This is a genomic window from Wenyingzhuangia sp. IMCC45533 (assembly GCF_054111225.1).
The window spans coordinates 2,170,344-2,228,014 of record NZ_CM134197.1 but is presented as its reverse complement, the minus strand read 5'-3'; the positions used below and the strand labels follow the sequence as shown (position 1 = coordinate 2,228,014).

Here is a 57,671-nt window from a genome sequence, read left to right as displayed (position 1 = left end):
AAGAACTAATAAAAGTGTAATCAAAATAGCAGCATCAGAAAACTGTTCTGGCCCCAACAATCTACCTAACAATAGGTTGTAAAGATAGTTTCCTCCATTAACTACTAATACACTTAACATAAAAATATGCTCTTGTGATAATGTTCTTTTGTGATAAGCTAAAACTGACTTCATGGTTTGTTTTTTTGATTACATTCTTACGCAAATATTGCACTCATAAGCACAAAATTCACTTAAAACTCTACCAAGCCAGCTTTTTATTCGTCCAACGGTCATTTTGATACGATGAATAAACAAGGGTTTGTACCTACATTGTAATTATAAAACAACACCAATTATGAAAAAGATTTTATTCTTTTATTCAGTTTATTTTTTGGCAACCACATTAGGTATATCACAAAACATGAAAAAAGGTTTTAACCTTTTAGAAACAGGTAAATTTAACCAAGCAGAAACTTTTTTTGAAAATATTTTAAAAGAATACCCTACCAACAAAACAGCAAAAATTTGTTTTGGTAGAGCTGTGGGATTAAATGGCGATGCTAAAAAAGCAAAAACTATTTTTTTAGAATTACTAAAAATCTATCCAAATAGTTTTGAAGTAAAACTAAACTATGGAGAGTCTTTACTATGGAATAAAGAATTTGAGCAGGCAGAAAATTATTACCTATCACTTATTAAAACTAATGATACTGATTTCGCTGCGCTATTAGGTTACGCTAATACATTGGCTAACTTAAAAAAATACAATCAAGCACTTACTTATGTTGATAAAGCATTGCTGGTATCTAATAATAGTCCTAATGCTCTAATTTCTAAAAAGTATATTCTTTTAGGATTGGCTAATCAAAAATTGCAAAATCATCAATATGAAAAAGCGATAGAAATACTGCACAACAATCTAAAATTATTTCCTAATGATAAAGATATTTATGTAAACCTTGCTAATACTTATGTAGTTGCTAAACAATTTGAAAATGCAAAAGCGACATACATTAAAATAAGTAAGCTTAACGATTTATATTTTACTGCTCAAAACGGTTTGTCTCTCGTGGCTCATTTACAACAAAATGATAAGGAAGCACTGACTATTAGTAAACAACTTATTGGTAAGCTTAACTCCAAAAGCAAGCCAAATGACATAACTGCTACTCACCAAAGATACGTGCAGGCACTTATATGGAATAAAAAACTTAAGCAAGCTTCCAATCATATTCAGCTGCTATCAAAAAAATACCATAAGCAAAACTGGTTGATGGGATTAAAAGCTACTTTATATACTTATACCGGCGACTTTGACAATACCATTAAAACGTATAACGAAATCTTGAAAAATGATTCAAAATCTTTTGATGGAAATTTAGGGAAAGCCAATGCGCTGAAAGCAAATAATCAAACAAAGGAAGCATACGAACTTGCCACAAAATCGTTAACCTATTTTCCTAAGCAACAAGATATCACCAATTTTATAGGACAAATCAAAACTTCTTTAATTCCGTCTTATGAAACAAAAAACTCCTACAGTTACGACAATGGAGAAAGTAAAGCTTTTACTTCTCATCACAATATTAATCTACCTATAAATACTAAAACAAAACTGCTAGGTAGGTACACATATAAAAAAGCCGACAATAATATTACAGATAATAATAGTACCTCAAATTTATTTGGTTTGGGAGTGAGTTATCAGCTTTATCCTAAAGTTAATATTTCTGCCATTTTAGGAGTTGATAATGTGAATGGAAATAAAAACAGCTATCAGCAGCTTATCACAGATGTAGTAATTAAAACCAAGCCAGCCAAAAGACAAACTTTAGATATTGGGTATAAAAGAGAATTACAAAATTTTAACGCAGAACTATTGAATAGAAATATTGTTCAAAACAATTTTTATGGAAATTACAATCTAAACACTACATTTAATCTAGGTTGGTTTACCCAATACTTTTTTACACAACAAAATGATAGTAATCAAAGAAATTTATTGTTCACTTCTGTGTACTACAATATTTTAAGTAAACCTATTCTTAAAGCAGGTTTAAACTACCAATATATGAGCTTTAAAAATCAAGTGCCAACCATTTATTTTAGCCCTAAAAAATTTAATGCTGTAGAACTTTTCACCAATCTAATTAAAGACAAAAACGCTACCAAAGATCGTCACTTATATTATGGTTTAACTGCCGCTATAGGTTATCAGTACATTGAGCAAGAAGCTAAAAAAACAACGTATAGAGTTGAAACCAATTTAGGTTATCGATTTAATTCCAAATGTTTTTTAGAGGGTTATTTTTTAAGAAGCAATATTGCTTCTGCTGCTACTGAAGTATTTACTTTTACCGAAGTGGGAATCAAATTCAAGTGGTTATTTCTAAAAAAACCTATATTCAAACTATAAAAACAAGATTCATCTAAGACATCGTTTTAACAATCCTGAATCAATATATGGGATTGCTAAAACGATGTTTGCTATAATAATATACTTTGTTTTGTAAAGCACGGAGCTGTTACTTCCCTCACTGTTTTAAAAGTAATCTCTAATCATCTACAACAAATTCAATCTTCTTATCAATTCGGGTCTATTCGATCTGCTAACAGGTACAACGTCTTTTTGAATTAACACACTGTTATCTTCTATATCAATAATCATTTGAACGTTGATGATGTATGATCTGTGCACTTTTAAAAATAAATCTTCAGGTAACTTTTCTTCTATTTTTTTTAAAGTAGAATGTACAACGTAGTTTTTTTGTACTGTTTTTATTTGAATGTAATCTCCTTTAGCTTCTATTAAATAAATACTCGGAATATCTATTTTAACTAATCTTCTATCTATATTAACATATAGCTCGTTAGTTTTAGGACTCTCAGCACTTTTAATAGATTCCGAAACGTCAATCTCTTGCTCTACGTAAGTTTTTGTGCTTTTACTTTTTTCTACTTTTTCAATCGCTTTATAAAAGCGTGGTAAATTAACTGGTTTTAAAATATAATCTATAATACAATCGTACTCAAAAGCATCAATGGCAAATTTAGGATCTGAGGAAGTTAGAATGATTTGAGGAGGATTTTTTAACGTTTGAATAAAATCAAAACCTGTGAAGTCTGGCATATGGATGTCTAAAAAAATCAAATCTACCTCATTCTGATTTAAATATTTAATGGCTTGAATGGCATTAGAAAATTGACCGACCACCTGTAAATCCTCAACTTTACTACACAGCTGGCTAATAATCAGTCTAGCCATTTCCTCATCATCTATAATAATACAATTCATATTTAGCTTTTTAGGGTGCTTAAAAACTCGCTAATTGTAAGCAATACTATTTCAAATTCTTGCTTTTTTAAAAGCTTGCCCTCTCGCAAAGAATTTTCGTACAGTACTGCTATTTCATAACTTTTTTCTAATCCTAAAATACTAATTTTATGTTTAAGTTTGTGTACTATTTCAGCTACTTTATCGTAGTTTTCATCCTTTAAAGAATCCAAATACAGCTGTTTTTCTAAAGGAAACTCCTTTTTGATTACAGCTAACAATTGTGTCTTAAATTCTGTATCTCCACCAGCAATTTGGTCTATTTGGCTAAAATTAGGTTTTTCCATTTATCTTTCTTCTTTTAACGTAAAATAAAAAGTTGTACCCTCCTTGGGTACAGACTCCACCCATATTTCTCCTTGGTAAAGCACTACTATTTTTTTTACAATAGACAACCCCAAGCCTATAGATTTTTGATTGTTCTCTAATTTAAAAAAAGCTTTAAAAATTTTATCTAAATAAGGTTTTTCAATTCCTTTACCGTTGTCTCTTACAAAAAACACTCCTTCATTGTAACCTACTTCTACCAAACCATTCTCCTTATCATTATAAGCTAAAGAATTTACAATCAAATTCTGAAAAAGTTGTTGCAACCTATGTCTATCTCCTTTGATTATGGGTAATTCATCTGCTATTTTAATATGAATATGATTTGGAGTATCAATAAAACTCAACAAATCATTCAATAAATCTTTGAGATTCACATCATGTAATTCCCTTTTGTTTTTACCCACGGTGGAATAATCTAGAATTCCAGAGATTAACACGTCCATTTTTTCTACGTTCTCTCTTATCAGTCTAATAGTTTCTTTACCAGAGTCATCAATTAGTTCTTGATAATCTTCTTTTAACCAAAGAGTTAAAGAATCTATACTTCGCAAAGGGGATTTTAAATCGTGAGATACCATATGTGCATATTCACTTAACTCCTTATTTTGTATGGAAAGCTCAGCCATTAATTTTTCTCTTTGCTGATTGATTTCTATAATTTCTTGAGTTTGATCTCCCATTAAATCTATCAACGCTGTTTTTTCAAGACTAGTTTTCTCTTCGGAAATTGAATTACCTTTTAAAGAAATAACCAACTCGTTTAATTTGCTAATGATTTTTTTCTGATTTTCTGTATCTTTTTTTAATTCTTGATTGGCTTCAAATAATTCATCAGAACTAATTTTCATAGCTCTTTGTAACATTAAGAACTGCTCATCGTGGTTGTTGTAAGACCTATCCACAACTTTTAAAAAGGCTTCTAAATCAGGATGATTTTCTAAATCTTTAGAAATATATTTTCGTAATTGTCTTTTTAATAGTGAATTCATCTTTCGCTTATTAAAGTGATGGTGATTGTTTGATTGTGCAGTTTACAAGCACGTTCTCCGTTAAACGGAGCAATTTCTCCATAAGAATAAAAGCCACAGACAGTAGTATCATCACCTAGTACATTCACCACTTCTTCAATTTCCTCTTCTACTCTCTGATCTAAAACTAATTTACGTCCTATGCAACTAACAATAATCGCTAGCTCCGCCTTGTTTTTTCTATTCTTATTAGCTTCCTTTATTGCTTTTTCTGATGCGTTTGCAATATTATCCACATTGGTCATCATCAGTTGAACTTTAGAACCTTCTGGAATGTCTCCAGCTAAAATCATCCCTTTTTTAGCGTCATCAATGTTTAAAATAGTTCTAACAATAGATTGGTTTTCTTGCTGTATTTTAACATTTAAAGGGTACAAAAGTGCTGCACTTGGTAGTTCTTTTGATTTTTCACCCAAGTATTTTTTATATAAATCTAGAGCTGGCTTATCATCTAATTCGTACAAAATATTCCCTTCCGATTTGGTAACAATTCTCTCAGGTCCAAAAGGAGTCCAACCTCCGTACAATGAAAAAGAAATTTCTAAGGATTCACCGTAAAAACCAATAGCTATAATCTCCCCTTCTTTTGGTGGCTCATTATAACCTGCAATTGTTTTTTCAAATCTATCAGAATCTCCACACAAGCCTCCTGTTACAACTACATTTTCATCTATTTGATGCGCTATTCCTTCAGTCAACTGACTACCGTTGATAAAACTTCCTTCTGATAATATAAATACTGATTTTAAGTTTTCTTGCGAAAATTGATGGATTAAATCTTTACCCGTTTTGCAACTATCCAACTCCGCGTTCAAAAGATTTGTTTTTTTAATAACAAATTCACTTTTTTCAAATTCAATTGCAGTAGCAGTAATTCCAGTGTCATCTACGTAAGTCGCTGTAATATCACCACTGGTAGATCCAATCACAATATGTCCGTCTGGATAAATTTTTTTTATCTCGTTATAAACATCAATCGCCTCTAAAAACTTTCGATTCCCAAACACCAGAACTAATGGACGGGTTAGTTTTTGTTCTTGCCCAATAAACTGCCAACCTTTATCGTAATACCTATTTAACTGAACACTTTTCATTATTTATTTTTTTAAAGTAAAATTAAACGTGGAGCCTTTATTTAGTTCGCTATCTATCCATATTTTTCCTTGATGGAGTTCTACGATTTTTTTAACCATAGATAAACCTATTCCAGAGGAGTCTTTTCTCTGTTCTAACGAATTGAATATTTTAAATATTTTATCAAAATACTTTTCCTCTATCCCTATTCCATTATCAGAAACTGTAAATTGATAAAACTCCTCGCAATCAATATAGTCAATCTCAATAATTCCTTTTTCCTTATCATTAAACTTAATGGCATTGCCTATCAGGTTTTGGAACAATTGCTCTAGTTTTATGGCATCTCCTGCAATGCTAGGTAATTGATTTTTAACGTTAATATTAATATGACTCGGAACATACATTGTTTCTTTAAGATGATGTACAATTTTATGAAGATTTACAGCTTCTTCTATTTTTAAATTTGCTCCCAAGCTAGAATAACTTAAAACACTGGTAATTAAATTCTCCATTTTTTCCAACGTTTTGTCAATCAAATCAAAATGTGCTAAGCTACTTTCATCAATCAACTCTTTATTATCATCCCTAATCCAAGAAACCAAAGCGTTGATACTCCTTAAAGGTGATTTTAAATCGTGAGAAACTACGTGTGCATATTCCTGCAAATTCTCATTGCTTTTTTCTAGTTCGTTTAGCAATTGTTCTTTTTGCTTTTCTAGCTGCTTTAAGTTTGTAATATCTAAATGAATTCCTATAGAGCCTACCACATCTCCCTCTAAGTTGTAATTGGGTCCGCCACTAATCAACCAATATCTTTGATCTTTTGATTTGGTGTGTATTTTAACTTCGTAAGAATTGGAAGTTCCTTTTTTTCTATCCTTATTTTCTGCTGCTATTTTTTTTCTGTGCTGCCCTTTCATTAAAAGACGAGAGGCTATTTGCCCTTTTAGTTCGTTTAATGAATACCCAGACATTTGACAAAAACTATGATTGGCAAATAATACTTTATCTTCTGTATCAACCTCCAACAAACCTAAATTCATGTTGTTAATAATGCGACTGTATTTTTCTTTTTCAGCCTCTATTTGTTTTTGATATTTTTTTTCTTTGGTAATGTCTCTTAAAATACCGTGTGCTGCGATGGGCTTGTTGTGCTCATCATAAATAACACTAGAATTTACACTTACCAGTTTTGTCTCGTTAGATTTGGTAATTAAATTGATTTCGAAATTGGTAATTCTCCCCGTGTCTACTAGAGTTTTAAAGGAGTTGTTTACCAAATCTAAATCATCTTCGTGCGTTAAAGACATCAAATTTAAGACTCCATCTGTAAGTTGATGAGATAATAGAACTTCCGAAGATTCGTTCATTTTTAATACATTCCCAAACAAATCCATCATAATATATGGATCTATAATATTTTCAAAAAATCCTTTTAATTCGGAGTTTTTTATTTTAATAAGAGACTCTAACTTTTCCTTAGATTTTTCTTTTTGTAAGTTTAGCTCATATAGCTCTGCAGACTTGTTTTCTAAAATTTCCTCCGCTTTTTTTCTTGCTAGTTTTTCTCTAGCCAAGGCACGTTTTAAAACTTCAATTTCGTTAAAACTCATCTAAGATTTTGTAATAGTAAATTCTACTTCAGTTCCGTCTTCCTTTAATTTTTTATAACTTATTTCTCCTTTTACCTTGAACAGTTTAAAGGTTTCATCCATCAAGCCTTTTCCTAGTACGTACAAAGCTTTGTCGGACTTGTAAATCATCACCATTTTATGATCCGTTTTAGAGACCATTTCGAACTTTGGTAACTGGGCATCTGGATATAGTTTTTGAACCTCAACGTGTATGTGATTTTCTATAGAAGCTAACAAATCCATAGGATCTTTATAGTGTGCCACCAAATTAGGATGACTTTTGACTAAAGCTTTAAAGAGATGCTCGGAAAACACCAATAGCAAATCGTCCGTAGATAATTTTGTTTTTTTACTAAGATTGGTAATTAATTGCAGCATTTCAGAAAAATCATAAGTTCCCACAGCAGTATATGCTCCTTCTGATTCCAAATTAGATTGTTGTATAATATCATCTACCATAACCAATCCAAATTTTTCTTCTACCAACTCCAAAAACTCTGTAAAAATAATTCCTTTCATCCTATATTTTTATTAATTGATTGATACTCCAGTATCCCAGCACTTGTTTAATTTTAGCTACATAATCTTCATACTTTAAAGGTTTTAAAACATAGCCTGCAATTCCAATTTTAAAACATTCTAACAAATCTTTCTCGTTATTGGAGGTACTCAAAATAACAGTAGGTAGGTATCTTAGCTTTTCATCATTTTTAAGTATGGACAAAAACTCTATTCCAGTTATTTTAGGCATGTTTAAGTCTAGTAATATAATATCAGGGGTGTAGGTATTTTTTTTCAGTTTGTTTAAAGCTTCTTCTCCATTTTCTGCATTTTCAAATTGATATTCATTTCCATCATTTATGGAGGATAAAACTCTTTTAAATTTCATTACCTCTATCATATCATCTTCAATCAATAAAATTTTTAATGCTGCTTTCATATGCTGTTATCTTATATGTACTAAATATAAAACAGCATTGGACGATGAACAATAAATTTCGTTAAAATAAGGTGTTTATATCGACGAGTGGTCATAAAAAGCCCGATGAACGGTATTAAGCAGTACTTTTCTAGTTTTAATTTGCTTTATCTACACAGTAAGGCTTTTGGTCTAAAAAACTACGAACAAGATGTATACTGCTCGTACTTTTGAAGTATCACTTTAAAACAACCATATTATGAAAAATTTAACTTATACCTACTATTTAAATATCATCAATAAAATAAAAAACAACCCTTACTTATATGTTTCGACTTATAAAGAAGCTAAGCAAAAATTAATTCCTGATCAATTCATTCAATTACAAAACAGTTTGGTGGCATAAAAAGTTTTTTTGAGAATGTAAATATCTTCTTATTGGAAGTTTTGACGAACTAGATTGGTTATCTTTTCCCTTGTTTGATCTTTACGAGTTTGAGCAAAATAGTTCTTGTTCGGTTTTGCTAAAAGACTCAGGAATAATACTTGTAAATAAAAAAGCCTAACTATAAATAGTTAGGCTTTTGTGACCGGGCTGGGGCTCGAACCCAGGACCCTCTCCTTAAAAGGGAGATGCTCTACCAACTGAGCTACCAGGTCGTCCGTGGTGAGAGAAGGATTCGAACCTTCGAAGACATAGTCAGCGGATTTACAGTCCGCCCTCGTTGGCCACTTGAGTATCTCACCATGCAATAACTAAATGTTATGTTTTAAATTTGTGACCGGGCTGGGGCTCGAACCCAGGACCCTCTCCTTAAAAGGGAGATGCTCTACCAACTGAGCTACCAGGTCATGAATACCATTGGTTATTGCGGGTGCAAATATAGGACTTTTCTTCAATGAGGCAAAACATTTTATTAAAATTATTCCTCCAAATAAACCTTCCTAACTTTCTTAAATAAATTGGAACTATACACAAAATTTACAACCGCTTCATTATCAGTTTTAAAGATATCGTTGCTAGTTCCCTCCCATTCTTTTAAGCCTTCTTTTAAAAAAATAATTTTTTCTCCAATCTCCATTACAGAGTTCATATCATGGGTATTTATTACCGTAGTAATATTATATTCATCTGTAATTTCTTGTACCAAATTATCAATCACGATAGAGGTTCTAGGATCCAAACCTGAGTTGGGTTCGTCACAAAATAAATATTTGGGTTTGGTTACAATGGCTCTGGCAATGGCAACTCTCTTTTGCATACCTCCAGACAGCTCTGCCGGGAATTTTTTGTTACTATCATTTAAATTTACCCTGTTGAGTACAAAGTTCACCCTATCCAACATTTCTGCTTTGCTTTGCTTGGTAAACATTTTTAACGGGAACAAAACGTTTTCTTCTACGGTTAAGGAGTCAAACAAGGCAGAACCTTGAAAAACCATTCCAATATCTTGTTTTAACTGTCTTTTCTCGTCCAAACTCATAGATTCTGTAGTGATTCCGTCATAAGAAATGGTTCCACTATCCGGTAAGTGTAATCCTAATAAGGTTTTTAAAAACACCGTTTTTCCAGACCCACTTTGTCCTATAATAAGGCTTGTTTTTCCTGGCTCAAAAACAGCATCAATCCCTTTTAAAATTTTTGCACCACTAAAGCTTTTCTTAACTCCTTTTATCTCTATCATAATTAAAACTTTAACTTAACAACATTTGGGTTAAAAAATAATTGGCTATAATAATCATTACAATAGTCCAAACTACTGCATTGGTACTCGCTTTTCCTACTTCTAAAGAACCTCCCTTTACATAATATCCAAAGTAAGACGGAATAGTAGCTATTAAAAAGGCAAATACGGTTGACTTTATGATACTGTACCTTATTAACGAAGGTTGAAAATCTATTCTGATTCCAGCAATGTAATTCTGTTGCTCAAACAAACCTGTTGCTACACCAGCTACCCATCCTCCAAAAATTCCTAAGGTCATAGCTAATAAAACTATAAATGGATAAAATGTAACTGTTGCTATAATTTTGGGTAATACCAAATAATTTAGGGAGTTAATTCCCATAACTTCAAGAGCATCAATTTGTTCCGTTACTCGCATAGTTCCTATACTAGAGGTAATGTAAGACCCCACTTTTCCTGCGAGTATTACCATGACAAAGGTAGAAGAGAATTCCAAAATCATTGACCTTTTGGTGGCAAAACCTATCAAATCTTTCGGAATAATAGGGTCATTTAAATTTAAAGCAGTTTGTATAGCTACTACTCCTCCAATAAAAAAAGATATAAAAGCTACAATCCCAATAGATTTTACTCCTAAATCATCTATTTCTTTAAATACGGCTTCTTTAAAAATTTGAAGCTTTTGTGGTCTTTTAAAAACACTTTTTAGCATGATTGCGTAAGCTCCAATACTTTTTAAGTACATCATCATTTTATATTTTAAGCTAAAATATCAAATCCTTAACAATTAAATAGACTATTCTATTTACTTTTAGTAATCTATTATTATTACAAAAAAACAAATGAAAAAAATAGCCAGTGTGCTTCTGTTACTCGGTAGCTTACAAGTTTTTGCACAAAATAAACCTAAATTGGTGGTAGGAATTGTTATCGACCAAATGAGATATGATTATTTGTTGCGTTTTAAAGACAAATTTGGCACTAAAGGTTTTAATAAATTGATAAAGGAAGGGGTAAATTTTGAAAATGCTCATTATAACTACATCCCAACATACACCGCAGTTGGGCATACTTCCATATACACAGGTACTACTCCAAAAAACCATGGAATTATAGGAAATAACTGGTATGATAAATTTATTAAAAAATCTATTTACGTAGTAGATGATTTGTCTTATCAAACGATAGGCAGCAAAACCCGTCATGGTAAAAAATCGCCAAAAAGATTAGTAGCCTCTACTGTTGCCGACCAATTAAAAATGGCACAAAATTTTAAAGGAAAAACAATTGGTGTTGCCATTAAAGATAGGTCTGCTATTTTACCCGTAGGACATACTGCAAACATTGCTTATTGGTTTGATGGTGGGAATGAAGGGAAATGGATTAGCAGTTCTTTTTATCAAAAAAAATTGCCCCAGTGGGTTATAGACTTTAATATTGATAACAAAAGTAAGTTAGATTATTATTTATCATCCGACTGGGACACTTCTTTGTTGGCTGATGAGTACCACGAAAGCGCTGACGATGAACAGTATTTTGAGGGGAAGTTTAAAAATGAAGAAAAGTCTGTATTTCCTCATCATTTACCAACATTAAAAAAGGACAATGGTAATTATAGTATTTTAAAGAGCACTCCGTATGGCAATACTATGACTTTAGACTTTGCTACAAAAATCATTAATAACGAGCAGCTTGGTCGAAATAGTCAAGTTTCTGATTTTTTAGCTATCAGTTTGTCTAGTACAGACTACATAGGGCATCAATACGGTCCAGCATCTAAAGAAATAGAAGATACTTATATAAAGTTAAATGATGACCTGGACGACTTTATTAAGGAATTAGACAAACAAGTAGGCTATAACAATTATGTGTTATTTATTACCTCGGATCATGCTGTTGCTCAAATTCCGCATTATTTAAAAGACCACAAAGTTCCTTCTGGCTATTTTAAGAACAATGAACTGTTGAACAAGTTGAATGAATTTACACTGAAAAAATTTAAGAGCAAACAACTCATAGAAAATATATCTAATCATCAGATATTTTTAAACAAGGGAGAGATCCGTAGACTTAGCTTGAGTTTGATAAATGTAGAAAATCAAATTATAGATGAATTAATTTTATATCAAGACATCTATAAGGTTATCTCTGCTAATACACTGCAAAAAACTGAGTTTGTTAACGCTCCTTATAGTTTATTACAAGAAGGATATAATCAGAAAATATCTGGTGACATTTTATATACATTAAAACCTTCTATCCTTAGTAACGGTTATATTAAAGGAGGAACAACGCACGGTAGTGGGTATAATTATGATACTCATGTTCCTATAATTTTTTATGGAGGAAAGATTGCTAAGGGTAAATCTGTTAAAAAAGAAGTTACCATTGTACAAATAGCACCTACATTGGCTAACTTACTAGAAATACAAGAACCCAATATGAGCTCTCATAAAATACTGACAGAGGTTTTTAAAGATTAACAAAAAAACCACTCATATTATTAATGAGTGGTTTTAACTTATTTTTAACTACAAATCTCGTTTGTTACAATTCTCTGTTAACATCCCAAGCTTCTAAAATATCTTTAATTTCTTTAATAAACATTCCTCCTAATGCTCCATTAATTACTCTATGGTCGTAAGAATGAGAGATGTACATTTTTTGACGTATTCCGATGAAATCTCCATCAGGAGTTTCTATCACCGCGGGTACTTTTCTAATCGCTCCTAAAGCCAAAATAGCACATTCTGGTTGATTGATGATGGGTGTTCCAAAAATAGACCCAAATCCGCCAATATTGGTTACCGTATAAGTGCCTCCTTTAACGTCATCTGGTTTTAAATTATTGGATTTAGAACGGGTTGCTAAGTCGTTCACAGCTTTTGTCATTCCGACCAAATTTAAATTTTCCGCGTTTTTGATGACAGGAACTATTAAATTTCCATCTGGCAGAGCCGATGCCATCCCTAAGTTGATTGATTTTTTTAAAACTACCTGATCAACACCATCATAGGTAATATTCACCAAAGGATATTTTTTGATAGCTTGTGCTACCGCCATCATAAAAATAGGAGTATAGGTTAATTTCTCGTTTTCTCTTTTAAAAAACTGATCCTTAACTTGATTTCTCCAGTTAACTATGTTAGTTACATCTACTTCTATAAATGACTGTACATGTGCAGCCTTATGCTTAGAATGTATCATATGGTCAGATATTAACTTCCCCATTCTAGACAAAGTTATTAACTCATCACCGTTGTTTACTTCTAATGAAATTTTAGTTTCTTTGGGAGCTATTTTAACCTTCTTATCTTCATTCTTAATTCCCTGAGACTCCGAGGTTACTCGAACTTTGGAGTTTTTTTCTGTCTTTCTTTCAGAAACGTAAGTTAAAATATCTTCTTTAGTCACCCTTCCATCTAATCCTGAGCCTTTGATTGTATCTAATTCAGTCTGAGAAATACCTTCTGTTTCTGCAATTTTTTTTACTAGAGGCGAATAAAATTTACCCTCTGTATTTACTATTTCCTGCTTTTTTGAGACAGTAGTCCTTTCGATAATCTCTTCGACATCAGAAACAATCGTTTCTACAGCTTCATTTTCTATTTCTTTATCTTGGTTTGTTTTTTCAACTGCTAGTGTCGCATCTGCCACATCTGCATTAGTTTCTATAATGGCCAACACCTGCCCTACTTGCACAACATCTCCCTCTTCAAAATTCTTTTCTAGCAAAATTCCTGAAACATCACACGGCACGTCAGAATCAACTTTATCCGTTGCAATCTCTACTACTGACTCGTCCAATTCTATAGTATCTCCTACATTTTTCAACCAAGAGGTAATTGTTGCCTCGGCAACACTTTCTCCCATTTTTGGCAATCTCAATTCAAACTTAGACATCTACAATGATTTATTTGTTGTGCGAATTTAATAAAAAAGGAGTTTTTACTTGTAGTTGTTAAGCAATTATTCTAAACAAAAAGACCCAATAATATACATTATTGGGTCTTTTTATGGTAAAAACTGTATAGTCTTTTAATTAAAAAACAATATTTACAGTTAATTCAAACTCATCATTAATTGCTTTGTCTTTTAAGTTGTCAAAGAAAGATTTAGAACCGTATCTGATATCAAACTTAGTTCTGTCTATTTCAATATCCCCAGAAATCGTATTTCCTTTTTTCACCAAAGTAAATGCCTTTTTTTCCGTGTGTCCTTTAATAGTCAAATCTCCTTTTACTGTATTTCCCTCAACGCTTGTAATGACAAAAGTTGCTTCAGGGTATTTCTCTACACCAAAAAAGTCTTCAGATTTTAAGTGACCATCCAATTTGTTTTTATAGTCTCCTGATAAATCTTCTGTATTGATTGTACTCATATCTACGATAAAAGTACCACCTACTAAAGCTCCTTGCTTAATAATTACTTCTCCCGATTTGAAACTAATGGTTCCATTATGTTTCCCAGTTACTTTCTTACCTACCCATTTGATAGTACTTTTTTTAACGTCTATCGGTTTTTTTCCTGCAAATGCGGTAAAAGACATACTTACTACAGCCAATACTGCTAAAATTCCTGATTTTAATTTTGTGGTTTTCATTTTAATTTGTTTTTGTGATTTGATTTTATATTTATTTTATTTTACTAAGCAATTCTATAAGTTTGAGTAACTCCTCTTTATTCAAATTTTCTACGATCTTTTTTTCATAATCAATTAAAGCCTGATCAATTCCTGCCAATAATCCCAATCCCTTATCCGTGATACCAATCTCAACCTTTCGTCTATTATCTTCACATATCTTACGCTCCAACAGTTCTTTTTTTCTAAGCTTTTCTACCAACCTAGTGGTATTACTCATTTTGTGAATCATATGTTGCTGTAAAACAAACAAATTAACTGGTAAACCATCTTGACCTCTAAGAATGCGTAAAATATTATACTGCTGCACCGTTAGGTCATATGTTTTAAAAAATAAATTTAATTGCTCAACAATTGAGCCTCCCTTGGTCATCAATTTAATTACAGCTGTATTGTGAATGTTCAGCACTTATTTAGCAGTTTTAATAATTGTTAATACAACAAATGTATATACAATAAAAAGAAAAAACAACACAAATTTTACTTTTTTTAATTAACAATTGGTTTATAAATAAAGGGCTTACGTATCAAACTGCGAAAAAGCAGGTAGTTTTTTCTTGCGTGATACGTATTAATACGTAGCTTTGTCTGAGATAAAACTTAAAAACAAAAAACTTTATCATGAAAAAAATTATTTTATCTGCATTAATGTTAACAGGAGTGTTAACTTTTGCACAAGACGGAAAATTAACTGTTTCTGGATCAGTAGATGTTTACGGAACTACTAACCTAGGTGATGGTGAATCTGGAGTTCCTGGTTTATTAATTGATGATCCTTTAGTAGGAGGAGCTGAAAGTTTTGGTATCGGTATGGCAAATACTGTTTTTTCTTACGAAATGGAAAAATCTGGTATGGTTGCTGACTTAGCTTTTGGACCAAGAGCTGCAGATGCTGCAGGTTTTATGGATATCGTAAATCAATTGTATGCTTATTACAACGTAAACGACAAGTTAACTTTAACTGCTGGACAGTTTAATACCTTCTTAGGATACGAAGTAATTTCTCCTGTAGCGAACTTTAATTACACTGTATCTTATTTATTTAACGAAGGGCCATTCTCACACATTGGAGTAAAGGCTGACTATGCTGCAAGCGAAGATTTATCTTTGATGTTAGCAGTTACAAATCCTCATGGTGACTTTGGTAACGGAGTTGGTAATGGAGATTTACAAGTTGGTGGACAAATTGGTTACAAAGGTCAATTCTTAAACTTAATCTATGGTAACGACGGATCTGGAGCTGATGACGCATTTTATATTGACTACACAGGAGGTTTTGATTTATCTGAGACTTTTTACTTAGGAATTAACGCTGCATATGCAGAAACTGAAGATAGTGGAGCAGACAAAACATATAGTGGGGTTGCCTTGTACTTACAGAACGCATTCTCAGATGCTTTTTCTTTAGGATTGAGACCAGAATTATTTAAAAGAGAAGTTGGTAATGCAGATCAAGAGGTATTCGCTTTAACTTTAACAGGAAACTATATGTTAACTGAAAACTTAAAGTTTACAACCGAAGTAAGATATGATTCATCTGATGACCAAGCTATCGAAGCAACTACAGAAGATAATACTTTAACTGCTACTATGGCTGCTATTTACTCTTTCTAATTATTAGAAAAGTTTAAAAAATCATCTGGCAAAGTGTGAACTTTGCCAGATAACAAAATATATTCAACCTAAATTTAAACTTTCAATTATGAAAAAAATCGAAGCAATCATCAGAAAATCCAAATTTTCTGAGGTAAAAGAAGCTTTACACGAAGTGGGTGTTAACTTCTTCTCTTACTGGGACGTAACAGGATTAGGAAACGAAAAAGTGGGAAAAGTATACCGTGGAGTATCTTTCAGCACTAACGACATCCAAAGACGTCACTTGTCAATTATTGTTAATAATGACTTTGAACAAATTACAATTGATACTTTATTGAAAACTGCCTCTACAGGAGAAGTTGGAGACGGAAAAGTATTCGTATCTGACGTAACAGAAACCTACCGTATCCGTACAGGAGAAAAAGGAGGAGAAACTTTAAAATAAGAAATAAACTAAACTTACAAATTAAATTATAAAAATTATGGATACAAGTGCAATTTTGGGGGCTCTTTGGATTGTAATAGCAGGAATCTTAGTGTTCTTTATGCAAGCAGGATTTACCCTAGTAGAAGTAGGATTTACTCGTTCTAAGAACGCAGGAAATATTATCATGAAAAACTTAATGGACTTAATTGTAGGTTCTCTTGGGTTTTGGGCTGTTGGTTACTCACTTATGTATGGTAGTGACTTAATTGCTGGAGGTTACTTAGGAAGAATAAGTCCTTCTGAACAAGGGTACCTTTTCTTTAGCGCAGATGATTACTACAACTTATTTTTCCAAACTGTGTTTGCTGCGACTGCTGCAACTATCGTTTCTGGAGCTGTAGCTGGTAGAACTAAATTTACTGCATACATTATCTTTTCATTAATCGTAACTACTGTTATCTATCCTATATCAGGAAGCTGGTATTGGCCATTTGACGACAATGCTTGGTTAAACAACTTAGGATTTGTAGATTTTGCTGGTTCTTCTGTAGTTCACGCTGTTGGTGGTTGGGCTGCTTTAATTGGAGCTAAATTAGTAGGACCAAGAATTGGAAAATATAAAAATGGTGTTTCTCAAGCTATCCCAGGACACAACATTGTGTACGGAGCATTAGGTGTTTTAATCTTATGGTTAGGATGGTTCGGATTCAACGGAGGTTCTCAATTAGCTTTCGGATCTGAAGAAGATGTAATTGCTGTGGGTTCTGTATTAATTAATACAAACTTAGCTGCTGCTTCAGGTGCTGCTGCTGCATTATTCTACACATGGTTACGTTACGGACAACCAGATATTTCTATGACATTAAACGGAGCTTTAGCTGGTTTAGTAACTATTACTGCTGGATGTGCTGCTGTTACTGCTGGATCTGCTGCAATCATGGGATTGATTGGTGGTGTATTAGTTGTAATCGCTATTACTTTTATTGACGAAAAATTAAAAATTGATGATCCAGTAGGTGCTGTTTCTGTACACGGAGTTTGTGGTACATTAGGTACTATCTTAGTAGGTGTATTTGCAACTGAAGGTGGATTAATCAACGGTGGTGGAGCTGCTTTGTTAGGAGTTCAAACTATTGGAGCATTATCTTACGCTGGATGGGCTGTAGTTACAGCATTAATCGTTTTCTCTATCATAAAAGCAACTGTAGGTTTAAGAGTTTCTGAAAAGGAAGAAATCGAAGGTTTAGATAAAGCTGAACACGGTATTGGTGTATACAATGACTAAAAACTTTTTTTAAGTTTATATTCTAAAAGAGCCTAATTCATTAATTGAATTAGGCTCTTTTTTTTTAGAACAAATTCACTATCTTTAAATATCTAAAAGATTTTAATTATGAAAAAAATAGAAGCAATTATAAGAAAATCAAAGTTTTCGGAAGTTAAAGAGGCACTTCACTCCGTTGGCGTTAACTTTTTTTCTTATTGGGATGTTACAGCATTAGGTAACGAGAAAGTTGGTAAAGTATATCGTGGTATTTCCTTTAGTACAGCAGATATTCAAAGGAGATACTTATCAATCATTGTGAACGATGATTTTGAGGAAAAAACCATCGAAACCATTTTAAAATCTGCTGCTACTGGTGAGGTTGGTGATGGTAAAGTATTCGTTAGCGATGTTAAAGAAACTTACCGAATTCGAACTGGTGAAAAAGGACATGATACATTAAAGTAACATTTCTGTTAAATTCAGTTGAAAGCACGTAATACCGTTGGTATTACGTGCTTTTTTTGCCTGTTACCAAACCATAATAATTCTATAGTTTTTATGTAAATAAACAGGTTGTTGTTTCCGAAATAAACCATTTAAGACACTTATAAACAGTAATTTAAAACTAATAAAAATAAAGAAACAAATTACGTACTAAAATTTAACGTTGATTCTCTAATATGTTAAATACTAACAAATGACAACGAAATTTAAGTTAACTGATACTTAAGTAAAGATTAATAAATTAAATTTGCCAAAATAAATTTATTAGCATGAAAAAAATTGAAGCAATCATTAGAGAATCAAAATTTGATGATGTTAAAAAAAGTCTGGAAGAGGTAGGTATTGTTGCTTATTCATTTTGGGAGGTAACTGCTTTAAGTAGACAAAAACAGGGAGGACATAAATACAGAGGTGTTGAGGTAAAGGCAGCTGACCTTAAAAGAGTATTTATTTCTGTTGTGATTAATGATGGTGGTGAAGATATTGTAGTAAAGAAAATTTTAGAATCTGCTGCTACAGGTGAAGTAGGTGATGGTAAAATATTTATATATGACGTAAATAACGCTTACAGAATTAGAACCGGTGAAATGGGAACTAAAATATTAAAAGCGTTTGCAGAAACCTTGAAGTCTAGCAAGGCAAAAGCTTCTGATAAAATGAAGAGTTTTTACGACAAATTTAAGTAATAGATAGCGTATTATCTATCTTTAAATATAATCTATATACATGTTAGGATTAAAGACCAAAAAATTATCTAGTATTCTGGCCTTAGAAATGGATTTATTTAGACATCTTTCCTTTAAAAGCGGAGAGGTTGATTTGAAAACTTATAAAGAAATTGAAAAGTCTTATATTTTAAAAATTGACAAAGAAAGAAAAAAATTAAACTTGTGGTAATTCACACTTCATTATTCTTATGCAGATAAATCAAATTAAAAATATTGATGGTGTAGAGGCTGTTTTAACAACAGATCTTGCAGGTAATATTTTGCAATCCACGACTTTTCCTTACGAACAAAACGTGGCTCTGATGGCTCAAAACCTATATGCCAAAGCTAATATCTTTGTAAAAGATTTTGTGAATCAATACATGGAGCAACTTGTGTTTAGGTTTAAGACCGGTTTTGTGATGATTACCAAAACGGATGACGAGAAAATAATATTGATTCTTTCCTCCAACAAAGCAAACTTAGGTATGCTTTTAAAATTAACCAACGAAAACAACTAAACAACAATTTATAATTATGACAAACGAATTAAACGAATTTAAAGAGGGTATCGTAAAAGATATGAGTGGATTGATCGCATTCAGTATCACAGAAATTGAAACTGGAGTTTCTTATATTTCACATTCTAATGATTCTAGTTTTGATGTTGAAATTATGGCATCTTATAACTTAGAAGTTCTTAAAGCTCAAGTAAAAGCTGTAAAAGCTCTAGAAATTCAAGAAAAAATAGAAGATATCTTAGTGACGTTTGAGAATCAAATTCACATTGTAGATATTTCTGAGGATGCAAGCTATTTTATTTACTTGGCTGTTGATTCTTCTAAGAATAATTTAGGGATGACGAGATCTATTCTTAAAAAACACAAATCTGCATTGAAAGATGTTATCTAACCAATAACGCATTCTGTTTGATATGAATACTAATTAAAACTGTTTTGTATCAAAACTTATAAATAAACACATGGTAGTTCTATCGTGTGTTTTTTGCTTTTTATGATTATTGTTGATAAAACACCTATTAAACAAAGAACACATATTTATGACAACAACCTTAACAACTGTGAAAGTGTCAAAAATACTGAGCTATTTAGGTACCAATCAGTTTCTTAGTGAGAATTTTGTTTTATTTTGATTTTTAAAAGCTATGAAAAAAATTGAGCATAGGATGAAAATTCGGTAGTGTCCAAAAAACTGTGTAAACAGAAATTAGGCGGGGTTTTAAAACCCCGCCTAATTTTTTGATTAATTTTATAACACACAGTTTTATTATGGATGATTTAAAAAATCAATTTTTACAAAGTGGTCTATTAAAAGGCCTAAAAACAGAAGACGATTTAAGTAATTTATTGAATGAATTACACAGTGCCGCTTTAGAAGCTATGCTTCAAGGAGAGATGGATGCTCATTTAGGCTATCCCAAAAATGGTAAACGCAGCAACACTAATGCTCGCAATGGTAGCACTACAAAAAAAGTAAAGAACCGCCTCGGTCAAAGCGAGATTAAAGTTCCACGTGATCGCAATAGTGATTTTGAACCTGTTGTGGTTCCTAAACACAAAAGCACTTCACTGTCTATAGAAAATATCGTAATCTCGCTTTATGCAAAAGGTATGAGTGTTTCTGATATTGAAGATGAACTTTATCAAATTTATGGCTATAAGCTCTCCACATCATCTATATCTATCATCACAGACAGAATCAATCAAGAAGTATTAGAATGGCAAAACAAGCCTTTAGAGTCTGTTTATTGCGTAGTTTGGATGGATGGAATTGTATTTAAAGTTCGTCAAGGAGGAAAGGTTGTTAACAAAACTATTTACTTAGCCGTAGGGCTCAACAGAGAAGGCCACAAAGAACTTTTAGGAATGTGGTTAGGAATGAATGAATCTGCCGCTTTTTGGCAAGGAGTACTTACTGATTTAAAGGCTAGAGGGGTTGAAGATATTTTGGTAACTGTTACCGATAATCTCAACGGATTTACACAATCCATTAAAAATGTGTTTCCAACAGCAGATACTCAAATCTGTGTGGTTCATCAAATTCGTAATAGTGCACGTTATGTGGTTTGGAAAGACAAAAAAGCTTTTACAGGAGATATGAAGCATATTTACAATGCTCCTAATAAAGAAATGGCTAAAGCCGAATTAGACCAGTTTGCTGAAAAATGGAATGATAAATATCCTTATGCAGTACAATCTTGGCGTAACAATTGGGAGGAACTTACCGTGTTCTTTGATTTCCCTTTAGAAATCAGAAAAATAATTTACACTACCAATCTAATTGAAAATCTTAATGGCAAAATTAGAAAATACACTAAAAACAAAATGAGCTTCCCAACAGACGATGCCTTGAAAAAATCAGTTTATTTATCTTTGATGCAAATTACTAAGAAATGGACCCAGCCAATTCACAATTGGGGACTAATTCTTAACCAGTTCTTAACTATATTTGAAAAAAGGGTTCAGCTTTAAAAAAGTTAAACCCCGTAGAATTTTTGTTTACACAAAATATTGGATACTGTCGAAAATTCCTTACCTATTGCCTTAGAGAAGTCTCAAACGGAATTCTGTTCAATATACTTCTACCCAACGTTACCTCATCCGCGTATTCTAACTCATCCCCTACCGAAATTCCTCTGGCAATCGCAGAGATTTTTACATTCAAATCTTTAACTTGTTTATATATGTAAAAATTGGTAGTATCCCCTTCCATTGTAGAACTTAAAGCAAAAACTAACTCCTTAATAGTACCTTGTTTCACTTTATCAACCAAAGTATCTATTTTTAAATTGTTAGGACCTATACCCTCCATCGGAGATATTTTTCCTCCCAATACATGATACACACCCCTAAATTGCGCTGTATTTTCAATAGCCATTACATCCCTTACATCCTCAACCACGCAAACTATGGTATCATCTCTTTTAACGCTAGAACATATTTCGCATAATTCTACATCAGAAATATTATGACATTGTTTGCACAATTTAATATCGTTTACCAAATTGTCCAAAGCTCTTGTTAAATAACTTGTTTGTTCTTTAGGCTGCCTTAATAAATGCAAAACCAAGCGTAACGCTGTTCTTTTACCAATACCAGGCAGTTGAGATACCTCGTTTACTGCGCTTTCTAAAAGTTTAGATGAAAAATCCATAAGGCACAAATGTAATGATATACCGTATTAGATTAAAAAAAATATTTAATTTGTACTCATCTTAAATACGTCTAATGACTCCAACAACAATAGCACTAATCATAGGAATTTACTTTATTGTTCTGTTTTTAATTTCTGTTTTTACTAGCAAAGAAAACAATAACGATAGTTTTTTCAAAGCTAACAAAAAGGCTCCGTGGTACATTGTTGCTTTTGGTATGATTGGAGCTTCTTTGTCTGGAGTTACCTTTATTTCTGTCCCTGGTTGGGTTGCCACCAATCAGTTTAGCTATATGCAAGTGGTGTTGGGTTATTTTTTGGGATACTTGGTTATAGCCTATCTATTACTGCCTATTTATTATAAATATAACATCACCTCTATCTACGGATATTTAGAACAACGCTTCGGAAAAAATAGTCATAAAGTAGGGGCCGCTTCTTTTTTACTTTCTAGAATTTTGGGGGCATCGTTCAGATTATACCTCGTAGCAACAGTATTACAATTTTTTATTTTTGATGCTTGGGACGTACGTTTTGAATTCACCGTAATTTTTTCTGTGCTACTTATATGGATTTACACTTTTAAAGGAGGTATTAAAACTATTATTTGGACGGATACGCTACAAACACTTTTTATGTTGATTGCGTTGTTTTTTGTAGGAGCAATATTATTAGATAAGCTTGATACAAATATTATTCATTTTATACAATCAAACGAATACAAACAATACGGTAAAGTTTTTTTTACAGAAGATATATCTGATAATAAATACTGGCTTAAATCTATTTTGGGAGGAGCTTTTATAGCCATTGCCATGACGGGGTTAGACCAAGATATGATGCAAAAAAACTTGGCTTGTAAAAACGTTAAAGAAGCTCAATGGAATATGCTGTCTTTGGCACCCTCGCTTATCATAATTAACTTTCTGTTTTTAATCTTAGGAGCTTTAATTTTTACTTATGCGCAAAAAGAAAATATTCAAATTCCAATAGTAGACAGCAAAGTAAAGACAGATTTATTGTTTCCGGAAGTTGCCCTTAATGGTGGATTGGGAATTACAGCTGCTATCTTGTTTGTTTTAGGACTTGTTGCAGCAGCATACTCTAGTGCCGATAGTGCCTTAACCTCTTTAACCACCTCTTTCTGTATCGATTTTCTAAATATCGAATCCAAAAGTGCTAAAAATCAAGAAAAGATTAGAAAACAAACTCACGTATACATGTCTATCGCGTTGGTTGTTGTGATTATTTCTTTTAAATATGTTTTAAATGATAATGTAATTAGCAACTTGCTAAAAGTAGCTTCTTTTACCTATGGTCCTCTATTAGGTTTGTTCGCTTTCGGTATTTTTACCAAGCACAAAATCAGAGACAATTGGGTGTTATTTATAGCTATTCTTGCTATAATTTTTACTTATTTTACAAACAAATACAGTCCAATTCTTTTTGATGGATTTAAGTTTGGATACGAACTTTTAATCATCAATGGAACGTTCACATTTCTAGGACTTTGTATCATTAGAGATAACAATGAATAAAGATTTAAGTAATTATAGGAAGACTTATCAAAAAAACGAATTGTTAGAATCTAACATTCCTGATGCTCCTATTGAACTTTTTAAAGAATGGTTTCATCAGGCCGAAGAAAATAATACTAATTCGGAAACCAACGCGATGAATATTGCTAGCATTGGTTTAGACGGTTTTCCTAAAAGTAGAATTGTTTTGCTAAAAAGATTTACTTGGGAAGGGTTTATTTTTTATACCAACTACCATAGCGAAAAAGGACAAGCTATAGCAAAAAACCCTCATGTATGTGCCTCTTTTTTTTGGGAACAGCAAGAAAGACAGGTGATTATAAAAGGTAAAGTTGAAAAAATAGCAGAAAATTTATCCGATGGGTATTTTGATAGCAGACCCGAAGGAAGCAAACTTGGAGCATGGGCTTCTAACCAAAGTGAGGTCGTCGCTTCTAGAACTGAACTTAATGAACAATTAAACAAGATAACCGATAAATTTAAAAATAAAGAAATAACTAGACCTAAACATTGGGGAGGATATATTATCAAACCAATTTCTATTGAATTTTGGCAGGGAAGACCTAATAGAATGCACGATAGAATACGATATACGTTACTCGAAAATTTTGAATGGAAAATTGAAAGATTAGCTCCATAAAATAACCCCAAATCAATCATGAAAACAATATATATAGTTAGACACGCAAAATCTTCGTGGGAATATGAAAGAATTGAAGATATCGATAGACCTCTTAAAAAAAGAGGAATCAAAGATTCTTACTTGATAGCCAATGTGTTAAAAAACAGTATATCTAAACCTGATACTTTTATATCTAGCTGCGCAAATAGAGCATTACATACTGGAATTATTTTTTGTAATGTTTTAGATTTTCCCATGGCAAATTTAAAAATTAGCAAATCTTTATATAGCTTTAGTGACGGCTATTTGGTAAAGACCATTATGGCATTAGATGATGCCTACAACTCTGCCATAGTTTTTAGCCACGACCACGGGATTAATACTTTTGTAAATTCTTATGGTAGCAAACACATAAAACACGTTCCTACTTGTGGAGTAATCGGTATACAATTTGATACTGAGCATTGGAAAAATATAAAATCTGGTAAAACCATTTTACAGGAATTTCCGAAGCATCACAAGTAATTTTTTATTTAATTCGAAAAGACAAAAAACAATTACACTTTGATTAAAATTAACAAGTACGCAGCCATTGATATAGGGTCTAATGCCGTTAGACTTTTAATTACGGATGTTATTGAAAAGGAAGACAGCAAGAATGTTAAATTTAAAAAAACTGCGTTAGTTCGTGTTCCTATACGTTTGGGAGAAGACACTTTTGTAAAAGGAAAAATTTCTGAAAGAAAAATAGCCAGACTAACGGATGCTATGAATGCTTTTCAGTTACTGATGAGTGTTCATGGAGTAGAGAAATATAAAGCTTGTGCTACCTCTGCTATGAGAGATGCTTCTAACGGAAAAGAACTCGTAGCGACCATTTTAGAAAAAACGGGAGTTAAGATTGATATTATAGATGGAAAAGTAGAAGCTAAAATTATTGCCACTACCGATTTGAGCGAGTTGTTAGACAGTAGCAAATCTTATTTATATGTAGATGTAGGTGGTGGAAGTACAGAAATGACCATCTACGAAAAAGGTAAGATTAGTCATTCCAAATCTTTTAAAATGGGAACGGTGAGAATGCTAAACCAAAAAGATTTACTAAAATCTGAGTGGAACGAAATGAAAGCTTGGGTAAAGAAACACACTCAAGACATTAAAAATATTTCGTTGATAGGATCTGGAGGAAACATCAATAAAATATATAAAATGTCTGGTAGAACAGATGGGTCTCCCTTATCATATATTTACATGAAAGCTAATTTTAAATATTTGAAAACGATGAGCTATACAGAACGTATTTCTGAGTTGAATTTAAATGAGGATAGAGCCGATGTAATTATACCCGCTACCAAAATATACTTATCTGCCATGAAATGGTCTGAGTCCAAAAAAATATACGTTCCAAAAATTGGACTGTCCGATGGAATTGTAAAAAGTTTGTATGCTGGTGTTATTGAATAAAAATATTCAATACAGCTGTAGGATAGCCTTACTTGCTTTATTTTTTATGGGTTGTACAAATCCTACTAAAAAAGAGGTTAATGCTCACAAGCATGTCTTAAAAAAGGAAATTAAGATAGTCAAGAAAAAAACATTGCAAGAAATTAAAGATTCTCTGCTAGCTACTATTCCTAAAAAAAAACTACTTGTTAAAGATGTGATCAATCACAAAAACGTTCGTAGTTTTTTTACTCAATATGGAAAAGAAAATCCAGAAACAAAGCTTCTTTTAAAAACCAGACTGGGGAACATACACATTACACTGTACAAAGAAACTCCGTTACACAGGGCTAGTTTTATTTACTTAATAAAAAACGGATACTATAACAAAACTTGCTTCCATAGAATTGTAAAAGATTTTATTATTCAAGGTGGATGGTCTGAAAAAGCGATTGTGGATACCTATAGAATTCAACTTAACAACTACAGATTGCCTTCCGAATTCAGAAAAGGTGTGGTTCACAAAAGAGGTTCCTTATCAGCGACAAGAAGATGGGTGAACAACCCTGATAAAAAATCAAATCCATTTGAGTTTTTCATCACGCAAACCAACGTTGACTGCTCTCACCTAAACTACGAACATACTGTATTTGGGCAAGTTACCAAGGGATTTGATGTAATAGATAAAATTGCGAGCGTAAAGCTAGATGGAAACACAGAATGGCCCGAAGTAGATGTAGATATAGCATTTGAAATACTAAAATAACCAATTATGAAATTATTAGATTTTAAAAACCAATTAACTCAGTTGAGTACCCTTAGTTTTGAATTACCTAACGGTGAATTAGTCCCAAGGCATTTCCATGTAACTGAAGTAGGTAAAATAACCAAACATTTTATAGACTGTGGAGGTGTCGAAAGAAAAGAAGAAGTAGTTAATTTTCAATTGTGGGAAGCAGATGATTACGACCATCGTTTGCACCCAGAAAAACTTTTAAATATTATAGAACTTTCCCAAAATAAGCTCAATATATCTGATTTGCCTATAGAAGTTGAATATCAAGGAGCTACTATAGGTAAATATGGAATTGAATTTAAAGATTCTCGCTTTGTGCTAACAAATACGCTAACAGCTTGTTTAGCCGAGGATGCTTGTGGTATTCCTGAAAAAAAGCCTAACATTAAAATTTCTGATATTCAAAATAGTTGCGCTCCTGGCTCTGGATGTTGCTAACTAGTAAAATCACTAAAAATAAAAAGCCCTAAATAAATTCTATTCAGGGCTTTTTGTATGATGATAAAACAGCTATTACTTCTGTTTTCTTGATTCTAACTTTAGCTTAATATTTTCTATTACAGTTCCTGTAATCCAATAAGGTACTACGAATGTTAATAAGAATATCAACAACCAAAAACCTGCAGTGAATACAAATAAGAATGCTAAAAAACCTGAGAATTGAGAAATATCCATTTTATTTTAATCTTTTGTTCGTGTGTTTGTACTTTGCAAAAATAAAACATTTTTTGCTTTTATCTCTACAAATTAAATAATTTCTTTTATTTAAAAACTCCGTTGTTTAACGCAACTAAAGCTTCTTTTTTATTCTCTGTATTGATTACTAAAGAGACATTGTAATTAGATCCTCCGTAAGATATCATGCGAATAGGAATATTAGATAAGCTATTAAATATAGCAGTACTAGATCCTGTTCGTTGTTCAGAAAAATCTCCCGCTAAACAAACAATACTTAAGTCTGTATCAATTTCAACAGACCCTATTTCTTTAAGCTCTGCGACAATTTGGTCTAAATGAGTGGTGTCATCAATAGTGATTGATACAGCTACCTCAGAGGTGGTAATCATATCAATAGAAGTTTTGTATTTTTCAAAAACTTCAAAGACCCCTTTTAAGAAACCATAAGCCATCAACATTCTAAAAGACTTAATCTTTATCGCTGTAATCCCATCTTTAGCTGCAATAGCTCTTACACCGTTGGGTACCTCACAATTTTTGATAATAGTCCCAGGAGCATCAGGCTCAAAAGTATTTTTTAATAGCACAGGAACATTTGCTTTTCTTGCTGGAATTACAGATTGCGGATGCAATATTTTCGCTCCAAAATAAGCCAACTCAGCCGCTTCATCAAAAGATATTTCTTTTAAAGAAAATGTATTCTCTACAAACCGAGGATCATTGTTATGCATTCCGTCAATGTCAGTCCAAATTTGAATTTCTTCTGCAAAAATAGCCGCACCAATTAAAGAAGCAGAATAGTCAGAACCACCTCTTTTTAAATTGTCAATCTCTCCTTTGTGACTGTTACAAATATATCCCTGAGTTACAAAAATTTCAACATCGTCATTGGCCGCTATAATCTTACCGTACTCTTCCGTAATTTTAGAAATTACAGGTTCGTTGGCTTCATCAATTTCCATAAAATCAAAAGCAGAAATTAATTTTGCTTTAGCTCCCACTTCTTTTAAGTGAAAATTGAACAAGTTCGTTGATAAAACTTCTCCTTGCGCAACAATATTTTTTTCTATTTGTGCTGATGAAATTTCAATACCAATGTGTTCTCTAATATATTCAAATCGATTAGAAACTAAAGCAATCGCTTCTTGTTGATGTCCTTGGTCACTTAACAACTCCTTAACAACCTCAACATACTTACCAATCAAATCATTAATTAAATCGTTGGCTTCTTCCTCTCGGTAACCAATAATATGATCTGCAACTTCGTGCAAAGAGTTGGTCGTTCCAGACATTGCAGATAACACCACCGTCTTTCTACCTGACACATTTCGTACTATATTAGCAACCTCTTTGATACTTTTTGGACTCCCTACAGAAGTTCCTCCAAATTTTAATACTTTCATAATAATCGTTTCTAGTTCTAGTTGTATTTTTTAGTAGCAAAACGTCTTTTGCAACTAAAAGCGCAAAGGTTTCATAAATGTGTTATTTGTACAAAAAAATAATAATATCTTTACATCTTGATACGAATTGTTAAAATTTGAACACGTATGAAAACCATACAAGAATCCGTAGAAGGAATCATTAGAAAAACACCTTTTTTAGAAGAGGCTTTGAACGATAAATTAATCAATGTTTCTTCATTGGCTAGGGTAATACAGCCTGACGTGGAAAATGATTTAAACAAAGAGGTGAAATCTGGAGCTATTATGATGGCTATCAACAGACTATCTCCTTCTAGTATTTTAAAAATAAGAAAGAACATCAAAAAAATTACGCTTACTTTAGGTGATTTTATTGTTCGTTCTGACTTGGGTAATTTTACGTACAAAAACACTCCTACTTTAATCAAACGCATATCCGATTTGATTAGAGAATTCGGTGAAGACAAAGATTATTTCTTTACCATCTCGCAAGGAATTTTTGAGACTAATATCATTACTAGTAAAAAACTTCACGACAAAATAGAAGATATTTTTAAAACGGAGCTTTTACTTTCGGCTTCTAAAGATTTGGCTTCTATTACCATAAAACTGCCCAAATCCAACTCTGAGCAATCTGGTATTTACTATTTTATTTTAAAACAATTGGCTTGGGCTGATATTCCTGTACAAGAAATTATATCTACCACTCACGAAATCACCATCGTTGTAAAAGAGGTTGATATCAATAAAACTTTTTCTATTCTAATAGATATGAAGAAAAATTAGAAAAGCCTTGTTTGTGGTATGCTGATGGGATAAACGTCATTTGATAAAAACCTCAACACTCTCACAAATATAGTCGAAATAAGAGATGTGAATAACGTGTGTCAATTACACGCCAAAACCATCACATTAACAAAGTATAGACACAAAAACAAACCCTGTAGATTTCTCTACAGGGTTTGTTTTTATAAATTCGATATATAATTACTAAGCCTAAATTTACGGAACTGTTACTGTTTCGTTTATCCAACATTTTATAGTGTAACTGTCTCCGGTTTTTACTCCAGATTCGTTGTTGAATATTAATTTTTTACTTGGTTGATTGGCTTTGTACGATTGAGCTAATTTAGAAGCATAAACCCCAATACTTGGATCGAGTCTAGACCCTTTTGAAGCATATTTTTCTGCTACTACGTAAACCATACGTTTTTCAAATTCATCTTTACCACATGAGTTTGCCGCACTAGCGTATGAGGTTGCAATTAAAGTGTACGCACGACCTAAATTAGGTTTTACAGCAATAGCCTTTTTGGCATAAGACACCGCCTTAGCATTTTGTCCTCTCTTCTTAAAAATAGTTGCTACTTTGTATAAGTTTCTCGCTTTTTTTGATGGATTTGTTTCTTGCTCTATTGCTTTTTCAAAATAAGAAATTGCTTTAGCCGTTTCTCCTTTGTCCATTAAAATACCCGCATATAAAACTGAAGCTTCTGGAGAAGGGTCAACCTCTTGGTATTGACCTACCAATTTAGCATATAGAGCATCTGTAGTACAATCTTTTTTAAACATACGATTGATCGCTCTCGTTAACCACTGCTTTTCTGTTTTATGCTCTTCAAATTGCTCTGAGTACAAAGGAATTAAATATTCACAAGTTGAAATCTCTTCTAACCTTTTGTCTAAAATTCCCTCTACTTGCCCTAAAGCTTTAGAGTTTTGACTACTTGCTTTTAATTTTCTTTGTTCAGAAGATATTAAAGTTTGTCCTGCATCTTCTTTTGCTTGTAACTCCTGCACGACTTCTAAATATCCTTCTACTTTTTTGTTGATTGCTTCTACCGTAACGTCATAAGTATTAAAAACCAACTGCAAGTTATTATCCTTATGTTTTTCTACAACTGCATTAAAGAAATAAATAATTGAACCTACTCCTAATTTTGTTGGGTCTATTTTAAAAGCTTGCTCGTAATGAGAATATATTTCTTCTTTATCTCCATCAATTTCTTTCAAAAAATCAGCATAATCACTATGAGCTTTTGCAGGGTTGTCGTTAGGGTAATATTCAAAACGCTTTTCGTACATTGATTTCCCTACCTCGGTAATTGCTTGCTTTTGCTCTGGAGTTCCTTTTTTTAATAATCTCTTGGTTAAATCACCTCCATACTTATAAATATTAGCTGTTAAATGAGGACTATTTTGTAAACACCAATCTAAGTTTTTGATAGCTGAATCGTAATTCTTTGTTTTAATATCAGTTTTTAACATATTGTAATGCAACGCAGCTTCTTGATTAGGAGCTTGAGCCATTAAAATAAAAACTGAAAATACAGTTGTAAATAATGTAATTAATTTTGTTTTCATTCTTTTGATTATTGTTTAGTCTATTACTCTTTTATTAAACCACTTGTCTGAAAGTGAAAAATTCACTCCAATGTTAAAATACTTTTCTTCGTATTTATTTTCTGAGAACTCACCCAACCTACCTAACTCAACAGAAATATTAGCGTAAGAAACTCTTTTCCCAACAGGTAGACCTAAACCAAAAGATATGCCAAGATTTTTTACGCTGTTGTTATTTAACGTCAAACCAGTTTTTTCATATTTGAACCCAGCTCTGTAATGAACCCTGTTTAAATAGTTTTTTAAAGCATATTTTTTTGGAATAATGTATCCCCCAAAACTTATCTTAGATTTTTTTTCGAAGTTAGCAGATAAATTTCCTTGACTTGCATTTGAAGCGTTTAAGGTTTCGTTAAATATATCCCCACTATACTCCAAAGCATCTTGGTTTTCGTAAGAAACTCCTGCAAACCAATGATTAGATTTTCCTAACCCTGCTCCTATTACAGACTTAAAAGGATTTTTTTCTGTTCCCTTCACACGCTCTTCTACTATATTTTGACCAGCAATAACTTGAAAATTGTTTTCCGTAGTTTCAACACCCAAAAACCTTGATGTTGTTCCTGTAGCATCTACATCATATCCAAAAACTCCATAAGCTCCAACTCTAGCCAAAATACCCTTAGGTAGCCACGTTTTATATTCCACTCCTAACTTAGCAGCTGTGGCAGTAGTATTATAATCAAAATCTCTAATTACAGATTGCTGTACACTCCTATCAGCTCTCCTTTTTTCTGTTCTTCCAAAATATTGGTTTAACTGCGCTCCTAAAGATAGTCCTTTATAGACCTCATACCCAAAACCAACATACACGTGATTTACAGTTCCGTTACCAAAATTATAAAAATCATCGTTTTGTACTTCAAATCCAACAGCAGAATCTACTCTTAAACCCAAAGCAAAACCACCTTTTTGTCCTAAAGGTACTCCGAAAGATATGTTAGAAATTGATATGGCCGAGCTACCAAACTCAGTATTTTGAGTCTGTACATCTGCATTTAACGACTGAAAAGACAATGAAAAAGAAGTGAGTTGTAAATTGCTTAACAAAGCAGGGTTTGCAATAGAAATAACTTCTTGAGTATTGTTGCTTACTACTGATAAATCCCCTTGTGCCCTTTCTGCTACAGTAGCTTCAGAAAACTTTACTCCCAATCCGTAATTTGATAATAATGAAGATACTTGTTGTTCTTGTGAAAATACTTTGACAGTCATTAATGTAACCAATACGATTAATAAACTATTTAAATTTTGTCTCATGTTTTAATTGGTAAATTAGCACCTCATTTAATCCTTCTAGCAAAAAATTAGGGTTGACAAATATGCTATTTTTTAATGGCTTACACAAGAAATTAGCATCCCCTCCAGTTAATATCGTATTAACTTTATCAAAATTTTGTTCATAGGTTTGAATAACGCCATTCATCTCAAACACCGTACCATTAAATACACCACTTTGCATAGCGTGCTTTGTGGTTTGTCCTATTAGGCTAACCCCTGAATCCTCAAGTTTTAATTTGGGTAATTTTTGTGTAAAATGAGACATCGCGTCAAGCCGCATTTGTACTCCTGAAGAAATTGCCCCTCCTAAATACTCACCCGCATCGTTTAAAAAGTCATAAGTAATACATGTCCCAGCATCAATTATCAATGTATTTTTCCCTCTGTACTTAACGTAAGCAGCCATTACCAAAGCAAGCCTATCAACTCCCAAAGTTTCGGGAGTTTGGTACAAGTTTTTAAACGGCAACGGAGTCGTGCTATCTAAGTTAAATTTTTGCGCAATGGGCAATTCATTATATATTTCAAGAGTTTTATCTGTTACAGATGATAATATGGCTGCCTCAAACTTATGCTTGCCACATAGTAAAAGATAGTGCTCCATAAAAGAATCGACATCCGATAATTGAATCTCAATTAGTTCTCTTTGATTGAAGACAGCTATTTTAATTCTTGTATTTCCTTCATCAATAACTAAATACATCATAGGGTCTATTTATTTTCAAATATACTTACATTTTTTTCTTCAAAAAGTTTGTAGAACTTAAAAAACCTCCTATATTTGCAACCGCTAACAAAGTAAGCATGGTGCCTTAGCTCAGTTGGTAGAGCAAAGGACTGAAAATCCTTGTGTCCCTGGTTCGATTCCTGGAGGCACCACCATAAAACCTCAACATTTATTTGTTGAGGTTTTTTTATGACTTCAATTTAAAAAATTAATCTACTAGCTATCAATCGATTAAATGTTAAATTAACAATTAAATGAGATTCTGTTAAACTTCTTAACATTAAACTATCATCTTCATAACCTTTCTATAGTTTTTAAATAACATCTATCCTGTTTCATTTCTGTTGATTTGTTATCACTTAAACAAACAAATTATTTTAACATGAAAAAAATACTTAAACCAATATTTTTAGCCGTATTGGGTTCTTTTACATTGCTTACTTCTTGTGATGATGACGTAATTAATGGTAAAGATGGAATTGATGGAATTGATGGAATAAACGGTAAAGATGGAGTTAACGGGAATCTCTCTTTATCAACTTTTGAAAAAATTGGAGCCTTTACTAATGGTGATGACGAAGCATTTGCCGAAATCTCTGCATTTGACCCTACCACCAAAAAGTTATTTATTACCAATGCTGAAGATGGAGTGATTTCCGTACTAGACCTGACAGACCCTACAAACCCCGTTAAAAAAAGTGATATAACATTACCTGGAGCTCCAAATTCTGTTGCTGTAAACAATGGAATTTTGGCTGTTGCTGTAGAAAACAACAACAAACAAGCCAACGGTACCATAGAAACTTACAATACCGATACACAGATAGCTGTTGCCTCGTACGCTGCGGGAGCGTTACCAGATATGGTTACTTTCTCTCCTAATGGTAAGTACCTAATTTCCGCAAATGAGGGAGAACCTAATAAAGCATATACTGTGGATCCAGAAGGATCTATTACCGTTGTAGAAGTTGCAACTGGTACTACCACCCAAGTTCCCTTTGCTGGGTTATCGAATCCAGGTAACGGTTTTAGAGTATTCGGACAAATACAAACTGAGGCCGGTGGTAATAATGCTATTCCGTCAACGCTTGAACAAGATGTAGAACCAGAATACATTGCTGTTTCAGAAGATTCTAAAACAGCCTACATAGCTTTACAAGAAAATAACGGTTTTGCTATTTTAGATTTAGAAACTAAATCTATTACAAAATTAGTAGGTCTAGGTACAAAGGACTACAGCAAACCAGGCAACGAAATTGATGCTTCTGACAAAGACGACAACGTTGGAAACCTAAAAAACTGGCCCGTACTGAGTTATTATATGCCAGATGCCATAGATTATTTTACATCTAACGGTGCTGGTTTTATTGTATCTGCAAACGAAGGTGATGCTAGGGAATATATTGATGACACCAATGATAACGAAGAATTAGACGATGACGAGTTTGGTTTTGTTTCAGAAACTAGAGTAAGTAAATTAAACTTAGATCCAACAGCGTATCCTAACGCTGACTGGCTTCAAGAAAAAGAAAATTTAGGTAGATTAAAAGCCACTACCGCTAATGGAGATACTGATAACGACGGAGATATCGACCAAATTTATGGTTATGGAGCGCGTTCTTTCTCTATTTGGAATGCTGAAGGGGCTTTAGTGTACGATTCTGGTTCTGAAATTGCTAGAAGAACGCTGGCCTTGGCTCCAAGTATTTTTAACAGAAACGGGGATGCAAAGACTGATAGTAGATCCGATGACAAAGGTGCAGAACCAGAGTCTGTAAAAGTACTTAAAGCAGGAGAAAACACACTTTTGTTTGTTGGATTAGAAAGAACTAGCGGAATTCTAGTTTATGATATAAACGATCCTTTAAATCCGCAGTTTGTAAAATGGCTTGAAGATTCTAATGATATTTCTCCAGAAGGATTAATCGTTATTAATAAAGAAGATAGCCCTACAGGTAACTATTTAATGATTGCCACTCACGAAGTTTCTAGCTCTATTGCTATTTATGAAATAAAATAAGTTAAACCACCAAAAACTAGAGGTTGTCTAAATTTTGTTTTGGACAACCTCTTTTGTCTTTATGCTTTTAACAGTTCTCAAAGAATTTCAATACTCTTTCGTTAAAAATTTTAGAGGCTTCAATATTTACTACATGTCCACTATTACTGATTACTTCTAAACTGCTATTTGCGTGTGTAGCTACAATTTTTTTAACACTCGGCAAAAACATGTAATCCTGTTCCCCCATCATGTACAAAACAGGAACGTTAATTATGACTTTTCTAAAAGTTGATAATAATTTATTGACTCCTGACACCAAAGAAAACCATTTGACAAATTCTTTCTGATTCATTTTTTTCGCTTCGTTCACAAAAAAATCTCTCGATTTTTTATGATTTTTTTTAGGCATAATAATAAATGCAAAAAATTTATACAACCACATATACGGTACTAAACTCCTTAGAAATAAGCCCAATTTCATTAAAAATTGAGCTCTAAAATTTAAGTACATTACTGCTCCACCCATCACCAAGGATAACGTTTTATTCGGATGTCTGTGAGCTATATCCATAATTACAATAGTCCCAAGAGAAATACCTACGAGGTGGGTTTTTCTTATCTGTAAATGGTCCAAAACCTCTACGACTTCGTTAGATATATTTTTAAACGTATATGTACTTTTATGATGTAGGGATTTAGATTTTCCATGATCTCTTAAATCTACTAATAAGAGATTAAAATCTTCTTTAAAAAATCTAATTTGAGGAAACCATATAGAACTACTACCACCTGCTCCATGCACAAAGGTTATCCATGGTTTTTCATTACTACTGTAATATGTTTTATAATTTAACATGTAAGTATTTTAACAAAAGTAAAAAGCTCTGCCATGAGCAGAGCTTTTTGTTTTATAATGCAATTAAAAAGAACTACTCTTAATAATCTCCTAATGTTTCAGGATTTTGAGTCAACGCACTTTCCAATTGTTCATCGTTAGGTGCCTTACCATGCCAAGCATGTGTATGCATCATAAAATCAATTCCGTTACCCATTTCTGTGTACAATAAAACACAAACAGGTTTTCCTTTACCTGTTAAAGATTGTGCCTCTTTAATTCCAGCTATAATAACTTCTATATCGTTACCTTTTTCAACTTCTAGAACTTCCCATCCAAAAGATTCAAATTTAGCTTTTAAAGATCCCATTGGCATCACCTCATCGGTAGTACCATCTATTTGTTTTAAGTTTACGTCTACAGCAGCAATATAGTTGTCTACTTTTTTACCTGCAGCATACATAATTGCTTCCCAGTTTTGACCTTCTTGCAATTCTCCATCACCGTGTAAACTGTAAACCAAACGATTGTCTCCGTTTAATTTTTTAGCTTGAGCAGCTCCAATAGCAACACTCATACCCTGTCCTAAAGATCCAGATGCAACTCTTATTCCTGGCAAACCTTCGTGAGTAGTTGGGTGACCTTGTAACCTAGAATCTAACAAACGGAAACTAGCCAACTCTGATACTGGAAAATATCCGCTTCGAGATAAGACACTATAAAAAACTGGAGAAATATGTCCATTAGATAAGAAGAACAAATCCTCTCCTTTTCCGTCCATTTCAAAGTTAGAAGCATCATATTTCATGATTTCTTGATAAAGTACAGTAATGTATTCTGCACATCCCAGTGAACCTCCAGGGTGACCTGAACTTACAGCATGTACCATACGTACGATATCTCTCCTTACTTGTTGTGTAAAATGTTTTAGCTCTTGAATAGTTGCCATTATAATTTATTTAGTGCCGCAAAAATACAGTTTTATTTATGTAGCGCAAATTATTTTATTTCTATATCTGCTTATTTAGCAATTTTTTATAAGCTCAACAAACCCATATCACTCAATATTTTTCCTAACATGTGTCAAATTTAAATTTTCTTTACTTATATTTATTTTTACTTCAATTAAGTTTGAATTACAAAAAATTACACGACACTACAATTTTAAAAATGAAAGAAGAATATTTAGGCATAGATGTTGGAGGAACCAATATTAAATTTGGAATTGTGAATAATGAAGGAACTATTTTAAAAAAAATAAAGCACCCTACTTTTAATTTACGAGAAACAGGAGATTTTATCAATGCGTTTGCAAAAAAAATCGGGCAAATACTAAAAGATTATTCTCATATTTCTAAGGTTGGAATTGCTGTTCCAGGTCTTATCTCTAAAGATAGACAAAGCACGGTATTTATGGCTAACATCCATGAATTTAATAATGTCAACCTGATAAGTATTTTAGAAAAAAAACTTCCGAACATTTCTTTTTATCTAGAAAATGATGCCAACGCTGCTGCTATTGGGGAACTAAACTTTGCTAAGTCTAAAACTCCAAAAGATTTTTTATTTATGACTTTGGGTACTGGGTTAGGAAGCGCTGCGGTATTGAATGGGAAGATTTTTAAAGGAGGTAACGGAAATGCTATGGAAGCAGGACACGTTGTAACTTCTAATGGAAAAACAGCTGAAGAAAATATGGGAAAAAAAGCCATTGTAGATTTAGCGATTTCTAAAATAAGGAAAGGAAAAGAGACTTATCTTATTGAGAAAAAATTAGATGCAAAAAAAGTAGTGATGGCTGCCACCAAAGGTGACCCTTTAGCATTGGAAGTGTTTGAGAAAATAGGGACTGTTCTAGGAGAAACTTTAGTTACGACTATAAGAATTTTAGATATTCAAACCGTATATATTGGAGGAGGAGTGAGTAAGGTATTCAGCATCATTAGGAAAAGTATGAATAAAGAATTAAAAAGTAGACTTCCTAAATATTACATCGAAAATCTAGACATTAAATTAGCCTCTTTGGGTAACGATGCAGGAATTATAGGAGCGGCTGCTTTGTGCTTTCATCACAAATAATTTTAACTGAATTTCTTGCAAACTGTTTAATTGATAAAAAACACAGTTATTATTCAATAGTGTAGTGTTAAATTAACGTCCTAACCTACTTTTCACAAACAAAAAACTGATTAACAATCATTTAATATATAAAACAAAAAAGACATGAATATTCACTGAAACAACCATAAAATACTAAAAAAGACAATACATATACAGACTAATACAATTCTGTTAAATAATTTTAATACTTTTGCAACATAAACAATAAAAAACATCAAACAAATATGAACACAGTAAAATTAATCCTTTTCAGTTTTTTAACCTTAACACTAACTAATGGTTATTCTCAAACAAGTATGGAAAAAGCTAAAAAATCTTTCCAATGGATAGATCTTAATAAAGATGGGAATGCATCTATGGAAGAATACCTTCAATACTTCAAGGAAAATAGAAAAGATGTAAAAAAAGTAGATCCTGTAGTATACTTCTTTTCAAGAGATCATAATGAGGACAATTTAGTAAGTCTTGAGGAATTTGCTCAAAAACCTAACTGGAGAAGAGCTAACGAAAGAGCTAAAGATTTTAATGGAAGCCTATTCCAAACTAAGGAAAGTTCAGCAGAATTGAAAGAAGCTGAGAATAAGAAAAATGAAATTTTTGGTTTAGTTGATAAGGACCAAAACGAATCTATCAGTATTAAAGAGTATAAAGCATATGCTAAAAAGAATGGATTTAAGAAAAAATACAAGAAACTTTTTAGTGGTTTAGACAAAAATTCTGATAAAAAACTAGACGCTAGCGAATTTCAAGATTTTGACAATATTCAAATCCAGTAATTTGAAATAACATAATAGCAAAAAAGGAGAGTGATTTAAGAATCACTCTCCTTTTTTTATGTCTTCTAACACACTTAACAGAATACTACATCCCTTTTTAATTTCTATATTAGAAATGGTTAAGGGTGGACTAATTCTAACAGCTTTTTTCTCGTATAGCAAGAAAAACAATAATAAACCTGCATTCATACTCCTTAAAACCAACTCTGTAGCTATCTCTTCTGTTTCTAAGATTAAAGCTAACATCAACCCTTTTCCTCTTATCTCCTTAATAGCAACTACTCCACTAAGTAGCTCCTTAAACAATAATTCCTTTCTCAAAGTTTCTTGCATCAAATTGCTCTCAGTAATTTCTTGTAACGTTGCTAAGGCTGAAGCTGCAATCACTGGGTGTCCCCCAAAAGTTGTGATGTGTCCTAGTTTTGGGTAATTCTGGAGTTTTTCCATAAATCTATAACTACTAATAAAAGCTCCTATAGGCATACCTCCTCCCAATCCTTTACCAGTAATTAATATATCTGGTGTACAATTATAATGCTCAAAGCCAAACAATTTACCTGTTCTCCCAATTCCAGATTGTATTTCATCTAAAATTAAAAGAGCTCCTACCTTATTACACCGTTCTTTTACTTTACTTAAATAATCATTCTCTGGAACAATAAACCCTGCCCCCCCTTGAATGGTTTCTAAAATTACGGCTGCAGTAGTGTCTGTGATTTTTAGCAGATCTATCTCTCTGTTGAATTGAATAAATTTTGTGCCCGGAATTATAGGCCTAAAGGCTGAATTTTGATTTTCTGCTCCACACACACTCATCGCTCCCTGAGTGTTTCCATGATAGGCATTTTTAGCCGCAATAATTTCTGATCTTCCTGTGACTCTTTTGGCTAGTTTTAATGCACCTTCTGTAGCCTCCGTTCCAGAGTTGACTAAGTATACTGTATCTAAATTTTTGGGCAACAAATCGGATAACAATTTGCAAAGTTCTACTTGAGGTTGTTGAATAAACTCACCATAAACCATTACATGAGTATAGTTGTCTACTTGATCTTTAATTGCCTTAGAAACTCTAGGATGATTATGACCCAAGCTGTTGGCAGAGACCCCTGCTATAAAATCTAAATACTCTTTTCCGTCAGCTCCATATACGTAGCTCCCTTTAGCTTTTACGATTTCTATTGCCAAAGAATGAGGAGTGGTTTGGGCTTGGTGTTTAAAAAAATCATTTCTGATATCAGTCATGTATAAAAATGTCTTCTTTAGTTAGTGGTCTCTCAACTATTCTCCAAAGAAACCCTTTTAACAAAGCTCTATCTGCTGGAAATTTACTTGGAGGATATGTTTTACCATCAGGTTTTTTCAAAAATTTAATATCTTGAATTTTACCCTCTTTTAAACTAAACAATATGTTACTACATTCCATATTCATAATGGCAGAAAGCTCCCCTTCCTCGCTTCTGGCATAGTTTACCACAGCCCCATTACCCTTAGATAATAAAGAGGTTAATTTTTGATTTTCAAATTTCCCATACATATTTCTCCCTCTTATCTGATTATAGCCTACGCTGTCTTTTTGAACTATAAAGGCATTTCTCTTAATCTTTAAAGAATCGAGTTTATTGGTTTCAATATTGTTAATCAATACAATACTATCTCCTGTTATTTGATTGTCTAATGACCATAGAACAGGATTTTTATACATCTCTGTAATACCTTTTGCCTGATGGGTGACCAAAGAATCACATTTACCGCTTAAATCAGATTTAAATATTTTAACATGATGATACACTTTCATCAATTTATTTTTTTCCGAACCAGTCACAGACAAAGTATCACCATGTATGTACATAGAATCCTTATCCACTATAGAAATCGCCAAAGGTTTTTTAGAAATAATGATAGAATCTTTACTTCTAAAGACTTCTCCATAATCTCCTTTAACAATAACATTGTTTATCGTGTCTGTGATGATTAAATTTCCTGTTCCAGAAGCAAAGTCTGTCTTTTGATTGTAGTACAAACTATCTCCTTTTATTTCGTTGGTACGATGGTAAATAATTGAGTTTTTTAATAAATATCCTAATGACAATCTAGTATTATAAATTCCTCTCTCGGTATACAAATCGTTATCCTTGTTTTTAATTGTAGAAGGGCCGTATAGGTAAGATTTTCCCGATGCTGTGTAATAATCCATATGTCCTGTATCTAATTTCATATCAGGATTTACCACTTGTACGTTTTGTCTAGCGGTTAACTTTTTATCATCTGCAAAATATTCACCAATTTGGCTTGTTAACGTGTTGTCTTTATTAACTATCGTTCCAAAACAGTCATAAGATAAAATTTGCTTTGCCCTGTTAAAGTGTAAGGTATCTGTTGTTAAAGTAATATCCTTATCTTTTACTATAACCTGACCCCAAGACAACGCTTTTTCGGTATTTCCATCATATTGTAAATGATTGCTTTTTTGAGTTAACGTGTCTGCTTGATTGACCAAAACATCGCCGTAAGCATACAACCTGTTTTCAAGCTGGTAGTAAAGCGCTTTTTTACAAGTTAAGAGCGCACCTTTGTGAGTTACTTTAACATCTCCATTTAATACAACAGCTCCGGGATATTGCTGCTGATTTCTGTAAGTTTGGTTTGCGTGTAACACCTTTATTTTGCTAACCTGCGCACAAGTAACAAATGAAACTAATAACACAAAAATATATAGGGTATTTTTCAATGTAACTGTTTTCATACAAATATAATCGATTAATTGTTTATCAAAGAGTGTACCCAAGCCTATTATTATGCATTATCCAAAAGTTTTTTGAGGGTATATTCTGTTGTCACCGTTGATTATAGCTCGCTTTTTTTGTAATTTGCCTAAAATATCATTTTATCTATAATATCTGTATGAAAATAATCTTAACCTTACTTACCATTGTCTTCTCTCTTACTTTTAGCATCGCTCAAACCAATAAAGAAATAGCAGGTGTCTACATAAATAAAGCCGAAAAAAACTTAAATAGTGAAGATTTGGCTTCTGCTGAGGAAAATTTAAACAAAGCACTTGTCTTATTGGATTATGAAGTAACTGAAGATAGAGTAGATAGACTAGGAACACTAGTTAACTACTTACAAGGGAAGTTTACGGATGCCAAGAAATTTGCAAAACATTATTTTCAAATAGCAAAAGACAAAACTTCTGATGAATACAACAATCAATTAGAGCTGTTTGTAGAAATAGAAGAAAAAATTGATAGCATCAATAAGGTTAATAATGAAATTGAAAGAAAAAAAGCTGCTCACGTTAAAGAGTTGGCCAGAGTAAAAGCTCTTAAACAGACTTGGAAAGAGTTGTCTGATAAGCTTAGTTTTAAAGCTGACTATGTAGGGGATTTCAACAAAAACGGTATTACAGTTATTAAACAAAATAACCTTATTGGAATTATTGATGATAAAGCTAATATTTTAGTGAACCCTGATAAATATAAAGACTTTAGATTTTTCGATGGGTATATTTTGCTTTTAGACAAAACCGTTAACGCAACTGAAATTTTATGTTTCGATACACAAACCTCAGTATCTTATAAAATCCCTAATGTGAGTGATTTTAATAAAATATCTACTACCTACGGTACAGTAACAAACCCAAGAGGAAACCACAAATTGGTTACTTATCCAAATAATACTACGCACACATTGGTTTTTGATTTAAAGAAAAAAGAATTTGAATTTATTACAGATTATAAAGCAGTTTTAAAACCTCTAAAATCGGAAGATGTCATAGATTCTTATAACAAAAAGGAACAAGTCAAAATTAACAAACAGTGGTATTACTACGGAGGAAGTATTGGCGGAGGTATTTATACAATTTATGACGAAAACCTTTCCTTACACGGATATCTATTTCATGTAGATGGTAGCATTTTAACTAAAAAAGAAATTGGATATCTTGGATATGTACACCACAACATCATAGGGACTTCTAAAGATAAATGGATTGATGCTCAAAAAAATGAGGTTAAAAACCCTGCTGACGAAAACGGAACATACACAGGAAAAACTAGTATTACTAAATTAGAAAATGGTAATTATCAGTTTAAAAACAATGATATCATCATCTACAAAAAAGAAACTTTGATTCCATTAAACGAGTATCTTACAAAGAATAACGTTAATAAAAAGTATTTGTAGTTCCCGAAACGCTATCTTCAAAAAAAACAGAAAATGCTATTGACTACGCTACTTTCCATACTAACGAGTTGTGAGTTGAACACAGCAAAGACAAAGTTCTATTCATCTCAGTATTATTAACAAAATAAAAAAGAGCCTTTATTAAAAAATAAAGGCTCTTTTGTGATATCTGTTATGTAGAAATTTATCTCTCTATCGTTTGTTTTCTATCTGGTCCTACAGATACAATTGTAATTTTAATCCCTGTTTCCTTTTCAATAAAAGCAATGTAATCATTTAACGCCTCAGGTAAATCTGATTCGGAAGTCATTCCCGTTAAGTCTTCTTTCCAACCTTTTAACTCTGTATAAATAGGTTTTACATTTTCTGGCTCAACATTGTAAGGGAAATGCTTAATTACTTCACCCTTGTATTCATAAGCCGTACAAACCTTAAGCGTTTCAAAACCTGATAAAACATCTGCCTTCATCATGTTTAACTGCGTAACTCCGTTTACTTGACAAGCATATTTTAAAGCTACCATATCTAACCATCCACATCTACGTGGACGTCCAGTAGTAGCTCCAAACTCATGACCAACTTTTGCCATGGTAGCTCCATCCTCATCAAATAATTCTGTAGGAAAAGGCCCTGAACCCACACGAGTTGTGTAAGCTTTAAAAATTCCAAAAACTTCCCCTATTTGATTAGGTGCAACCCCTAAACCAGTACACGCTCCAGCAGCAGTTGTGTTAGAAGAGGTTACAAACGGATAAGTTCCAAAATCTACATCCAATAAAGAACCTTGAGCTCCTTCAGCTAAAATGGTTTTATTTTCTTTAATAGCAGTATGTAAATATTCTTCACTATCAATAAAAGTCAACTCTTTTAACTTATCTACAGCTGCAAAGAAATTAGCTTTTAACTCCTCTAAATTATAGTCTAATTCAACACCGTAAAATGCAATCATTTTTAGGTGTTTTTGAGTTAACGTCTCAAAAATTTCTTTCCAGTTATCCAACTCTAAATCTCCAACACGCATTCCGTTACGTCCTGTTTTATCCATATAAGTTGGACCAATACCTTTTAATGTAGAACCAATTTTATCTTTCCCTTTAGCTTTTTCAGATGCAGCATCTAACAAACGGTGAGTAGGTAAAATTAAGTGTGCTTTTCTAGAAATTAATAATACTTTTTTAAAGTCGATATCAAATTTAGATAAGTCTTCTATCTCTTTGTTGAAAATAACAGGATCTATAACCACTCCGTTACCTACTACATTTACAGCTTCTTTGTGAAAAATTCCTGAAGGGATTGTATGTAAAACATGTTTATGTCCATCAAAAATTAAAGTGTGTCCTGCGTTTGGACCTCCTTGAAAACGAGATATTAAGTTGTAATTTTGAGTTAATACATCAACTATTTTTCCTTTACCCTCGTCTCCCCACTGTAATCCTAATAATAAATCTACTGCCATTCTATTTATAAATGTAAAATTCTATTTTTCTTTTTTAGTTCCGTAAAAATATAAAGAGTGCTTGTTTATTTCTACGTTAAAAACTTCTTCTATTGTTTTTTTAATAGTTTGGATTCTAGGGTCGCAAAACTCAATTACCTCTCCATTATCTAAAATCAAATGATCGTGCTGTTTGTCAAAAAAACTTTTTTCGTAATGCGCTTGATTCTGACCAAATTGATGTCTTCGTACCAAACCACACTCTAAAAGAAGTTCAATAGTGTTATATAAAGTAGCTCTACTTACACGATACTTTTTGTTTTTCATATTGATGTACAAAGACTCAATATCAAAATGTTCTTCTAAATCATATATTTCCTGCAAAATAGCAAAACGCTCAGGAGTTTTGCGGTGTTTGTTAGTTTCTAAGAACTTTACAAACACATTTTTTACAGTTTCTTGATTCTTTTGTTTAGTATCCATAACTAGATTGTTGTTTAAAAACAGCAAGTTGCAAATTTATACTTTTATTTGATATCGATAATAAAAGAACTGTTTTTTTTTATATAATACGTTTAACTCTCTTGACTCCTTGTATACCTTGTAATTGCCCTATAATTTTTTTAAGCTTGGCTCTGTTAGGTACCGTTACCGTAAATTTTCCTTCAAACAAACTTCCATCTCCTGCAATGTTTAAATTATTGATATTGATATTGTTATTAATAGAAATTACTCGCGTAATATTTCCTAACATTCCTGCTCCATCTTCTCCTGTAATGCTTAGTGTTACTTTAAAAGCTTGCTTGGTAGAATCTACCCAATTGGCTTTCATAATTCTGTACGCATAATTAGACTGCATACTTATGGCATTCGGACAATTGTTTTTGTGGACTTTAATTCCTTCATTAATCGTTAAAAAAGCAAATACTTTGTCTCCAGGAATAGGATTACAACATTTTGCTAAGGTGTACTCTAATTTTTCATTCTCGTTCCCAAATAACAGCAAGTCATAGTTGGTAGTGAGCTCTTCTTTTTTAAGCGTTTTTTCGGGTTCGGATTTGGTTCTACGGAATAGTTTTGCAAAGGTGCTTGTTTGCTGGTTGGCAAAATTTCTTATCTGCGTGTTATCTATCGTTCCAACTCCAATTCTGTAAAATAAATCAAACGTAGTATTCAATTTAAAGAACGAAACCATTTTAGATAAATTTTTATCGGTAGGCTCCATTTTTAAATGGCGTAGTTTACGCTTCAATACTTCTTTTCCGTAAGACGCTACTTTTCTTTCTTCTTCTTTTAAGGCTTGTCTTATTTTAGCCCTGGCTCTAGCGGTAACCACAAATGTCAACCATCTTTCTGATGGTTTTTGATTGGCTGATGTAATCACCTCAACTTGATCTCCACTATTTAAAACCCTGTCTAAAGGCGTTAACTTACCGTTAACTTTAACACCTCTACATTTTAAACCAATATCAGTATGAATGCTAAACGCAAAATCCAAGGCTGAAGCTCCTTTAGGTAAAGATTTTATATCTCCTGTAGGCGTGAAAATAAAAATTTCTTTAGCATATAAATTCAGTTTAAAATCTTCTACAAAATCAACCGCATTAGGACTTGTGGTTTCCAACGTATCCTTTAGTTTATTTAACCAAGATTCTAATCCACTCTCATTAACATCTCCTTGCTTGTATTTAAAATGAGCTGCGTAACCTTTCTCTGCAATTTCATGCATCCGCTTAGAGCGTATTTGCACTTCCACCCATCTTCCCTCAGGTCCCATTACCGTAATGTGCAGTGCTTCGTAACCCGTAGTTTTGGGTTGAGAAATCCAATCTCTTAACCTACTAGGGTTCGGACGGTAATTATCTGTAACAATGGAATAAATTTTCCAAGCATCAAATTTTTCGTTTTCTTCATCAGAATCATAAATAATTCTGATCGCAAACTTATCATATACTTCTTCGTAGCGCACTCCTTGAGAACGCATTTTTTTCCTGATAGAAAAGATAGATTTAGTTCGCCCTTTTATCTTAAAATTAAATCCTTGGTTCTTTAAATCTTCGCTTATTTTAGAAGAAAAATTATCAATATAATCTAACTGATTGTCTTTGTTTTCTATAATTTTCCTCTCAATATCTTTGTAAACCTCGTTCTCGGTATATTTAAGCCCAAGATCCTCTAGTTCGGTTTTAATATTAAACAGACCTAACCTGTGAGCCAAAGGTGCGTATATGTACAAAGTTTCAGAAGCTATTTTTACCTGCTTGTGAGGTGGCATCGCATCCATCGTTTGCATATTGTGTAAACGATCTGCTATTTTTATCAAAATAACACGTACATCATCATTTAAGGTCAATAGCATTTTACGAAAGTTCTCTGCTTGAATAGAAGCTATTTGATCTTTCTTTAGCCTAGATATTTTGGTTAAACCATTCACAATTTTGGCTATTTTTTCTCCAAATAACCTTTCCATATCTTCAATGGTATAATCTGTATCCTCTACTACGTCGTGTAACAACGCAGCCGCAATGGAAACAGCTCCCAAACCAATTTCGTAAGCCACTATTTTAGCTACGGCAATAGGATGATAAATATAGGGTTCTCCCGTTTTTCTCCTCTGCTCACTATGCGCTTCCACAGCGATGTCAAAAGCACTACGAATTAGCTTTTTATCCTCTTCTGACAAATGCTGATAACTATCCTTTAACAGATCTTTATATCGTCTAGTAATCTCCTTATTCTCTTTCTCTGTATCAATTACATACCCCATAAGCTAAGTTGTAAATAAAAATTACTGATAATACCTCCGCAGGGTAACCATCAGTAACTTTAGATATTCTTAAGTATTAAATATAATGATTTTATCTAAGATGAACAGGGTTTTTTAAATTCAAAACACGCTGTAATAATGTAGGATGCGAATAGTGAAAAAACACATTCCATTTGTGCGGAGTCAAATTACTTAAACTGTTCTTAGATAATTTTTTTAGAGAAGATATTAAATAGTTTCCTTCGTAGGTTTCTTTGGCAAAATCATCCGCTTGGTACTCAAATTTTCTAGAAATAATATTCATAATAACTCCAGTAAATTCGGAAATAGGGCTGTATAAAATTCCAAATGCTAGCAAACCAACGTGAAAATTACTCTCTTTAATATTAAAAGCATCCGCCAATAAAGAATTACCTAGTAATGTTCCTAATATAAATAAAGTAAACCCTGTTAATAGCAGAGATACTATGACATTGAAAATAGTGTGCTTTCTTTTGTAGTGTCCAACCTCGTGAGCAAAAACTGCTACAATTTCTTCTTCACTTAAATCGTTGATTAAAGTGTCGTACAACACGATTCTTTTTTTGGGTCCGAAACCCGAAAAATAGGCATTCGCTTTGGTAGATCTTTTAGAACCATCGATTACAAAAATATTATCGAGTCTAAATCCTTGTTCTTTAGCATAAGCATAGAGCTTATCTTTTAAAGTTCCATTCTCTAAAGGAGTTTGTTTATTAAATAAGGGAACGATTAAGGTCGAATAAAACAGGGTTAAAAAAACAGTAAATACTGAGAATACTCCCCACGCATACAACCAAAACAAAGAGTTTGTTTGATAATACAACCAAGTAATTAGCAGCAACAAACCTCCACCTATCATTGAGGTCATTAGCAATCCTTTAAGTTTATCTACCCAGAAAAGTTTTTTGCTCGTTTTATTAAACCCAAATTTCTCCTCTATTACAAATGTGTGATAATAACCAAAAGGAATTTGTATTACAGAACTCGCTCCCCCAATAATTCCGAAAAACACCAATGTTTGTAATAAGGGATTACTAGTGATTTGTTCTGACCATTGTTGTACAATTGTTACTCCTCCTAGTAAAAAAAACAGCAACGTAATTACAAATGACACCATTCCAGAAATACTAGAAAACTTGTAGTTTGTTAGCTTATAAGCTTGAGATTTTTTATACGCTTCACCATCATAAACATCAGATAGTTCTTGTGGTATTGGATCATTAAAGTGTTTTGAGTTTACAAAACTAATGACTTCTTCTTTAACATAATTTACCACCAAAATTGTAATGATAATGATGAACAAAATATTTCCTGTCATTTATTTAAATTTTCGTTGTCTTTTAGCTTCATAAACCAATATTCCAGCAGCTACAGAAACGTTCATAGAATCTATTTTACCAAGCATGGGAATTATAATTTTTTCATCCGCAGCATCTAACCACTCGTCGCTTAAACCCACAGCTTCTGTACCAACCACAATAGCTGTTGCGCTAACAAAGTTTTGTTCATGATAATTTTTTGCATCATCTTTAAGAGCAGCTGCGTAAGTTTTTATGCGTTGTTCTTTTAAGTAGTTTAAAATTTCTTGGGTAGTCCCTGTAGCTATTTGAGTAGTAAATATACATCCTACACTAGACCTTATAATGTTGGGATTGAACAAATCTGTTTTAGGATTGGCAATCAATACAGCATCTACATTAGCAGCATCCGCTGTTCTTAACATAGCTCCTATATTCCCTGGTTTTTCGGGTGCTTCCGCAACCAAAATTAAGGGAGAAGATGTTTTGTATTGCAAGCTTTCTAAATTTAAAATTTTATCGTAGATCACAGCTAACAAACCCTCCGTGGTAGACCTGTAAGCTATTTTTTCGTAAACCTCTTTGCTAACTTCAATATATTCCTCTGCACCAATATTCGTAACATTAAAATCTGTAGATAAAAGGGCTGGGAAATATAGCAACTGTTTAATTTTATATCCTCCTTGCACAGCCAAAGAAATTTCTCTCTTTCCTTCTACTAAAAAGGTTTTTGATTGTTTTCTTGCCTTAGATTTCTCACCTAAAACCACCAACGATTTTATAAACGTATTTTGTACGCTATTAATTTGCTTATGCATATATTTTACTCTGTATAATCGTTAGCAAAAATACATTTAATAAATTTGAATTACTGCCTAATAATTAGGGGCAACTTACAATTGATTCAATAACTTTTCTATGACCGCTTCTACTCCATTTTGGTCATTAGACAATGTTTTATAATTCGCGATCTCTAAAACATCTGGATGGGCATTTTGCATAGCATAGCTGTACCGAGCTTTTTTCAGCATTTCAATATCGTTCTGATAGTCTCCAAAAGCCATCGTTTCTTTTTCTGAGATATTTAAAGCTTTTTGGATTCTGGCTACTGCATTTCCCTTGTGATTCGTTTTTAAGGCGATATCTACCCAAAACTCTCCAGAAACCTTTATTTGCCAATCACTTGCAAATTGTTCTAAATGGGGATAAATATAGGCTTCCGAACCTTTAGGATGATACAAAGCCAACTTTAAAATATCATCGTTAGGTAACGTATCAAAATTCTTGAGCAATTCGTATTCGCTGTAATACTCAGAAACCAGTTTTACCAATTCTGTGTCCGTATCAAGGTAATAGGCTTTCTTTTTTCCTGCTAATACCAAGTACACCTCTGGGATTTGTTGCGCTATTTTTACGAATTTTAGGGCTTCTTCTCTGTTAAAAGCGTTAGAAAACAATTCCTTTCCATTTTTCACCACATAAGCTCCGTTTTCTGCTACAATGGTAATATCATTTTCTATAGATTTTAACTTCTGCAAAATGCTATGGTACTGTCTTCCACTCGCTGCTACAAATTTAATCTCGTGCTTTTTTAACAACTCAAATTGTTTAAAAAACAAGCTACTTACCTCGTGGTTAGCATCTAGCAACGTGCCATCCATATCTGTTACTATCAATTTTACATCTGCTAAACTCACTTTTCTGATTTTTAAATTAAAATTCGAGATTTATCTGAGATAAAAGTAAACATTATTCTACCACTATCTATTAAAACAAATTGTAAAAAACTGATCAACCCTTACCAGCTCTATGGCTTGCAATGAGTTATCAACAAAATAAAAGTTATTAACATATTTTGTAGAGATTAACCTTTAAAAAACAATCGTAAATAAAGAATATCATTTAAATTTGTGAACCCTATGGAACAAACTAAAAGCTTTTCTGGAAAAAAAATTGACAAGACTAAAATTGTCAATTTAGCCAATGGAAAAATCCCACCACAGGCAGTAGATATGGAAACTGCTGTGCTTGGTGCTATGATGATTGATAAAAAAGGGATTGATGCTGTGATTGATATTTTGCATCCTGATGCCTTTTACAAAGAGCAACATCAAGCTATTTATGCAGCTATTCATACTTTGTTTCAAAATTCAGAACCTACGGACTTATTAACAGTTTCTAACCAGTTAAAAAAGGATGGAAAACTAAATATGGTGGGTGGAGATTTTTATTTGATAGAATTAACGCAAAAAGTATCTTCTTCTGCACATATTGAATTTCATGCTCGTATTATTTTACAAAAATACATTCAACGTCAATTGATCACCATTTCGAGTGATATCATTGAGAAGTCATACGACGAAACTGCTGATGTTTTTGATTTGCTAGATATGGCCGAAACCAAATTTTTTGAGGTAACGCAAGGAAACTTAAAAAAGAGTTCAGAAAAATCTGATTCCCTAGTTAGACAAGCACTAAAAAAGATTGAAGAACTTAGTGGTAGAGAGGGGATGTCTGGATATGCAACTGGCTTTACCAAATTAGATGCGCTAACTTCTGGTTGGCAGCCTTCGGATTTAATTATTATTGCTGCACGTCCTGGTATGGGTAAAACAGCCTTTGTTATTTCTATGGCCAAAAATATGGCTATCGACTTTAACCATGGTGTTGCCGTATTTTCTTTAGAGATGTCTTCTGTACAGCTAATTACTCGTATGATTTCTTCTGAAACAGGGCTATCATCAGAAAAATTAAGAAAAGGTACTTTAGAACCTCATGAGTGGGAACAATTAAACGTTAAGGTTAAAAATTTATCTGAAGCTCCTATTTTTATTGATGATACTCCATCGCTATCCATTTTTGATTTGCGTGCAAAGGCTCGAAGATTAAAGTCTCAACACGATATTAAAATTATTGTAATTGACTACTTGCAGTTAATGACTGCTGGAGGTGCTGCAGGAGGAAATCGTGAACAAGAAATTTCTATGATTTCTCGTAACCTTAAAGCCCTAGCAAAAGAATTACATATTCCTGTTATTGCACTGTCTCAGTTATCTCGTTCTGTAGAAACTCGTGGAGGTAGTAAACGTCCGTTACTTTCAGATTTACGTGAATCTGGTGCAATTGAACAGGATGCCGATATTGTTTCCTTTATTTTCCGTCCTGAATATTATGGGATGACAGAATGGGATGATGATGATCATACTCCGTGTGAAGGACAAGGAGAATTTATTGTTGCAAAGCATCGTAACGGTGGTTTAGATAATATTAGATTAAAATTTACTGGACACTTGGCTAAGTTTTCTGATTTAGAAGATGATTTTGGGGGACAGTTAGAATCTTCTATGAATGCTTTTAACGAAATATCTGGTAGTATTACTCCTGCAGATGCCTTTGATGCTCCTGTAGCTCCAGATGATGATGAAGTTCCTTTTTGATATCACTCACTAGAATCTTTATTAAAAAATATCATGAATCAAATCTATAAAATAATTAATAAGAGTATTGAAAAAATTCAACGTGCAGGTTTTTTATCTGGTATTCCCTCAGGATTTGTTCATATTGATAAACATACAAATGGCTGGCAAAATTCCGATTTAATAGTTTTGGCTTCGAGACCTAGTATGGGTAAAAGCTCTTTTGCTATTTCTATGGCTAGAAACATATCTGTTGATTTTGACATAGGTGTCGCTTATTTTACCCTAGAAATGTCTTCAGAACAATTAGTATCTCGAATTATTTCAATTGAAACTGGCATAACTTTAGAAAAACTGAGAAAAGGAAATTTAGAACCTTATGAATTAGAGATTGTAAACTCCAATACTAAACGTTTATGCAAAGCCCCAATTTTTGTAGACGATACACCTTCTTTATCTTTAAATGATTTAAAAACGAGAGTGATTAAGTTAATTAAAGAAAAAAATATTAAGATTATTTTTATTGATTGTATTCAATTAATGAGAACCGGTCAAAAACATCTCGTGAACCGAGAACAAGAGATTTCATATATTTCTAGGAATTTAAAAGGTCTTGCTAAAGAGTTGGACCTACCAATTATTGCTTTATCTCAATTATCTCGTTCTGTGGAAACTCGTGGAGGTAGTAAAAGACCTCTTCTCCATGATTTAAGAGAATCTGGCTCTATTGAGTATGATGCCGATATTGTCTCTTTTATTTTCCGCCCTGAATATTATGGAATGACAGAATGGGATGATGACGATCATACTCCATGCGAAGGACAAGGAGAGTTTATTATTGCTAAAAACCGTAATGGAAGTTTGGATAATATTAGATTAAAGTTTAGAAGACATTTAGCGGAGTTCTCTGATTTAGAAAAAAGTAACAAAAAGGAACTAGATAAATCTATGAATGCTTTTAATGAAATATCTGGCAGTATTAATCCCGCAGATGCTTTTGATGCTCCTGTAGCACCAGATGATGATGTTCCTTTTTAATCAAACATTTAGCAGATTAAAATCTGAGTATAACATAGAAACGTCACTTATAAATTTGGTTATGAGTGACGTTTCTATGTTATCTAACAATCATCTACTTATTGCCATTCTGATGAATGTTAGAAATTCACAATCTTATTATTTAATTACAAATAAACCTACATTATAAAGTGGTTTTGTACTTTTAATAAAAAACTCAATATGGGAAAGAAATTAGAGTCCATCGATCAAAGACTTCAAGAATTTATTGAACAGCAAAAAATATTTTTTGTAGGAACAGCAGCTACTGAGGGGAACGTAAATGTATCTCCCAAAGGCATGGATTCTTTTAGAATAATCAACTCCAATAAAATTGTATGGTTAAATTTAACGGGGAGTGGAAACGAAACGGCTGCACACTTGTTAAAAAATGATAGAATGACTATTCTGTTTTGCGCTTTCGAAGGCAAACCTTTGATTCTAAGACTTTACGGAACTGCCAAAATATTTCATCCTAGAGATCAAGAATATCATCGACTTATTTCCTTATTCCCCACTACACCTGGAGCAAGACAAGTAATAGAAATGAAAGTTGATTTGGTTCAGACTTCTTGTGGTTTTGCTGTTCCCCTAATGGACTATAAAGAAGATAGAACTGTTTTAAAAGATTGGGCACAAAACAAAGGTCAACAAAAAATAGAGGCCTATTGGGAAGAAAAAAACACAAAGAGTATTGACGGATTTGATACTAATATTTTAGGGTAGCAGCAATCTCGTTTAGTTACTATTATTTTTAAATGTAGACTTTAAAAATCCAAAACCATAACCAGACATTTGCACTAGCGTAGTTATAATCGTTAAAAAAGCTACAATCACGTTTTTATTGTATAGCAAAGAACTCATGAACAACAACATAAAATACAAGTAGTAAAGCGTTATCACCCCCCAACTACCAAACATAAATAGTATTGATGAGGCTATAAATCCTAAAATAAATAAACTAGGAAACCAATAAGTTAACTTTGCTGTTCCAGGATATTTTTTATTTAATACAGGTCTCGCTTGCCCAAATCTATAAGTCTGTGTAAAAAAAGAATCTATGGTATTTCTACGCTTATGATACACAAATGCAGTAGGTATTAACTGAGTATTAAAACCATTTTCCCACAGCCTAAAAGACAAATCTATATCTTCTCCAATTTTCATACTGGAAAAACCTTGAGTAGCTTCGAATGCTTTTTTGGACATCCCTAGATTAAAACTTCTTGGCTGGAATTTCCCTACCGATTTTTTTTTACCTCTAATCCCTCCTGTGGTTAAAAAAGACGTCATAGAAAAATTGATAGCTTTTTGAAGTGGCGTAAAAGAAGGATGTGCTGCATCAGGCCCTCCAAAAGCATCAGTATAATTTTTTTGTAATGATTTATCTACCTCGTTTAGATAATTAGACGGCACTAAAACATCTGAATCTAAAACAATAAAATAATCCCCTTTAGCTCGCTGCATTCCATAATTGCGAGCCATTCCTGCACCTTGGTTTTGAGTCAGAAAATATTGTATGTGTAATTTATCTTGATAGCTATTAACAATTTCTGTAGCGTTATTATTGGAACCATCCTCAACCACAATTACCTCAAAAGGTTTCTTATAATTTTGTTGCGTTAAGCTATACAGTAATTCGTCTATTTCATCAGGACGATTGTAAAGAGGCACTATAAAAGAATACATAAGTTCGTATTACAAAGTCTTTAAAATAGCCTTATTGATCTTTTTAACCAATGAAGGCCCTTCGTAAATAAAACCTGTATAAACCTGTACCAAATCTGCACCTGCATTAATTTTTTCTAAAGCATCCTCTGCAGAATGAATTCCTCCTACACCAATAATAGGGAATGCTTTATTAGATTTTTCTGATAGATATTTAACGGTGGCAGTACTTCTTTCTTTGATGGGTTTTCCACTCAATCCTCCATTTCCAATTTCGCTTAATCTTTCATCTGTAGTCCTTAATCCTTGTCTATTTACAGATGTATTGGATGCGATAACTCCATCAATCTTAGTCTCTGCTACAATTTCAATAATCTCGTCAAGCTGACTGTTGTTTAAATCTGGGGCTATTTTTAGCAAAATAGGCCTTTGTTCCTTTTTTGCATTGTTTAACTTTTGTACCGCAGCAATTAACTCCAGTAAATAATCTTTATCTCCTAATTTAGCATGACTCCCCACGTTAGGACAACTTACGTTTAACACGAAATAATCTACATACGGGTGCAAAGCTTCAAAAACCTCACAATAGTCTTGCGTGTACTGTTCTGTTGGGATATCCGTATTTTTTCCAATATTTCCGCCAACAATAACTTTACCTTTATTTTTCCTTAAATTCTGAATAGCCGCATCAACTCCATCGTTATTAAACCCCATTCTATTGATAATTCCTTGGTCGTCCTTTAGACGGAATAATCTCTTTTTAGGATTTCCTACTTGACCTTTGGGAGTTACTGTACCTATTTCTATAAAACCAAAACCATAATCTGCCAATTCGTTAAACAACACTGCATTTTTATCGAAACCTGCTGCTAAACCCACAGGGTTTTGAAATCTAATACCAAATAATTCTTTTTCTAGTCTTATGTCTTCTACTTTATATATAGCTCTTGTGATTGAGGGTACTCCAGGAATTTTGGATAGTATTTTAATCATGTCAAAAGTAAAATAGTGGACTTTTTCCGGATCGAATTGAAAAAATAGTGGTCGTATTAGGTTTGTATATAAACTCATACTAGATGTTTGTTTTGTTGTTTACAAATTTACTAATAGTATTTAACATCTGAACCATACATTTTTTTAAGTTCAAATCAATTTTTAACCATAAAAAAAACTCATCTAAAGTAGATGAGTTTTTTTATATAGAAGCTGCTCAATATTATCTCAAGCTTGCCTCAAATTGCTTTTCAAAAGAATTCTGAAGCTTATTCATAATTTTTTCAATCTGCTTTTCTTCTAAAGTTTTATTTTCATCTTGTAATACAAAACTCATCGCGTATGATTTTTTTCCTCTAGGCAGTTTATCTCCTTCATATACGTCAAACAAGTCTACTTCTTTCAATAACTTTTTTTCAGATTGAAATGCTGCATGATATAAATCTTTAAACGCAACACTATCATCTAATAACAAAGCCAAATCTCTTTTTACTGATGGATATTTTGGTAATGGGGTTACTTTTAATTTATTGTTCTGTGAAATTTTTAGAATCGTATCCCAATTAAAATCAGCGTAAAAAACCTCTTGCTTAATTCCAAATTCTTTTAGTATTCTTGGACTGACCATCCCAACATCAACCAATTTCATTTTTCCTAAGCTCAATGTTAATCCTTCAGAAAAAACATCATTTTTAGTTGGAGTTACTTTTATATTGCTGTGCCCTAACCTTTCTAAAACTCCCGTTACAACAGCTTTTATGTAATAAAAATCTGTGCTTTGTTTTCCTGCGTTCCAAGATTCTTTATTTCTGTTACCCGATACAAATAAAGTTAGGTGCTTTTGCTCATCGTATTCAGCATTAAATTTATGATAGGTTTTCCCAAATTCGTAAAATTTAATATCGTTATTCTTTCTATTAATATTGTAAGCAACAGATTCCAAACCACTAAATAACAATGATTGTCTCATCACTGCCAAATCTCCACTTAGGGGATTTAACATTTCTACGTTGTTCTCTGCGTTTAAATTAGCAGACAAATCAATGTAAGAGGCTTTAGTTAAGGAGTTTGCCATAGTTTCGTTAAACCCTTGTACTCTCAATTGCTCAGCAACGGTATTTTCGGTTTTAACTCCATCAAATTTAGAGGATTCTATGGAAGTGTTTAGTTTATGAGAAAATTCTATATTATTGTATCCGTACACACGTAAAATTTCTTCAACTATATCAGCTTCTCTTTGTACATCAACTCTATAAGCTGGTACAACCAATCCTAAACCTCCTTCAGTTTCGCTGTTGATTTTAATCTCTAAAGAAGCCAAAATATTTTTGATAGTATCTTTAGGCAATTCTTGACCGATAACTCTTGCCACATTTTCATAAGACATAAAAACTTCAAAATCTTCAATCTTATTCGGGTAAACTACATCTACATCTGATACCGTTTTACCTCCAGCAATTTCCTCTATCAATAAAGCTGCTCTAATCAAAGCATATTTTGTTCCATTGGGATCAATTCCTCTTTCAAATCGAAAAGATGCATCTGTGTTTAATCCGTGACGTTTGGCTGTTTTACGCACAGAAACAGGATTAAAGTAAGCCGCTTCTAAAAAGACTGAGGTTGTGTTCTCTGTAACTCCAGACTCTAAACCACCTAATACTCCTGCAATACATAAAGGAGTTTCGTTTCCATCGCAAATCATTAAATCCTCACTGCTCAATGTTCGCTCCACACCATCTAAAGTGGTAAATTTGGTTCCCTCTTCTAACGTAGTAATGGTTACCTTGTTTCCTGTAATTTTATTGGCATCAAAAGCGTGTAGTGGCTGACCTAATTCGTGCAATACGTAATTGGTAATATCTACCACATTATTTAGA

General features: G+C 32.7%; 58 protein-coding genes and 4 tRNA genes (2 of these 62 cut by a window edge). 27 read left to right on the top strand and 35 right to left on the bottom strand.

What is annotated here, in order from left to right; genetic code table 11:
• Positions 1-174 carry the start of a sugar isomerase gene (locus tag ACXGQW_RS09910; protein ID WP_457822435.1) on the bottom strand. Its footprint begins 1,065 nt before the window's first position, so 174 of the gene's 1,239 nt are visible here — the first part of the coding sequence; the start codon lies at positions 172-174; the stop codon falls past the left edge of the window.
• A 163-nt stretch (positions 175-337) separates the two neighbouring features.
• Between ACXGQW_RS09910 and ACXGQW_RS09905 the strand changes: the two genes are divergently transcribed.
• The gene (locus ACXGQW_RS09905; protein ID WP_457822433.1) at positions 338-2,398 is read left to right on the top strand and encodes a tetratricopeptide repeat protein; all 2,061 of its coding nucleotides are present in this window, start codon (positions 338-340) and stop codon (positions 2,396-2,398) included.
• Between the two features lie 147 nt (positions 2,399-2,545).
• On the opposite strand, the gene ACXGQW_RS09900 is transcribed toward ACXGQW_RS09905, so the two are convergent.
• From ACXGQW_RS09900 to ACXGQW_RS09870, 7 genes are read right to left on the bottom strand one after another with little or no spacing between them, the layout of a single operon-like run.
• Positions 2,546-3,277 (bottom strand): LytR/AlgR family response regulator transcription factor, encoded by a 732-nt coding sequence (locus tag ACXGQW_RS09900; RefSeq protein WP_457822431.1) that lies wholly within the window; start codon positions 3,275-3,277, stop codon positions 2,546-2,548.
• A gap of 2 nt (positions 3,278-3,279) precedes the next feature.
• Positions 3,280-3,603 carry an Hpt domain-containing protein gene (locus ACXGQW_RS09895; RefSeq protein ID WP_457822429.1) on the bottom strand — a complete coding sequence of 108 codons (324 nt, stop codon included), beginning with the start codon at positions 3,601-3,603 and terminating at the stop codon, positions 3,280-3,282.
• Positions 3,604-4,635, bottom strand: coding sequence for a sensor histidine kinase (locus ACXGQW_RS09890; RefSeq protein ID WP_457822427.1), 1,032 nt, complete (start codon positions 4,633-4,635; stop codon positions 3,604-3,606). It abuts the gene before it with no gap.
• A complete protein-coding gene (locus ACXGQW_RS09885; protein ID WP_457822425.1) occupies positions 4,632-5,768 on the bottom strand; it encodes an FIST signal transduction protein in 1,137 nt (378 codons plus the stop codon). The genes ACXGQW_RS09890 and ACXGQW_RS09885 overlap by 4 nt, the downstream gene beginning before the upstream one ends.
• Positions 5,769-5,771: 3 nt before the next feature.
• Positions 5,772-7,364, bottom strand: coding sequence for a PAS domain S-box protein (locus tag ACXGQW_RS09880; RefSeq protein ID WP_457822423.1), 1,593 nt, complete (start codon positions 7,362-7,364; stop codon positions 5,772-5,774).
• Positions 7,365-7,904, bottom strand: coding sequence for a heme NO-binding domain-containing protein (locus tag ACXGQW_RS09875; protein WP_457822421.1), 540 nt, complete (start codon positions 7,902-7,904; stop codon positions 7,365-7,367).
• A gap of 1 nt (position 7,905) precedes the next feature.
• Complete coding sequence (locus tag ACXGQW_RS09870; RefSeq protein WP_457822419.1) at positions 7,906-8,325, bottom strand: response regulator; 420 nt, start codon at positions 8,323-8,325, stop codon at positions 7,906-7,908.
• Between the two features lie 238 nt (positions 8,326-8,563).
• Here ACXGQW_RS09870 and ACXGQW_RS09865 point away from each other — a divergent pair, with 238 nt between their 5' ends.
• The gene (locus ACXGQW_RS09865; RefSeq protein ID WP_457822417.1) at positions 8,564-8,710 is read left to right on the top strand and encodes a hypothetical protein; all 147 of its coding nucleotides are present in this window, start codon (positions 8,564-8,566) and stop codon (positions 8,708-8,710) included.
• Between the two features lie 181 nt (positions 8,711-8,891).
• Here ACXGQW_RS09865 and ACXGQW_RS09860 read toward each other — a convergent pair.
• The 5 genes from ACXGQW_RS09860 to ACXGQW_RS09840 form a co-directional block, all read right to left on the bottom strand.
• Positions 8,892-8,964, bottom strand: a tRNA-Lys gene (locus ACXGQW_RS09860).
• Positions 8,965-8,969: 5 nt separating this feature from the next.
• Positions 8,970-9,051, bottom strand: a tRNA-Tyr gene (locus ACXGQW_RS09855).
• Between the two features lie 32 nt (positions 9,052-9,083).
• Positions 9,084-9,156, bottom strand: a tRNA-Lys gene (locus tag ACXGQW_RS09850).
• A gap of 71 nt (positions 9,157-9,227) precedes the next feature.
• Positions 9,228-9,989 carry an ABC transporter ATP-binding protein gene (locus ACXGQW_RS09845; protein ID WP_457822416.1) on the bottom strand — a complete coding sequence of 254 codons (762 nt, stop codon included), beginning with the start codon at positions 9,987-9,989 and terminating at the stop codon, positions 9,228-9,230.
• A 10-nt stretch (positions 9,990-9,999) separates the two neighbouring features.
• The gene (locus ACXGQW_RS09840; protein ID WP_457822414.1) at positions 10,000-10,740 is read right to left on the bottom strand and encodes an MlaE family ABC transporter permease; all 741 of its coding nucleotides are present in this window, start codon (positions 10,738-10,740) and stop codon (positions 10,000-10,002) included.
• A 94-nt stretch (positions 10,741-10,834) separates the two neighbouring features.
• Between ACXGQW_RS09840 and pafA the strand changes: the two genes are divergently transcribed.
• Positions 10,835-12,475 carry an alkaline phosphatase PafA gene (gene pafA / locus ACXGQW_RS09835; RefSeq protein WP_457822412.1) on the top strand — a complete coding sequence of 547 codons (1,641 nt, stop codon included), beginning with the start codon at positions 10,835-10,837 and terminating at the stop codon, positions 12,473-12,475.
• Between the two features lie 64 nt (positions 12,476-12,539).
• Here the strand turns inward: pafA and ACXGQW_RS09830 are convergent, their stop codons facing one another.
• From ACXGQW_RS09830 to ACXGQW_RS09820, 3 genes are all read right to left on the bottom strand, one after another.
• Entirely contained in the window at positions 12,540-13,895 is a 1,356-nt protein-coding gene (locus ACXGQW_RS09830; protein WP_457822410.1) for a dihydrolipoamide acetyltransferase family protein, read from the bottom strand.
• A gap of 139 nt (positions 13,896-14,034) precedes the next feature.
• Positions 14,035-14,595 (bottom strand): YceI family protein, encoded by a 561-nt coding sequence (locus tag ACXGQW_RS09825; RefSeq protein ID WP_457822408.1) that lies wholly within the window; start codon positions 14,593-14,595, stop codon positions 14,035-14,037.
• A 31-nt stretch (positions 14,596-14,626) separates the two neighbouring features.
• Positions 14,627-15,043: a MarR family winged helix-turn-helix transcriptional regulator gene (locus tag ACXGQW_RS09820; protein WP_457822406.1), complete on the bottom strand. Its 417-nt coding sequence runs from the start codon at positions 15,041-15,043 to the stop codon at positions 14,627-14,629.
• A 212-nt stretch (positions 15,044-15,255) separates the two neighbouring features.
• On the opposite strand from ACXGQW_RS09820, the gene ACXGQW_RS09815 reads away from it, so the two are divergent.
• From ACXGQW_RS09815 to ACXGQW_RS09775, 9 genes are all read left to right on the top strand, one after another.
• On the top strand, positions 15,256-16,248 hold the full coding sequence (locus tag ACXGQW_RS09815; RefSeq protein WP_457822405.1) for an outer membrane beta-barrel protein: 993 nt from the start codon (positions 15,256-15,258) through the stop codon (positions 16,246-16,248).
• A gap of 88 nt (positions 16,249-16,336) precedes the next feature.
• A complete protein-coding gene (locus tag ACXGQW_RS09810; RefSeq protein WP_457822403.1) occupies positions 16,337-16,675 on the top strand; it encodes a P-II family nitrogen regulator in 339 nt (112 codons plus the stop codon).
• A 37-nt stretch (positions 16,676-16,712) separates the two neighbouring features.
• Positions 16,713-17,942, top strand: a complete 1,230-nt coding sequence (locus ACXGQW_RS09805; protein WP_457822401.1) for an ammonium transporter — start codon at positions 16,713-16,715, stop codon at positions 17,940-17,942.
• A gap of 108 nt (positions 17,943-18,050) precedes the next feature.
• Complete coding sequence (locus ACXGQW_RS09800; protein WP_457822399.1) at positions 18,051-18,389, top strand: P-II family nitrogen regulator; 339 nt, start codon at positions 18,051-18,053, stop codon at positions 18,387-18,389.
• A gap of 308 nt (positions 18,390-18,697) precedes the next feature.
• Positions 18,698-19,114: a P-II family nitrogen regulator gene (locus tag ACXGQW_RS09795; protein WP_457822397.1), complete on the top strand. Its 417-nt coding sequence runs from the start codon at positions 18,698-18,700 to the stop codon at positions 19,112-19,114.
• Positions 19,115-19,154: 40 nt separating this feature from the next.
• Positions 19,155-19,325: a hypothetical protein gene (locus tag ACXGQW_RS09790; RefSeq protein ID WP_457822395.1), complete on the top strand. Its 171-nt coding sequence runs from the start codon at positions 19,155-19,157 to the stop codon at positions 19,323-19,325.
• Between the two features lie 19 nt (positions 19,326-19,344).
• Positions 19,345-19,656 (top strand): roadblock/LC7 domain-containing protein, encoded by a 312-nt coding sequence (locus tag ACXGQW_RS09785; protein ID WP_457822393.1) that lies wholly within the window; start codon positions 19,345-19,347, stop codon positions 19,654-19,656.
• 16 nt (positions 19,657-19,672) lie between these two features.
• Positions 19,673-20,047, top strand: coding sequence for a hypothetical protein (locus ACXGQW_RS09780; RefSeq protein ID WP_457822391.1), 375 nt, complete (start codon positions 19,673-19,675; stop codon positions 20,045-20,047).
• Positions 20,048-20,424: 377 nt separating this feature from the next.
• The gene (locus ACXGQW_RS09775) at positions 20,425-21,627 is read left to right on the top strand and encodes an IS256 family transposase (protein ID WP_457821478.1); all 1,203 of its coding nucleotides are present in this window, start codon (positions 20,425-20,427) and stop codon (positions 21,625-21,627) included.
• 64 nt (positions 21,628-21,691) lie between these two features.
• Here ACXGQW_RS09775 and recR read toward each other — a convergent pair whose 3' ends face one another.
• Positions 21,692-22,309, bottom strand: coding sequence for a recombination mediator RecR (recR, locus tag ACXGQW_RS09770; protein ID WP_457822389.1), 618 nt, complete (start codon positions 22,307-22,309; stop codon positions 21,692-21,694).
• 74 nt (positions 22,310-22,383) lie between these two features.
• On the opposite strand from recR, the gene ACXGQW_RS09765 reads away from it, so the two are divergent.
• From ACXGQW_RS09765 to ACXGQW_RS09740, 6 genes are read left to right on the top strand one after another with little or no spacing between them, the layout of a single operon-like run.
• Positions 22,384-23,847 carry a sodium:solute symporter gene (locus ACXGQW_RS09765; RefSeq protein WP_457822387.1) on the top strand — a complete coding sequence of 488 codons (1,464 nt, stop codon included), beginning with the start codon at positions 22,384-22,386 and terminating at the stop codon, positions 23,845-23,847.
• Positions 23,840-24,487, top strand: coding sequence for a pyridoxamine 5'-phosphate oxidase (pdxH, locus tag ACXGQW_RS09760; protein ID WP_457822385.1), 648 nt, complete (start codon positions 23,840-23,842; stop codon positions 24,485-24,487). The genes ACXGQW_RS09765 and pdxH overlap by 8 nt, the downstream gene beginning before the upstream one ends.
• 18 nt (positions 24,488-24,505) lie before the next feature.
• The gene (locus ACXGQW_RS09755) at positions 24,506-24,994 is read left to right on the top strand and encodes a SixA phosphatase family protein (protein WP_457822383.1); all 489 of its coding nucleotides are present in this window, start codon (positions 24,506-24,508) and stop codon (positions 24,992-24,994) included.
• Between the two features lie 39 nt (positions 24,995-25,033).
• Positions 25,034-25,933 (top strand): Ppx/GppA phosphatase family protein, encoded by a 900-nt coding sequence (locus ACXGQW_RS09750; RefSeq protein ID WP_457822381.1) that lies wholly within the window; start codon positions 25,034-25,036, stop codon positions 25,931-25,933.
• Between the two features lie 46 nt (positions 25,934-25,979).
• Entirely contained in the window at positions 25,980-26,678 is a 699-nt protein-coding gene (locus tag ACXGQW_RS09745) for a peptidylprolyl isomerase (protein WP_457822379.1), read from the top strand.
• A gap of 6 nt (positions 26,679-26,684) precedes the next feature.
• Positions 26,685-27,146: a DUF6428 family protein gene (locus ACXGQW_RS09740; RefSeq protein WP_457822377.1), complete on the top strand. Its 462-nt coding sequence runs from the start codon at positions 26,685-26,687 to the stop codon at positions 27,144-27,146.
• Between the two features lie 75 nt (positions 27,147-27,221).
• Here the strand turns inward: ACXGQW_RS09740 and ACXGQW_RS09735 are convergent, their stop codons facing one another.
• Both ACXGQW_RS09735 and ACXGQW_RS09730 read right to left on the bottom strand, forming a co-directional pair.
• Positions 27,222-27,383, bottom strand: a complete 162-nt coding sequence (locus tag ACXGQW_RS09735; RefSeq protein ID WP_457822375.1) for a hypothetical protein — start codon at positions 27,381-27,383, stop codon at positions 27,222-27,224.
• A gap of 86 nt (positions 27,384-27,469) precedes the next feature.
• A complete protein-coding gene (locus ACXGQW_RS09730; RefSeq protein WP_457822373.1) occupies positions 27,470-28,789 on the bottom strand; it encodes an aspartate kinase in 1,320 nt (439 codons plus the stop codon).
• A gap of 147 nt (positions 28,790-28,936) precedes the next feature.
• On the opposite strand from ACXGQW_RS09730, the gene ACXGQW_RS09725 reads away from it, so the two are divergent.
• Positions 28,937-29,596 carry a hypothetical protein gene (locus ACXGQW_RS09725; protein WP_457822371.1) on the top strand — a complete coding sequence of 220 codons (660 nt, stop codon included), beginning with the start codon at positions 28,937-28,939 and terminating at the stop codon, positions 29,594-29,596.
• A gap of 216 nt (positions 29,597-29,812) precedes the next feature.
• Here the strand turns inward: ACXGQW_RS09725 and ACXGQW_RS09720 are convergent, their stop codons facing one another.
• From ACXGQW_RS09720 to ACXGQW_RS09710, 3 genes are read right to left on the bottom strand one after another with little or no spacing between them, the layout of a single operon-like run.
• On the bottom strand, positions 29,813-31,174 hold the full coding sequence (locus ACXGQW_RS09720; protein ID WP_457822369.1) for a hypothetical protein: 1,362 nt from the start codon (positions 31,172-31,174) through the stop codon (positions 29,813-29,815).
• A 15-nt stretch (positions 31,175-31,189) separates the two neighbouring features.
• A complete protein-coding gene (locus ACXGQW_RS09715; protein WP_457822368.1) occupies positions 31,190-32,473 on the bottom strand; it encodes a hypothetical protein in 1,284 nt (427 codons plus the stop codon).
• Positions 32,454-33,200, bottom strand: coding sequence for a type III pantothenate kinase (locus ACXGQW_RS09710; protein ID WP_457822366.1), 747 nt, complete (start codon positions 33,198-33,200; stop codon positions 32,454-32,456). Before ACXGQW_RS09710 ends, ACXGQW_RS09715 begins: the two co-directional genes overlap by 20 nt.
• A 100-nt stretch (positions 33,201-33,300) precedes the next feature.
• Here ACXGQW_RS09710 and ACXGQW_RS09705 point away from each other — a divergent pair.
• Positions 33,301-33,376 (top strand) — tRNA-Phe (locus ACXGQW_RS09705).
• Between the two features lie 227 nt (positions 33,377-33,603).
• Complete coding sequence (locus ACXGQW_RS09700; RefSeq protein WP_457822364.1) at positions 33,604-35,241, top strand: choice-of-anchor I family protein; 1,638 nt, start codon at positions 33,604-33,606, stop codon at positions 35,239-35,241.
• 67 nt (positions 35,242-35,308) lie between these two features.
• On the opposite strand, the gene ACXGQW_RS09695 is transcribed toward ACXGQW_RS09700, so the two are convergent.
• Together ACXGQW_RS09695 and ACXGQW_RS09690 are read right to left on the bottom strand one after the other, a co-directional pair.
• The gene (locus ACXGQW_RS09695) at positions 35,309-36,079 is read right to left on the bottom strand and encodes an alpha/beta fold hydrolase (RefSeq protein WP_457822362.1); all 771 of its coding nucleotides are present in this window, start codon (positions 36,077-36,079) and stop codon (positions 35,309-35,311) included.
• Positions 36,080-36,158: 79 nt separating this feature from the next.
• Positions 36,159-37,007, bottom strand: coding sequence for a transketolase (locus tag ACXGQW_RS09690; protein WP_457822360.1), 849 nt, complete (start codon positions 37,005-37,007; stop codon positions 36,159-36,161).
• Positions 37,008-37,228: 221 nt separating this feature from the next.
• Here ACXGQW_RS09690 and ACXGQW_RS09685 point away from each other — a divergent pair, with 221 nt between their 5' ends.
• Positions 37,229-38,137, top strand: a complete 909-nt coding sequence (locus tag ACXGQW_RS09685) for an ROK family protein (protein WP_457822358.1) — start codon at positions 37,229-37,231, stop codon at positions 38,135-38,137.
• 266 nt (positions 38,138-38,403) lie between these two features.
• Complete coding sequence (locus ACXGQW_RS09680) at positions 38,404-38,955, top strand: hypothetical protein (RefSeq protein WP_457822356.1); 552 nt, start codon at positions 38,404-38,406, stop codon at positions 38,953-38,955.
• Between the two features lie 42 nt (positions 38,956-38,997).
• Here the strand turns inward: ACXGQW_RS09680 and ACXGQW_RS09675 are convergent, their stop codons facing one another.
• Positions 38,998-40,197, bottom strand: a complete 1,200-nt coding sequence (locus tag ACXGQW_RS09675; RefSeq protein ID WP_457822354.1) for an aspartate aminotransferase family protein — start codon at positions 40,195-40,197, stop codon at positions 38,998-39,000.
• Positions 40,190-41,698 carry an OstA-like protein gene (locus ACXGQW_RS09670; RefSeq protein WP_457822352.1) on the bottom strand — a complete coding sequence of 503 codons (1,509 nt, stop codon included), beginning with the start codon at positions 41,696-41,698 and terminating at the stop codon, positions 40,190-40,192. Before ACXGQW_RS09670 ends, ACXGQW_RS09675 begins: the two co-directional genes overlap by 8 nt.
• A gap of 158 nt (positions 41,699-41,856) precedes the next feature.
• Here ACXGQW_RS09670 and ACXGQW_RS09665 point away from each other — a divergent pair, with 158 nt between their 5' ends.
• On the top strand, positions 41,857-43,140 hold the full coding sequence (locus ACXGQW_RS09665; RefSeq protein WP_457822350.1) for a hypothetical protein: 1,284 nt from the start codon (positions 41,857-41,859) through the stop codon (positions 43,138-43,140).
• Positions 43,141-43,324: 184 nt separating this feature from the next.
• Here ACXGQW_RS09665 and ACXGQW_RS09660 read toward each other — a convergent pair whose 3' ends face one another.
• From ACXGQW_RS09660 to ACXGQW_RS09635, 6 genes are all read right to left on the bottom strand, one after another.
• Complete coding sequence (locus ACXGQW_RS09660) at positions 43,325-44,596, bottom strand: adenylosuccinate synthase (protein ID WP_457822348.1); 1,272 nt, start codon at positions 44,594-44,596, stop codon at positions 43,325-43,327.
• 21 nt (positions 44,597-44,617) lie between these two features.
• Entirely contained in the window at positions 44,618-45,058 is a 441-nt protein-coding gene (locus ACXGQW_RS09655; protein WP_457822347.1) for a Fur family transcriptional regulator, read from the bottom strand.
• A gap of 79 nt (positions 45,059-45,137) precedes the next feature.
• The gene (locus ACXGQW_RS09650; RefSeq protein ID WP_457822345.1) at positions 45,138-47,342 is read right to left on the bottom strand and encodes a RelA/SpoT family protein; all 2,205 of its coding nucleotides are present in this window, start codon (positions 47,340-47,342) and stop codon (positions 45,138-45,140) included.
• A 91-nt stretch (positions 47,343-47,433) separates the two neighbouring features.
• Complete coding sequence (locus ACXGQW_RS09645; RefSeq protein ID WP_457822343.1) at positions 47,434-48,681, bottom strand: M48 family metallopeptidase; 1,248 nt, start codon at positions 48,679-48,681, stop codon at positions 47,434-47,436.
• Positions 48,682-49,479 carry a TrmH family RNA methyltransferase gene (locus ACXGQW_RS09640; protein WP_457822341.1) on the bottom strand — a complete coding sequence of 266 codons (798 nt, stop codon included), beginning with the start codon at positions 49,477-49,479 and terminating at the stop codon, positions 48,682-48,684. It lies immediately after the preceding gene.
• 75 nt (positions 49,480-49,554) lie between these two features.
• On the bottom strand, positions 49,555-50,358 hold the full coding sequence (locus ACXGQW_RS09635) for an HAD family hydrolase (RefSeq protein ID WP_457822339.1): 804 nt from the start codon (positions 50,356-50,358) through the stop codon (positions 49,555-49,557).
• Positions 50,359-50,580: 222 nt separating this feature from the next.
• On the opposite strand from ACXGQW_RS09635, the gene dnaB reads away from it, so the two are divergent.
• The 3 genes from dnaB to ACXGQW_RS09620 all read left to right on the top strand — a co-directional run bounded on the left by dnaB (position 50,581) and on the right by ACXGQW_RS09620 (position 53,859).
• A complete protein-coding gene (dnaB, locus tag ACXGQW_RS09630) occupies positions 50,581-52,098 on the top strand; it encodes a replicative DNA helicase (protein ID WP_457822337.1) in 1,518 nt (505 codons plus the stop codon).
• A gap of 33 nt (positions 52,099-52,131) precedes the next feature.
• Positions 52,132-53,115, top strand: coding sequence for a DnaB-like helicase C-terminal domain-containing protein (locus ACXGQW_RS09625; RefSeq protein WP_457822335.1), 984 nt, complete (start codon positions 52,132-52,134; stop codon positions 53,113-53,115).
• A gap of 201 nt (positions 53,116-53,316) precedes the next feature.
• On the top strand, positions 53,317-53,859 hold the full coding sequence (locus ACXGQW_RS09620) for a pyridoxamine 5'-phosphate oxidase family protein (protein WP_457822333.1): 543 nt from the start codon (positions 53,317-53,319) through the stop codon (positions 53,857-53,859).
• A gap of 12 nt (positions 53,860-53,871) precedes the next feature.
• On the opposite strand, the gene ACXGQW_RS09615 is transcribed toward ACXGQW_RS09620, so the two are convergent.
• The 3 genes from ACXGQW_RS09615 to pheT all read right to left on the bottom strand — a co-directional run.
• Positions 53,872-54,822: a glycosyltransferase gene (locus tag ACXGQW_RS09615; RefSeq protein WP_457822331.1), complete on the bottom strand. Its 951-nt coding sequence runs from the start codon at positions 54,820-54,822 to the stop codon at positions 53,872-53,874.
• Between the two features lie 9 nt (positions 54,823-54,831).
• Positions 54,832-55,872, bottom strand: a complete 1,041-nt coding sequence (locus ACXGQW_RS09610) for a quinone-dependent dihydroorotate dehydrogenase (protein WP_457822329.1) — start codon at positions 55,870-55,872, stop codon at positions 54,832-54,834.
• Positions 55,873-56,017: 145 nt separating this feature from the next.
• Positions 56,018-57,671 carry the 3' portion of a phenylalanine--tRNA ligase subunit beta gene (gene pheT, locus ACXGQW_RS09605; RefSeq protein ID WP_457822327.1) on the bottom strand. 773 nt of this gene lie beyond the right edge of the window, so the window shows 1,654 of its 2,427 coding nt (coding positions 774-2,427); its start codon lies off the right edge, out of view — the gene reads right to left on this strand; its stop codon occupies positions 56,018-56,020.

Coding starts and splice junctions, on each gene's coding strand:
- ACXGQW_RS09905 (WP_457822433.1), top strand. CDS start 338: ATGAAAAAGATTTTATTCTTTTATTCAGTTTATTTTTTGGCAACCACA.
- ACXGQW_RS09900 (WP_457822431.1), bottom strand. CDS start 3,277: ATGAATTGTATTATTATAGATGATGAGGAAATGGCTAGACTGATTATT.
- ACXGQW_RS09895 (WP_457822429.1), bottom strand. CDS start 3,603: ATGGAAAAACCTAATTTTAGCCAAATAGACCAAATTGCTGGTGGAGAT.
- ACXGQW_RS09890 (WP_457822427.1), bottom strand. CDS start 4,635: ATGAATTCACTATTAAAAAGACAATTACGAAAATATATTTCTAAAGAT.
- ACXGQW_RS09885 (WP_457822425.1), bottom strand. CDS start 5,768: ATGAAAAGTGTTCAGTTAAATAGGTATTACGATAAAGGTTGGCAGTTT.
- ACXGQW_RS09880 (WP_457822423.1), bottom strand. CDS start 7,364: ATGAGTTTTAACGAAATTGAAGTTTTAAAACGTGCCTTGGCTAGAGAA.
- ACXGQW_RS09875 (WP_457822421.1), bottom strand. CDS start 7,904: ATGAAAGGAATTATTTTTACAGAGTTTTTGGAGTTGGTAGAAGAAAAA.
- ACXGQW_RS09870 (WP_457822419.1), bottom strand. CDS start 8,325: ATGAAAGCAGCATTAAAAATTTTATTGATTGAAGATGATATGATAGAG.
- ACXGQW_RS09865 (WP_457822417.1), top strand. CDS start 8,564: ATGAAAAATTTAACTTATACCTACTATTTAAATATCATCAATAAAATA.
- ACXGQW_RS09845 (WP_457822416.1), bottom strand. CDS start 9,989: ATGATAGAGATAAAAGGAGTTAAGAAAAGCTTTAGTGGTGCAAAAATT.
- ACXGQW_RS09840 (WP_457822414.1), bottom strand. CDS start 10,740: ATGATGTACTTAAAAAGTATTGGAGCTTACGCAATCATGCTAAAAAGT.
- pafA (WP_457822412.1), top strand. CDS start 10,835: ATGAAAAAAATAGCCAGTGTGCTTCTGTTACTCGGTAGCTTACAAGTT.
- ACXGQW_RS09830 (WP_457822410.1), bottom strand. CDS start 13,895: ATGTCTAAGTTTGAATTGAGATTGCCAAAAATGGGAGAAAGTGTTGCC.
- ACXGQW_RS09825 (WP_457822408.1), bottom strand. CDS start 14,595: ATGAAAACCACAAAATTAAAATCAGGAATTTTAGCAGTATTGGCTGTA.
- ACXGQW_RS09815 (WP_457822405.1), top strand. CDS start 15,256: ATGAAAAAAATTATTTTATCTGCATTAATGTTAACAGGAGTGTTAACT.
- ACXGQW_RS09810 (WP_457822403.1), top strand. CDS start 16,337: ATGAAAAAAATCGAAGCAATCATCAGAAAATCCAAATTTTCTGAGGTA.
- ACXGQW_RS09805 (WP_457822401.1), top strand. CDS start 16,713: ATGGATACAAGTGCAATTTTGGGGGCTCTTTGGATTGTAATAGCAGGA.
- ACXGQW_RS09800 (WP_457822399.1), top strand. CDS start 18,051: ATGAAAAAAATAGAAGCAATTATAAGAAAATCAAAGTTTTCGGAAGTT.
- ACXGQW_RS09795 (WP_457822397.1), top strand. CDS start 18,698: ATGAAAAAAATTGAAGCAATCATTAGAGAATCAAAATTTGATGATGTT.
- ACXGQW_RS09790 (WP_457822395.1), top strand. CDS start 19,155: ATGTTAGGATTAAAGACCAAAAAATTATCTAGTATTCTGGCCTTAGAA.
- ACXGQW_RS09785 (WP_457822393.1), top strand. CDS start 19,345: ATGCAGATAAATCAAATTAAAAATATTGATGGTGTAGAGGCTGTTTTA.
- ACXGQW_RS09780 (WP_457822391.1), top strand. CDS start 19,673: ATGACAAACGAATTAAACGAATTTAAAGAGGGTATCGTAAAAGATATG.
- ACXGQW_RS09775 (WP_457821478.1), top strand. CDS start 20,425: ATGGATGATTTAAAAAATCAATTTTTACAAAGTGGTCTATTAAAAGGC.
- recR (WP_457822389.1), bottom strand. CDS start 22,309: ATGGATTTTTCATCTAAACTTTTAGAAAGCGCAGTAAACGAGGTATCT.
- ACXGQW_RS09765 (WP_457822387.1), top strand. CDS start 22,384: ATGACTCCAACAACAATAGCACTAATCATAGGAATTTACTTTATTGTT.
- pdxH (WP_457822385.1), top strand. CDS start 23,840: ATGAATAAAGATTTAAGTAATTATAGGAAGACTTATCAAAAAAACGAA.
- ACXGQW_RS09755 (WP_457822383.1), top strand. CDS start 24,506: ATGAAAACAATATATATAGTTAGACACGCAAAATCTTCGTGGGAATAT.
- ACXGQW_RS09745 (WP_457822379.1), top strand. CDS start 25,980: ATGGGTTGTACAAATCCTACTAAAAAAGAGGTTAATGCTCACAAGCAT.
- ACXGQW_RS09740 (WP_457822377.1), top strand. CDS start 26,685: ATGAAATTATTAGATTTTAAAAACCAATTAACTCAGTTGAGTACCCTT.
- ACXGQW_RS09735 (WP_457822375.1), bottom strand. CDS start 27,383: ATGGATATTTCTCAATTCTCAGGTTTTTTAGCATTCTTATTTGTATTC.
- ACXGQW_RS09730 (WP_457822373.1), bottom strand. CDS start 28,789: ATGAAAGTATTAAAATTTGGAGGAACTTCTGTAGGGAGTCCAAAAAGT.
- ACXGQW_RS09725 (WP_457822371.1), top strand. CDS start 28,937: ATGAAAACCATACAAGAATCCGTAGAAGGAATCATTAGAAAAACACCT.
- ACXGQW_RS09720 (WP_457822369.1), bottom strand. CDS start 31,174: ATGAAAACAAAATTAATTACATTATTTACAACTGTATTTTCAGTTTTT.
- ACXGQW_RS09715 (WP_457822368.1), bottom strand. CDS start 32,473: ATGAGACAAAATTTAAATAGTTTATTAATCGTATTGGTTACATTAATG.
- ACXGQW_RS09710 (WP_457822366.1), bottom strand. CDS start 33,200: ATGATGTATTTAGTTATTGATGAAGGAAATACAAGAATTAAAATAGCT.
- ACXGQW_RS09700 (WP_457822364.1), top strand. CDS start 33,604: ATGAAAAAAATACTTAAACCAATATTTTTAGCCGTATTGGGTTCTTTT.
- ACXGQW_RS09695 (WP_457822362.1), bottom strand. CDS start 36,079: ATGTTAAATTATAAAACATATTACAGTAGTAATGAAAAACCATGGATA.
- ACXGQW_RS09690 (WP_457822360.1), bottom strand. CDS start 37,007: ATGGCAACTATTCAAGAGCTAAAACATTTTACACAACAAGTAAGGAGA.
- ACXGQW_RS09685 (WP_457822358.1), top strand. CDS start 37,229: ATGAAAGAAGAATATTTAGGCATAGATGTTGGAGGAACCAATATTAAA.
- ACXGQW_RS09680 (WP_457822356.1), top strand. CDS start 38,404: ATGAACACAGTAAAATTAATCCTTTTCAGTTTTTTAACCTTAACACTA.
- ACXGQW_RS09675 (WP_457822354.1), bottom strand. CDS start 40,197: ATGACTGATATCAGAAATGATTTTTTTAAACACCAAGCCCAAACCACT.
- ACXGQW_RS09670 (WP_457822352.1), bottom strand. CDS start 41,698: ATGAAAACAGTTACATTGAAAAATACCCTATATATTTTTGTGTTATTA.
- ACXGQW_RS09665 (WP_457822350.1), top strand. CDS start 41,857: ATGAAAATAATCTTAACCTTACTTACCATTGTCTTCTCTCTTACTTTT.
- ACXGQW_RS09660 (WP_457822348.1), bottom strand. CDS start 44,596: ATGGCAGTAGATTTATTATTAGGATTACAGTGGGGAGACGAGGGTAAA.
- ACXGQW_RS09655 (WP_457822347.1), bottom strand. CDS start 45,058: ATGGATACTAAACAAAAGAATCAAGAAACTGTAAAAAATGTGTTTGTA.
- ACXGQW_RS09650 (WP_457822345.1), bottom strand. CDS start 47,342: ATGGGGTATGTAATTGATACAGAGAAAGAGAATAAGGAGATTACTAGA.
- ACXGQW_RS09645 (WP_457822343.1), bottom strand. CDS start 48,681: ATGACAGGAAATATTTTGTTCATCATTATCATTACAATTTTGGTGGTA.
- ACXGQW_RS09640 (WP_457822341.1), bottom strand. CDS start 49,479: ATGCATAAGCAAATTAATAGCGTACAAAATACGTTTATAAAATCGTTG.
- dnaB (WP_457822337.1), top strand. CDS start 50,581: ATGGAACAAACTAAAAGCTTTTCTGGAAAAAAAATTGACAAGACTAAA.
- ACXGQW_RS09625 (WP_457822335.1), top strand. CDS start 52,132: ATGAATCAAATCTATAAAATAATTAATAAGAGTATTGAAAAAATTCAA.
- ACXGQW_RS09620 (WP_457822333.1), top strand. CDS start 53,317: ATGGGAAAGAAATTAGAGTCCATCGATCAAAGACTTCAAGAATTTATT.
- ACXGQW_RS09615 (WP_457822331.1), bottom strand. CDS start 54,822: ATGTATTCTTTTATAGTGCCTCTTTACAATCGTCCTGATGAAATAGAC.
- ACXGQW_RS09610 (WP_457822329.1), bottom strand. CDS start 55,872: ATGAGTTTATATACAAACCTAATACGACCACTATTTTTTCAATTCGAT.